Origin of the sequence: Halomonas salipaludis (assembly GCF_002286975.1) — a bacterium.
Taxonomy (GTDB): Bacteria; Pseudomonadota; Gammaproteobacteria; order Pseudomonadales; family Halomonadaceae; genus Franzmannia; species Franzmannia salipaludis.
In genome coordinates, this window is record NZ_NSKB01000005.1 from 452,619 (window position 1) to 507,227 (window position 54,609).

56 protein-coding genes and 4 tRNA genes (2 of these 60 running past the window's edge) are annotated in these 54,609 nt (G+C 65.9%); 42 read left to right on the forward strand and 18 right to left on the reverse strand.

The features are described 5' to 3' along the window. The 5 genes from CK498_RS15225 to CK498_RS15245 form a co-directional block, all read left to right on the forward strand. Positions 1–364 carry the end of a hypothetical protein gene (locus CK498_RS15225; RefSeq protein WP_141246959.1) on the forward strand. Its footprint begins 593 nt before the window's first position, so 364 of the gene's 957 nt are visible here — the last part of the coding sequence; its start codon lies beyond the left edge, outside the window; it ends in the stop codon at positions 362–364. A gap of 56 nt (positions 365–420) precedes the next feature. Beyond that, on the forward strand, positions 421–1,050 hold the full coding sequence (locus CK498_RS15230; RefSeq protein WP_095621693.1) for a hypothetical protein: 630 nt from the start codon (positions 421–423) through the stop codon (positions 1,048–1,050). A 296-nt stretch (positions 1,051–1,346) separates the two neighbouring features. Continuing rightward, the gene (locus CK498_RS15235) at positions 1,347–3,269 is read left to right on the forward strand and encodes a PrkA family serine protein kinase (protein WP_095621694.1); all 1,923 of its coding nucleotides are present in this window, start codon (positions 1,347–1,349) and stop codon (positions 3,267–3,269) included. A gap of 15 nt (positions 3,270–3,284) precedes the next feature. Beyond that, positions 3,285–4,565 (forward strand): YeaH/YhbH family protein, encoded by a 1,281-nt coding sequence (locus tag CK498_RS15240; protein ID WP_095621695.1) that lies wholly within the window; start codon positions 3,285–3,287, stop codon positions 4,563–4,565. A 23-nt stretch (positions 4,566–4,588) separates the two neighbouring features. After that, positions 4,589–6,145, forward strand: coding sequence for a SpoVR family protein (locus CK498_RS15245; protein WP_095621696.1), 1,557 nt, complete (start codon positions 4,589–4,591; stop codon positions 6,143–6,145). An 89-nt stretch (positions 6,146–6,234) separates the two neighbouring features. Here the strand turns inward: CK498_RS15245 and CK498_RS15250 are convergent, their stop codons facing one another. Continuing rightward, entirely contained in the window at positions 6,235–6,549 is a 315-nt protein-coding gene (locus tag CK498_RS15250; protein ID WP_095621697.1) for a high-potential iron-sulfur protein, read from the reverse strand. A gap of 342 nt (positions 6,550–6,891) precedes the next feature. Here CK498_RS15250 and CK498_RS15255 point away from each other — a divergent pair, with 342 nt between their 5' ends. Continuing rightward, a complete protein-coding gene (locus CK498_RS15255) occupies positions 6,892–7,362 on the forward strand; it encodes a methylated-DNA--[protein]-cysteine S-methyltransferase (RefSeq protein WP_095621698.1) in 471 nt (156 codons plus the stop codon). 86 nt (positions 7,363–7,448) lie between these two features. Continuing rightward, on the forward strand, positions 7,449–7,868 hold the full coding sequence (locus CK498_RS15260) for a CopD family protein (RefSeq protein WP_095621699.1): 420 nt from the start codon (positions 7,449–7,451) through the stop codon (positions 7,866–7,868). A gap of 53 nt (positions 7,869–7,921) precedes the next feature. On the opposite strand, the gene CK498_RS15265 is transcribed toward CK498_RS15260, so the two are convergent. After that, on the reverse strand, positions 7,922–8,398 hold the full coding sequence (locus tag CK498_RS15265) for a DUF2231 domain-containing protein (protein ID WP_095621700.1): 477 nt from the start codon (positions 8,396–8,398) through the stop codon (positions 7,922–7,924). A 108-nt stretch (positions 8,399–8,506) separates the two neighbouring features. Here CK498_RS15265 and coxB point away from each other — a divergent pair, with 108 nt between their 5' ends. From coxB to CK498_RS15290, 5 genes are all read left to right on the forward strand, one after another. Continuing rightward, entirely contained in the window at positions 8,507–9,466 is a 960-nt protein-coding gene (coxB, locus tag CK498_RS15270) for a cytochrome c oxidase subunit II (RefSeq protein ID WP_095621701.1), read from the forward strand. Further along, positions 9,463–11,994, forward strand: a complete 2,532-nt coding sequence (gene ctaD / locus CK498_RS15275; protein ID WP_095621702.1) for a cytochrome c oxidase subunit I — start codon at positions 9,463–9,465, stop codon at positions 11,992–11,994. Before coxB ends, ctaD begins: the two co-directional genes overlap by 4 nt. Continuing rightward, positions 11,991–12,335: a hypothetical protein gene (locus tag CK498_RS15280; protein WP_095621703.1), complete on the forward strand. Its 345-nt coding sequence runs from the start codon at positions 11,991–11,993 to the stop codon at positions 12,333–12,335. The genes ctaD and CK498_RS15280 overlap by 4 nt, the downstream gene beginning before the upstream one ends. A gap of 249 nt (positions 12,336–12,584) precedes the next feature. Continuing rightward, complete coding sequence (locus CK498_RS15285) at positions 12,585–12,860, forward strand: Lrp/AsnC family transcriptional regulator (protein WP_076746515.1); 276 nt, start codon at positions 12,585–12,587, stop codon at positions 12,858–12,860. Positions 12,861–12,947: 87 nt separating this feature from the next. After that, a complete protein-coding gene (locus tag CK498_RS15290) occupies positions 12,948–13,805 on the forward strand; it encodes a DNA/RNA non-specific endonuclease (RefSeq protein WP_095621704.1) in 858 nt (285 codons plus the stop codon). 108 nt (positions 13,806–13,913) lie between these two features. Here the strand turns inward: CK498_RS15290 and CK498_RS15295 are convergent. The 4 genes from CK498_RS15295 to CK498_RS15310 all read right to left on the reverse strand — a co-directional run bounded on the left by CK498_RS15295 (position 13,914) and on the right by CK498_RS15310 (position 14,389). Further along, positions 13,914–14,000, reverse strand: a tRNA-Leu gene (locus tag CK498_RS15295). A 40-nt stretch (positions 14,001–14,040) separates the two neighbouring features. Next, positions 14,041–14,127, reverse strand: a tRNA-Leu gene (locus tag CK498_RS15300). A gap of 22 nt (positions 14,128–14,149) precedes the next feature. Further along, positions 14,150–14,236 (reverse strand) — tRNA-Leu (locus tag CK498_RS15305). A 66-nt stretch (positions 14,237–14,302) separates the two neighbouring features. Further along, positions 14,303–14,389: transfer RNA gene (locus tag CK498_RS15310), tRNA-Leu, on the reverse strand. 212 nt (positions 14,390–14,601) lie between these two features. Between CK498_RS15310 and rnr the strand changes: the two genes are divergently transcribed. The 14 genes from rnr (at position 14,602) to CK498_RS15380 (ending at position 29,632) form a co-directional block, all read left to right on the forward strand. Continuing rightward, entirely contained in the window at positions 14,602–16,989 is a 2,388-nt protein-coding gene (gene rnr / locus CK498_RS15315; protein WP_095621705.1) for a ribonuclease R, read from the forward strand. Further along, positions 16,989–17,792, forward strand: coding sequence for a 23S rRNA (guanosine(2251)-2'-O)-methyltransferase RlmB (rlmB, locus tag CK498_RS15320; RefSeq protein ID WP_095621706.1), 804 nt, complete (start codon positions 16,989–16,991; stop codon positions 17,790–17,792). Before rnr ends, rlmB begins: the two co-directional genes overlap by 1 nt. A 386-nt stretch (positions 17,793–18,178) precedes the next feature. After that, positions 18,179–18,580 carry a 30S ribosomal protein S6 gene (gene rpsF, locus CK498_RS15325; protein ID WP_095621707.1) on the forward strand — a complete coding sequence of 134 codons (402 nt, stop codon included), beginning with the start codon at positions 18,179–18,181 and terminating at the stop codon, positions 18,578–18,580. 27 nt (positions 18,581–18,607) lie between these two features. Further along, positions 18,608–18,835 carry a 30S ribosomal protein S18 gene (rpsR, locus tag CK498_RS15330; RefSeq protein WP_076746520.1) on the forward strand — a complete coding sequence of 76 codons (228 nt, stop codon included), beginning with the start codon at positions 18,608–18,610 and terminating at the stop codon, positions 18,833–18,835. Positions 18,836–18,847: 12 nt separating this feature from the next. Further along, positions 18,848–19,699 (forward strand): YybS family protein, encoded by an 852-nt coding sequence (locus CK498_RS15335; RefSeq protein ID WP_095621708.1) that lies wholly within the window; start codon positions 18,848–18,850, stop codon positions 19,697–19,699. A gap of 15 nt (positions 19,700–19,714) precedes the next feature. Continuing rightward, positions 19,715–20,161: a 50S ribosomal protein L9 gene (gene rplI / locus CK498_RS15340; RefSeq protein WP_095621709.1), complete on the forward strand. Its 447-nt coding sequence runs from the start codon at positions 19,715–19,717 to the stop codon at positions 20,159–20,161. 182 nt (positions 20,162–20,343) lie between these two features. Then, the gene (locus CK498_RS15345; RefSeq protein ID WP_095621710.1) at positions 20,344–21,093 is read left to right on the forward strand and encodes a FadR/GntR family transcriptional regulator; all 750 of its coding nucleotides are present in this window, start codon (positions 20,344–20,346) and stop codon (positions 21,091–21,093) included. A 10-nt stretch (positions 21,094–21,103) separates the two neighbouring features. Then, positions 21,104–22,252 carry a galactonate dehydratase gene (gene dgoD, locus CK498_RS15350; RefSeq protein ID WP_095621711.1) on the forward strand — a complete coding sequence of 383 codons (1,149 nt, stop codon included), beginning with the start codon at positions 21,104–21,106 and terminating at the stop codon, positions 22,250–22,252. 5 nt (positions 22,253–22,257) lie between these two features. Continuing rightward, complete coding sequence (locus CK498_RS15355; RefSeq protein ID WP_229359097.1) at positions 22,258–23,205, forward strand: 2-dehydro-3-deoxygalactonokinase; 948 nt, start codon at positions 22,258–22,260, stop codon at positions 23,203–23,205. Between the two features lie 33 nt (positions 23,206–23,238). Beyond that, a complete protein-coding gene (locus CK498_RS15360; RefSeq protein ID WP_095621713.1) occupies positions 23,239–23,844 on the forward strand; it encodes a 2-dehydro-3-deoxy-6-phosphogalactonate aldolase in 606 nt (201 codons plus the stop codon). 407 nt (positions 23,845–24,251) lie between these two features. Next, entirely contained in the window at positions 24,252–25,760 is a 1,509-nt protein-coding gene (locus tag CK498_RS15365; RefSeq protein ID WP_095621714.1) for a carbohydrate porin, read from the forward strand. 163 nt (positions 25,761–25,923) lie between these two features. Continuing rightward, on the forward strand, positions 25,924–28,815 hold the full coding sequence (gene dnaB / locus CK498_RS15370) for a replicative DNA helicase (protein WP_095621715.1): 2,892 nt from the start codon (positions 25,924–25,926) through the stop codon (positions 28,813–28,815). A gap of 71 nt (positions 28,816–28,886) precedes the next feature. Then, positions 28,887–29,180 carry a hypothetical protein gene (locus CK498_RS15375; protein WP_095621716.1) on the forward strand — a complete coding sequence of 98 codons (294 nt, stop codon included), beginning with the start codon at positions 28,887–28,889 and terminating at the stop codon, positions 29,178–29,180. A gap of 149 nt (positions 29,181–29,329) precedes the next feature. Next, complete coding sequence (locus CK498_RS15380) at positions 29,330–29,632, forward strand: DUF6482 family protein (protein ID WP_095621717.1); 303 nt, start codon at positions 29,330–29,332, stop codon at positions 29,630–29,632. Positions 29,633–29,636: 4 nt separating this feature from the next. Here the strand turns inward: CK498_RS15380 and CK498_RS15385 are convergent, their stop codons facing one another. Then, a complete protein-coding gene (locus tag CK498_RS15385; protein ID WP_095621718.1) occupies positions 29,637–30,035 on the reverse strand; it encodes a thiol-disulfide oxidoreductase DCC family protein in 399 nt (132 codons plus the stop codon). Further along, positions 30,035–31,624: a cryptochrome/photolyase family protein gene (locus tag CK498_RS15390; protein WP_095621719.1), complete on the reverse strand. Its 1,590-nt coding sequence runs from the start codon at positions 31,622–31,624 to the stop codon at positions 30,035–30,037. Before CK498_RS15390 ends, CK498_RS15385 begins: the two co-directional genes overlap by 1 nt. A 180-nt stretch (positions 31,625–31,804) precedes the next feature. Between CK498_RS15390 and hemH the strand changes: the two genes are divergently transcribed. Next, a complete protein-coding gene (hemH, locus tag CK498_RS15395) occupies positions 31,805–32,878 on the forward strand; it encodes a ferrochelatase (RefSeq protein WP_095621720.1) in 1,074 nt (357 codons plus the stop codon). Here hemH and CK498_RS15400 read toward each other — a convergent pair. From CK498_RS15400 to CK498_RS15425, 6 genes are read right to left on the reverse strand one after another with little or no spacing between them, the layout of a single operon-like run. Next, a complete protein-coding gene (locus CK498_RS15400; RefSeq protein ID WP_095621721.1) occupies positions 32,875–33,309 on the reverse strand; it encodes a Na+/H+ antiporter subunit G in 435 nt (144 codons plus the stop codon). The genes hemH and CK498_RS15400 overlap by 4 nt on opposite strands. Before the next feature lie 11 nt (positions 33,310–33,320). Continuing rightward, on the reverse strand, positions 33,321–33,590 hold the full coding sequence (locus tag CK498_RS15405) for a K+/H+ antiporter subunit F (protein ID WP_095621722.1): 270 nt from the start codon (positions 33,588–33,590) through the stop codon (positions 33,321–33,323). Then, positions 33,584–34,081, reverse strand: a complete 498-nt coding sequence (locus CK498_RS15410; protein WP_095621723.1) for a Na+/H+ antiporter subunit E — start codon at positions 34,079–34,081, stop codon at positions 33,584–33,586. The genes CK498_RS15405 and CK498_RS15410 overlap by 7 nt, the downstream gene beginning before the upstream one ends. Further along, entirely contained in the window at positions 34,078–35,583 is a 1,506-nt protein-coding gene (locus tag CK498_RS15415; RefSeq protein ID WP_407645862.1) for a monovalent cation/H+ antiporter subunit D, read from the reverse strand. The genes CK498_RS15410 and CK498_RS15415 overlap by 4 nt, the downstream gene beginning before the upstream one ends. Further along, complete coding sequence (locus CK498_RS15420) at positions 35,580–35,921, reverse strand: Na+/H+ antiporter subunit C (protein WP_095621724.1); 342 nt, start codon at positions 35,919–35,921, stop codon at positions 35,580–35,582. The genes CK498_RS15415 and CK498_RS15420 overlap by 4 nt, the downstream gene beginning before the upstream one ends. Then, positions 35,921–38,713 carry a monovalent cation/H+ antiporter subunit A gene (locus tag CK498_RS15425; RefSeq protein ID WP_095621725.1) on the reverse strand — a complete coding sequence of 931 codons (2,793 nt, stop codon included), beginning with the start codon at positions 38,711–38,713 and terminating at the stop codon, positions 35,921–35,923. Before CK498_RS15425 ends, CK498_RS15420 begins: the two co-directional genes overlap by 1 nt. 326 nt (positions 38,714–39,039) lie before the next feature. Between CK498_RS15425 and CK498_RS15430 the strand changes: the two genes are divergently transcribed. From CK498_RS15430 to CK498_RS15475, 10 genes are all read left to right on the forward strand, one after another. Continuing rightward, a complete protein-coding gene (locus CK498_RS15430; RefSeq protein ID WP_095621726.1) occupies positions 39,040–41,376 on the forward strand; it encodes a putative monovalent cation/H+ antiporter subunit A in 2,337 nt (778 codons plus the stop codon). Beyond that, complete coding sequence (locus CK498_RS15435; protein ID WP_095621727.1) at positions 41,369–41,800, forward strand: Na+/H+ antiporter subunit B; 432 nt, start codon at positions 41,369–41,371, stop codon at positions 41,798–41,800. Before CK498_RS15430 ends, CK498_RS15435 begins: the two co-directional genes overlap by 8 nt. 45 nt (positions 41,801–41,845) lie before the next feature. Beyond that, entirely contained in the window at positions 41,846–42,193 is a 348-nt protein-coding gene (locus tag CK498_RS15440; RefSeq protein WP_076746539.1) for a Na+/H+ antiporter subunit C, read from the forward strand. Beyond that, positions 42,190–43,752 (forward strand): Na+/H+ antiporter subunit D, encoded by a 1,563-nt coding sequence (locus tag CK498_RS15445; RefSeq protein WP_095621728.1) that lies wholly within the window; start codon positions 42,190–42,192, stop codon positions 43,750–43,752. The genes CK498_RS15440 and CK498_RS15445 overlap by 4 nt, the downstream gene beginning before the upstream one ends. Beyond that, positions 43,749–44,222: a Na+/H+ antiporter subunit E gene (locus tag CK498_RS15450; protein ID WP_095621729.1), complete on the forward strand. Its 474-nt coding sequence runs from the start codon at positions 43,749–43,751 to the stop codon at positions 44,220–44,222. The genes CK498_RS15445 and CK498_RS15450 overlap by 4 nt, the downstream gene beginning before the upstream one ends. Positions 44,223–44,249: 27 nt before the next feature. Then, the gene (locus CK498_RS15455; protein WP_076746542.1) at positions 44,250–44,519 is read left to right on the forward strand and encodes a monovalent cation/H+ antiporter complex subunit F; all 270 of its coding nucleotides are present in this window, start codon (positions 44,250–44,252) and stop codon (positions 44,517–44,519) included. After that, positions 44,512–44,916, forward strand: coding sequence for a monovalent cation/H(+) antiporter subunit G (gene mnhG, locus CK498_RS15460; protein ID WP_095621730.1), 405 nt, complete (start codon positions 44,512–44,514; stop codon positions 44,914–44,916). The genes CK498_RS15455 and mnhG overlap by 8 nt, the downstream gene beginning before the upstream one ends. Positions 44,917–45,112: 196 nt before the next feature. Next, positions 45,113–45,265: a DUF2256 domain-containing protein gene (locus CK498_RS15465; RefSeq protein WP_095621731.1), complete on the forward strand. Its 153-nt coding sequence runs from the start codon at positions 45,113–45,115 to the stop codon at positions 45,263–45,265. Then, positions 45,262–46,677, forward strand: a complete 1,416-nt coding sequence (locus CK498_RS15470) for a DASH family cryptochrome (RefSeq protein WP_095621732.1) — start codon at positions 45,262–45,264, stop codon at positions 46,675–46,677. Before CK498_RS15465 ends, CK498_RS15470 begins: the two co-directional genes overlap by 4 nt. Positions 46,678–46,787: 110 nt before the next feature. After that, the gene (locus CK498_RS15475) at positions 46,788–48,083 is read left to right on the forward strand and encodes a lytic murein transglycosylase (protein WP_095621733.1); all 1,296 of its coding nucleotides are present in this window, start codon (positions 46,788–46,790) and stop codon (positions 48,081–48,083) included. A gap of 22 nt (positions 48,084–48,105) precedes the next feature. Here the strand turns inward: CK498_RS15475 and CK498_RS15480 are convergent, their stop codons facing one another. Beyond that, positions 48,106–48,819, reverse strand: coding sequence for a 16S rRNA (uracil(1498)-N(3))-methyltransferase (locus tag CK498_RS15480; RefSeq protein WP_095621734.1), 714 nt, complete (start codon positions 48,817–48,819; stop codon positions 48,106–48,108). A gap of 120 nt (positions 48,820–48,939) precedes the next feature. Here CK498_RS15480 and phaR point away from each other — a divergent pair, with 120 nt between their 5' ends. The 5 genes from phaR to coq7 all read left to right on the forward strand — a co-directional run bounded on the left by phaR (position 48,940) and on the right by coq7 (position 52,922). Continuing rightward, positions 48,940–49,389 (forward strand): polyhydroxyalkanoate synthesis repressor PhaR, encoded by a 450-nt coding sequence (phaR, locus tag CK498_RS15485; RefSeq protein ID WP_095621735.1) that lies wholly within the window; start codon positions 48,940–48,942, stop codon positions 49,387–49,389. Positions 49,390–49,479: 90 nt separating this feature from the next. Next, complete coding sequence (gene purD, locus CK498_RS15490; protein ID WP_095621736.1) at positions 49,480–50,766, forward strand: phosphoribosylamine--glycine ligase; 1,287 nt, start codon at positions 49,480–49,482, stop codon at positions 50,764–50,766. Positions 50,767–50,892: 126 nt separating this feature from the next. Next, complete coding sequence (locus CK498_RS15495) at positions 50,893–51,765, forward strand: phosphoribulokinase (protein WP_095621737.1); 873 nt, start codon at positions 50,893–50,895, stop codon at positions 51,763–51,765. Between the two features lie 24 nt (positions 51,766–51,789). Next, entirely contained in the window at positions 51,790–52,131 is a 342-nt protein-coding gene (locus tag CK498_RS15500) for a histidine triad nucleotide-binding protein (protein ID WP_095621738.1), read from the forward strand. 149 nt (positions 52,132–52,280) lie between these two features. Beyond that, positions 52,281–52,922 (forward strand): 2-polyprenyl-3-methyl-6-methoxy-1,4-benzoquinone monooxygenase, encoded by a 642-nt coding sequence (gene coq7, locus CK498_RS15505; RefSeq protein ID WP_095621739.1) that lies wholly within the window; start codon positions 52,281–52,283, stop codon positions 52,920–52,922. A 41-nt stretch (positions 52,923–52,963) separates the two neighbouring features. On the opposite strand, the gene CK498_RS15510 is transcribed toward coq7, so the two are convergent. The 3 genes in view from CK498_RS15510 to CK498_RS15520 are tightly spaced (at most 17 nt apart) and all read right to left on the reverse strand, a layout consistent with a single transcriptional unit that may run on beyond the window. After that, positions 52,964–53,383 (reverse strand): OsmC family protein, encoded by a 420-nt coding sequence (locus CK498_RS15510; RefSeq protein ID WP_095621740.1) that lies wholly within the window; start codon positions 53,381–53,383, stop codon positions 52,964–52,966. Between the two features lie 17 nt (positions 53,384–53,400). Next, positions 53,401–54,078, reverse strand: a complete 678-nt coding sequence (murU, locus tag CK498_RS15515) for an N-acetylmuramate alpha-1-phosphate uridylyltransferase MurU (RefSeq protein WP_095621741.1) — start codon at positions 54,076–54,078, stop codon at positions 53,401–53,403. Continuing rightward, a protein-coding gene (locus CK498_RS15520) for an aminoglycoside phosphotransferase family protein (protein WP_095621742.1) crosses the window boundary here: on the reverse strand, positions 54,075–54,609 show its 3' portion. It continues 491 nt past the right edge of the window; the window shows 535 of its 1,026 coding nt (coding positions 492–1,026); its start codon lies off the right edge, out of view; its stop codon occupies positions 54,075–54,077. The genes murU and CK498_RS15520 overlap by 4 nt, the downstream gene beginning before the upstream one ends.

A 54,609-nucleotide genomic window follows, 5' to 3' on the forward strand; every position in this document is an offset into this window, starting at 1 on the left:
GGCGGTCAAGGATCTGCCGCTGACGCTGCAGTCCGAGGTGGAGTATGAGCTGACCGTCAATGGGGAAACCGAGTCCAGGTTGGCCCGTGTCACCAGCCGCGGCAGCATGCTGAACATTGGCCACGGGGTCTATCTCTACCTGCCGTCGGGCGCAACAGCGGGAAGTTATCCGGTCCAGGCAGGTCGCGATGATGACAGCGTGCGGGCTCAGTTCACTCGGCATGACGTCGATGAGGTCGACGGGGAGTTGACGTTGGCGGCCAACGGCGAGCGTTTCGACGCCGAGTTCAGCATCGATGCCAGCGGCGAGGATGATGTGCACCTGGCGGGTAACCTGCGCTGGTTCGCGCTGGAAGATGAATAACCCAGTGACCTGCTCGGTTGCTGCGTTGAAATGCCACATGAATGAGGAAAGCGACCATGGATAACAAACGCACGCTTGGTATTGCGCTCTTGGGGAGTCTTCTGACGCTGCCGGCCACCGCGACGGCGCTGGCCGATGAGGTGGTCGAGCAGATCGAACTGGGCCTCGATCTCTATCAGGAAGAGGACTATGGTGGCGCCATCGCCGAGCTGGAATTCGCTATCAACGATATCCGCAGCCTGGTATCCGGCCGCATCGCCGAGACCTTTCCCGAGCCCCCGTCGGGCTGGAGCGCCGAACAGGCCCAGTCAGCCGGAGGCGGTGGGGCAGCCGCCTTGCTGGGTGGCGGTGGGGCCATGCTCGAGCGCCAGTATCGCCAGGAGGGCGGTGACGGCCAGATGGAAGCGACACTGATGGTCGACAATCCCATGGTTCAGGGCATGGCGGCGATGTTCAATAATCCGGCACTGATTGCAGCCCAACCCGAGCTTGAGCGGGAGCGCATGGGGCGTGAGACGGCCATCGTCAAGTGGGAAGCTGATCGCTCCCGGGCCGAGGTCTCCCTGCTGTTGGATAGCCGCATCCTGATGCAGGTGACCGGGCAGAACCTGGACTCTCCGGACGTGGCGGTAGAGCTGCTGCGTGACTGGGACCTCGACGCTGTGCGGGAGCAGGCTGCACGCTGAGGTCTGTCGAGCGCTCGACACGATACGACGCAACGAACCGCACATTACGCCGGGGGCATCCCCGGCGATTCCTGCCTTCTGCAGTACAAGTCCCGCATATGATCAACGTTATTCAACGAACTTGCTCGAGGAAATGCGCTCTGAGGGGTAACGGGTCGCGTCGGGACGACTAGCGTTGAATCGGCGGCGTCCGGTATCCAACCAGCGCCGCCTAATTCTGTCTACGCTGATAGAGTCACCTCGCCCGGCAAGAGGTTCGACGCCGCCGCCGAGGGTCCGCGCTTAAGGAGGCTTCGATGAGCATCTTCGATCATGTGCAGAACCGCTACGAACGTGTTCAGCAGGAAGAGATCAGCCTGCAGGAATATCTGGAACTGTGTCGCAGCGAGCCCACCGCTTACGCCACCGCCGCCGAGCGGATGCTGGTGGCCATCGGCGAGCCCGAGGTGATCGATACCGCCAAGGACTCCCGTCTATCGCGGATTTTCTCCAACAAGGTGATTCGCCGCTATCCGGCGTTCTCCGAGTTCTACGGCATGGAGGAGGCGATCGAGCAGATCGTCGCCTACTTCCGCCATGCTGCCCAGGGCCTCGAGGAGCGCAAGCAGATTCTCTACCTGCTGGGCCCGGTGGGTGGCGGCAAGTCGTCGCTGGCCGAGCGCCTCAAGCTGCTGATGGAGCGGGTACCGTTCTATGCCATCAAGGGCTCGCCGGTGTTCGAATCGCCGCTGGGACTGTTCTCTCCCGAGGAGGATGGCGAGCTGCTCGAGAAAGAGTACGGCATCCCGCGGCGCTACCTGAAGAGCGTGATGTCGCCCTGGGCGGCCAAGCGGCTCAAGGAGTACGGCGGGGATATCTCGCAGTTCAAGGTGGTCAGGCTCTATCCGTCGCGGCTCAACCAGATCGCCATCTCCAAGACCGAGCCCGGCGACGAGAACAACCAGGACATCTCCTCGCTGGTGGGCAAGGTGGATATCCGCCAGCTCGAGCTCTACTCCCAGGACGATCCGGACGCCTACAGCTTCTCCGGCGGCCTGTGCAAGTCCAACCAGGGGCTGATGGAGTTCATCGAGATGTTCAAGGCACCGATCAAGGTGCTGCATCCGCTGCTGACCGCCACCCAGGAGGGCAACTACAACCCCACCGAGGGCATGGGCGCGATTCCCTTCGACGGCGTGGTGCTGGCTCACTCCAACGAGAGCGAGTGGCAGGCGTTCCGCAACAACCGCAACAACGAGGCCTTCCTCGACCGCGTCTACATCGTCAAGGTGCCCTACTGCCTGCGCGTCACCGAAGAGATCAACATCTACAAGAAGTTGCTCGAGCACTCGTCGTTGGCCGAAGCGCCCTGCGCTCCCGATACCCTGCGCATGCTGGCGCAGTTCTCGGTACTCTCGCGGCTCAAGGAGCCGGAAAACTCCAGCGTCTACTCCAAGATGCGCGTCTACGATGGCGAAAACCTCAAGGATACCGACCCCAAGGCCAAGTCGATCCAGGAGTATCGCGACTCGGCAGGCGTCGACGAGGGCATGGACGGGCTCTCCACGCGCTTCGCCTTCAAGATCCTCTCCAAGGTGTTCAACTTCGACAACCACGAGATCGCCGCCAACCCGGTGCACCTGCTCTACGTGCTGGAGCAGCGCCTCGAACAGGAGCAGCTGCCCAAGGAGGCCCACGAGCGCTACCTGCGCTATATCAAGGAGTACCTGGCACCGCGCTACGTCGACTTCATCGGCAAGGAGATCCAGACGGCGTATCTGGAGTCCTACTCCGAGTATGGCCAGAACATCTTCGATCGCTACGTGACCTACGCCGACTTCTGGATCCAGGATCAGGAGTATCGCGACCCCGAGACCGGCGAGCTGTTCAATCGCCAGTCGCTCAACGAAGAACTGGAGAAGATCGAGAAGCCGGCGGGCATCTCCAACCCCAAGGATTTCCGCCACGAGGTGGTCAACTTCGTGCTGCGCGCGCGGGCCCAGAACAACGGCATGAATCCCAGCTGGCAGTCCTACGAGAAGCTGCGCGGGGTAATCGAGCACAAGATGTTCGCCAACACCGAGGAGCTGCTGCCAGTGATCTCCTTCAATGCCAAGGCATCACAGGCGGATCAGCGCAAGCATGAGGACTTCGTGGCCCGCATGGTAGACCGCGGCTATACCGAGAAGCAGGTGCGCCTGCTCTCCGAGTGGTATCTGCGGGTTCGCAAGTCGCAGTAGGCCGAGGAGGTCGCCATGACCTATTTCATCGATCGGCGAGCCAACGCCAAGCACAAGAGCGCGGTCAATCGGCAGCGCTTCCTCGACCGCTATCGCACGCATATCAAGCGTTCGGTGGAGGAAGCGGTCAACCGTCGCTCGATTACCGACATGGAGCGTGGCGAGAAGGTCTCGATTCCCGCCCGCGATATCTCCGAGCCGGTCTTCCAGCACGGTCCTGGCGGTGAGCGCACCATCGTCGCCCCAGGCAACAAGGAGTTCGTCGAGGGCGACCGCCTGCGTCGCCCCGGCGGCGGTGGAGGTGGCGGTGCCGGTGAGGGCAGCGCCTCCAACCAGGGCGAGGGCATGGACGAATTCGCCTTCAGCCTGACCCGCGAGGAGTTTCTCGACTTCGTGTTCGATGGGCTGGAACTGCCGCACCTGGAGCGCAAGCAGTTGAAGGACCTCGATGAGGTGCGGCCGGTGCGCGCCGGGATCTCCCGCGACGGGGTCCCGGCACGCATCAACATCGTGCGTTCGATGCGCGAGGCCCATGCGCGGCGCATCGCCATGCGCGCGCCGATTCGCCGCGCCCTGCGCGAGGCCCAGGAAGCGCTTGACGCCGAGGAGCGCAAGGATGCCGTGCTGCGCAACCCGACGCGCATCGCTGAACTCAAGGCCGAGATCGAGCGCCTCGAGAAGCGCCTCGAGGCGGTGCCGTTCATCGATACCTACGACCTGCGCTACAACAATCTCACCAATCAACCGCAGCCCTCCAACAAGGCGGTGATGTTCTGCATCATGGACGTCTCGGGGTCGATGACCCAGGCCCACAAGGACATCGCCAAGCGCTTCTTCCTGCTGCTCTACCTGTTTCTCGAGCGCAACTACGAGAAGGTCGAGTTGGTCTTCGTGCGCCACCACACTGCGGCCAAGGAGGTCGACGAGGAGGAGTTCTTCTACTCCCGGGAGACCGGCGGCACCATCGTCTCCAGCGCGCTGACGCTGGTCGACGAGATCATCGCCGACCGCTACCCGGCGGGGCAGTGGAACCTCTACGTGGCCCAGGCCTCGGACGGCGACAACTGGGACGACGACTCCACCACCTGCCGCGACCTGCTGCTCAAGTCGCTGATGCCGCGGCTGCAGTACTTTACCTACGTCGAGATCACCCCCCACGCCCACCAGGCGCTATGGGAGGAGTACGAGACGGTGGCGGCGCGCTTCCCGTCGCGCTTCGCCATGCGTCAGATCGTCGAAGGCAACGATATCTATCCGGTGTTCCGTGAGCTGTTCAGGCGCCGCGAAGAGGCCTGACGGCACCCCGGGGAGGAGATTGCATGACATTACGCAAGCCTATCGCCAGCGGATCGGACTGGAACTTCGAGGTGCTCGACACCTTCGAGCGCGAGATCGCCCGGCTGGCCGACGAGTATCGCCTCGACACCTATCCCAACCAGATCGAGGTGATCACCTCCGAGCAGATGATGGACGCCTACGCCAGCGTGGGCATGCCGGTGGGCTATCATCACTGGTCGTTCGGCAAGCAGTTCCTGGCCGTTGAGCAGGCCTACCGGCGTGGCCAGATGGGCCTGGCCTACGAGCTGGTAATCAACTCCGACCCGTGCATCGCCTATCTGATGGAGGAGAACACCCTGATGATGCAGGTGCTGGTGATGGCCCACGCCTGCTACGGTCACAACTCCTTCTTCAAGGGCAACTACTTGTTTCGCACCTGGACCGACGCCTCCTCGATCATCGACTACCTGGTGTTCGCGCGAAAGTACGTCGCCGAGTGCGAGGAGCGTCACGGTGTGCAGGCGGTGGAGCAGCTGCTGGATGCCTGCCATGCGCTGCAGAACTACGGCGTCGACCGCTACAAGCGGCCCTCGCCGATCTCCGCCGCCGAGGAGGCCCAGCGCCAGAAGGAGCGCGAGGCCTACCTGCAGGCCCAGGTCAACACCCTGTGGCGTACCATCCCCAATCTCAGCGGCAGCGAGCCCGAAGAGGCGCTGCCGAATGACGACGACCCGCTCGGGCTGCATCAGCATCAGCGCTATCCGCCGGAGCCCCAGGAGAACCTGCTCTACTTCATCGAGAAGAATGCGCCGCTGCTGGCGCCCTGGCAGCGCGAGATCGTGCGTATCGTGCGCAAGTTGGCACAGTACTTCTATCCCCAGCGCCAGACTCAGGTGATGAACGAGGGCTGGGCGACCTTCTGGCACTACACCTTGATGCATCGCATGTTCGACGACGGCCTGGTCGACGAGGGGCTGATGCTCGAGTTCCTGCAGTCGCACACTGCAGTGGTCAACCAGCCCGATTTCGACAGTCCCCTCTACGGCGGCATCAACCCCTACGCGCTGGGCTTCGCCATGTTCAGCGACATCAAGCGTATCTGCCAGTCACCCACCGACGAGGATCGCGAGTGGTTCCCCGACACCGCCGACAGCGACTGGTTGGAGACGTTGCACTTCGCCATGCGCAACTTCAAGGATGAGTCCTTCATCCAGCAGTTTCTGTCGCCCAAGGTGATTCGCGATCTCAAGCTGTTCAGCGTGGTCGACGATGACCAGGAGGAGATGCTCGAGGTCAGCGCGATTCATGACGAGCGCGGCTATCAGCGGGTACGCGAGGCGCTCTCGGTACAGTACGCACTGTCGGTGCGTGAGCCCAATATCCAGGTCTATGCCGCCGATATTCGCGGCGACCGCTCGCTGACCCTACGGCATATCCAGGATCGTCGCCGGCCGCTGGCCAAGAGCGTCTACCCGGTGATACGCCACCTTCACCAGCTATGGGGCTTCACCGTGAAACTGGAGTCGCTGGAGGAGGGCGAGGTGGTGCGCCGCTACCAGTGGCCGTTGCCCGAGGAGGGACGACGGGACTCGACCTGACACGCCCCGCCATGATCTCCCCGAACGGCGGCAAGAGACAGAAAAACGCCGCACGAAGCGGCGTCTTGTGGCGCTGGAACCATGCTGTATCAACCCATTTCGACCCACGATTGGCACCAGCCGGCCGGCTCGACACTGTTTTCCGGGAACAGCGAGCAGCCTTCATTGGCCTCGGTGTAGAACATGCAGTTGTCGCAGCGCTCGCCCTCTTCATAGGCAGGGTGATCGCTGGCGTCGCTGGCATCCTCCACGTAGTTGAGGGCCTCGGCCTCGGGGGCGCTCGGGTCCAGGCGCGGCAGGCTGTCGGCGAAGGCGCTCTTCGACAGAATGCCCGCACCCAGCGGCAGGGCAGCCATGCCCAGCAGACTGTTACGCATGAAGTCACGACGACTCTGGTTAGCCATGGTATCTCCTTATCATCCTTTATTGGGGGCTTCGCTATGCCCTGCCAGGGGCGGCGAAGACTCCCTTCACGGTGCTTGAGGGCGACCCAGGGGCCGTCCATGGTCGGGCGGTGTCCGCCTCTATGAATGGGGGTAAGCGTTGGCTACCCCGCAGCGCAGGCCTCGAACATTGCGCGAGACTGGCGCTATCCTACAACGAGCGAGCCCGTCATCGACCTGTATGTGACAGTACCCACGCCGTGCAGTTCGCCCTCATGCTAGAGCATCTGGCCGGTGTTCCGCGAATCTGCGTCGAGATGTCGCGCCAGGCGCGGCGCCACACTATCGAATCAAGGAGAGATCATGCGTTATACCCAGTTCGCCTCGCCGTTCGGCGAGATTCTGCTGGCCGGTGATCGACACGGCCTGACGCATCTGGTGCTGCTCGACGGCGAGGCGAGCCTCGAGGTCGGCGACGACTGGCAGCGCGACGATGCCGGCTTCGCCACCGCGCGTGACCAGGTGCTGGCTTATCTCGATGGGCGTCGGCGCAGTTTCAGTCTCGAGCTGGCGCCCCAGGGTAGCGACTTCCAGCGCCAAGTGTGGGCGGCACTGCTGCGCATTCCCTACGGTGCGACGCGCACCTACGGTGAGCTGGCCAAGCGGCTGGGAAGGGAAGGGGCGGCGCGCGCCATCGGCGCCGCCAACGGCGCCAACCCGCTGCCGCTGCTGATTCCCTGCCACCGGGTGGTGGCCGCCGACGGCCTGGGAAGCTATAGCGGCGGCGAGGCGCTCAAGGCGCGGTTGCTGGCGCTCGAGTCATCGCGGCAGTGAGCGGTGGCGCTTGGCGCCCGAGGCACCGCTGGGGTAGGGTGTTTGGCATAACGTCCTGACTCGAACTGCTACGCAAGGATGCCGCCATGCCGTGGATCAAGTTCGTGCATATCGCCGCACTGGTCTGCTGGTGCGGCGCCCTGCTTTACCTGCCAGCCCTGCTGATGGCCAGCGTGCGGCAGCGCGCCGATGGCGGCTTCGATCATGATGCCCCGCCGATCCCTCGCTACCTGTTCAACAGTGCCGCCACCCCGGCGGCGCTGCTGGCCATAGCCTCCGGCACCCTGCTGTTCCTGGTTCACGGCCTCACCGGCGGCTGGCTGGTGCTCAAGCTTGCTTCAGTGGTCGGCATGGTGTTGTGCCATGCACTGTGTGGCTGGCTGATCCTGCGCGTCGAGCAGCAGCACTGGCGGGGGGTATGGACGCTGAGCGCACTGATTGCCACGCTGGCGTCAGTGTTGATGTTGGCGGTCATCGCACTGGTGCTGGCCAAGCCGTTCGCCTGACGCCATTCATGAGGAGGCGCCGAATGCAGCACTCGCCAGGGATACGGCCGCGCTCAGTCGTCGACGTCGACCCCCACCGCATGCTCGTAGACCAGCTGGCCGCCGAGCCAGCCGGCCAGGGCGATCATCGCCGCGGTCATCAACGACAGGGCCAGCCCCCAGGGCAGCATGTCGCTGGGGTCGTCGAGCCGGAACAGCCAGTTGAGCGAGGCCAGCGAGAGCATCATCACGGCGATGATGGCGTGGCTCCAGCCGGTGATCAGGCGACGAATGCGCTTGACCGTGACCAGGTCGATGATGCCCGCGACGCTGGCGATCCAGCCGCCGAAGGCGCCGACGCCGGCCAGCCACAGGCTGGCACGGGCCCAGAAGGGATCGCCACTCAACAGATAGCCCAGGTCGCTGGCCACCAGCGCCATCAGCGCGGCCACCGGGAAGTGGATCATCACCGGATGCAGCGGGTGGCCGCCGAGAGAGACGCGACTCTTGATCGAACGCTGTGGAATCTTGGGGGAGGGGGGCTTGGCCATGGTCGCGTCCTTTGCGCCAGCGGTGCAGTAGGGGTATCTGGCATTCAACGCGTCCCGCGGCGGTGGGTCAACCGTGGCGCGCGCTGCCTGGCGGCGTGGCTGGGGCTCATGCTGGTCGGCTGCAGCGGCGATCGCTCGATTCTCGACCCGGCCGGCCAGGCCGCCCGCGAGGTGGCCTGGCTGTGGTGGGGCATGCTGGCCTTCTCTACCGTGGTGCTGGTGGTGATCACCGCGCTGTGGCTCTACGCTTTCCGCGGTGGCCGGCGCGTGGCCCGCTCGAGCCGCGACGAGCAGCGCATCGCGCGGCGCTGGATCATCGGCGGCGGGCTGCTGTTGCCGGGGCTATCGATCGTGCTACTGCTGGCCTTCGGCGTACCCGTCGGGCAGCGCATGCTGCCACTGCCGCTGCCCGACGGCCAGCAGGTCGAGCGCATCGAGGTGACCGGCCATCAGTGGTGGTGGGAGGTGCGCTACCCGGATGCCGAGGGCGGCGAGGTGGTGACCTCGAACCAACTGATGATGCCGGTGGGCGAGCCGGTGGATTTTCATGTGACCGGCGCGGACGTGATCCACGCCTTCTGGATTCCGCGCCTGGGTGGCAAGATCGACATGATCCCCGGGCGCACCAACGTGATCCGCCTCGAAGCCGATGCCAGCGGGGTGTTCGGCGCCCAGTGCGCCGAGTTCTGCGGTGCCCAGCACACCAACATGCAGCTCCACGTCGAAGCCATGCCGCGCGACGACTTCAATGCCTGGCTGGCCGAGCGCCAGGCGCCGCCCGAGCAATCCGACGATCATCAGGCGGCACGCGATACCTTCGTCGAGCACTGCGCCAGCTGCCACCGCGTCGCCGGCGTGAGCGACGGCCAGCAGGGTCCCGACCTCAGCGATATCGGCGACCGCGTCAGCCTTGGCGCCGGGCGCCTGGCGATGGAGGAGGGCGCCATCGCCCATTGGTTGCGCCATCATCAGCAGCTCAAGCCCGGTAACCGCATGCCGTCCCACGACCACCTCGATGCCGAGACGCTGGATGCGCTCGGCGCCTGGCTGGAGACCCTGAGCCCATGAGCGAGACCGCCCAGACGTCGACGCCGCGAGATCCCCAGCGCCTGCATGAGGACATGCACGAGGTATGGGGCAACCCGCGTGGCCTCAAGGCGCTGTCCATCGTCAATCACACCACCCTGGGCCTGCGTTTCATGGCCACCGGGATGGTGTTCTTTTTGATCGGCGGGATCCTGGCGATGCTGGTGCGTACCCAGCTGGCCTTCCCCGACCAGGAGTTCATGGCGCCGGAGATCTACAACCAGGTCTTCACCATGCACGGCACGCTGATGATGTTCCTGTTCGCCATCCCCATGCTCGAGGGGCTGGCGATCTACATGATCCCCAAGATGATCGGTGCCCGCGACCTGGTCTGCCCGCGCCTCACTTCGCTGGGCTACTGGTGCTACCTGTTCGGCGGCATCATCCTGACCTCGAGCCTGTTCCTGGAGGTGGCGCCGGACAGCGGCTGGTTCATGTATACCCCGCTGAGCAGCGGCGAATTTTCGCCGGGACCGGGCTCCGACTTCTGGCTGCTGGGCATCACCTTCGTCGAGATCTCGGCGCTCTCGGCCGGCGTCGAGCTGGTGGTGTCGATCCTGCGCACCCGCACCCGCGGCATGTCGCTGGACAAGATGCCGTTGTTCGCCTGGTACATCCTGGCCATGGCGCTGATGATCGTGGTCGGCTTTCCGCCGCTGATCCTGGCCAGCATCATGCTCGAGCTGGAACGCGCGGTGGGCATGCCGTTCTTCGAGGTAGCCGCCGGCGGCGACCCGATCCTCTGGCAGCATCTGTTCTGGCTGTTCGGTCACCCCGAGGTATACATCATCTTCCTGCCCGCCGCAGGCATCGTCTCGACGCTGATCCCGGTGTTCGCCGGCCGTCCCATCGTCGGCTATCGCTGGGTAGTGCTGGCGATCATCGTCACCGGCTTCATCAGTTTTGGGCTGTGGGTGCACCACATGTTCACGGTGGGGATTCCGCAGCTGGCCCAGGCGTTCTTCTCCGCCGCCAGCATGCTGGTGGCGGTGCCCACCGCGATCCAGGTCTTCGTGTGGCTGGCCACGCTATGGCTGGGGCGGCCGGTGATGAAGCTGCCGATGCTGTGGGTCCTCGGTTTCCTGATCATCTTCGTGTGCGGCGGCCTGACCGGGGTGATGCTGGCGCTGGTGCCGTTCAACTGGCAGGTCCATGACACCCACTTCGTGGTCGCCCATATGCACTATGTGCTGGTCGGCGGCATGCTGTTCCCGCTGATGGCCGGGCTCTACTACTGGCTGCCGCTGTTCTCGGGGCGCATGCCCTCCGAGCGCCTGGGTCGCTGGGGCTTCTGGCTGACCTTCATCGGCTTCAATGCGACCTTCCTGATCATGCACTGGACCGGTCTGCTGGGCATGCCGCGGCGCATCTATACCTACGAGACGGTGATGGGCTGGGACATCTTCAACATGCTGTCGTCGATCGGCGGGTTCGTGATGTCGGCGGGGATTGCCATGGTGCTGCTGGATATCGCCCTGCACTTCCGCTTCGGCCGGCCGGCGCCGCAGAACCCCTGGAACGCCGATACCCTGGAGTGGACCACCTCGATGCCGCCCAGCGCCTACAACTTCGCCAGCCTGCCACGGGTCGACAGCCGCCATCCGCTGTGGGACGACCCCGAGTTGCCGCGCTCCATCGCCGAGGGCCGGCACGACCTGGCGGTGATCGACCACGGCCGCCGCGAGCTGTGGGGCAGCGATCCGCTCACCGGCAAGGTGCGCGAGATCGTTCACCTGCCAGGCAACTCCTGGTGGCCGCTGTTCGCCTCGTTGGCGCTGGCGGTGGTCTGTGTGTGCCTGCTGGCGCGGCTCTATCCGCTGGCCGGCCTTGCCACCCTGGCGGCGGTGGGCTTCCTGCTACGCTGGTCGTGGGAGAACGGTGCGCACCCCAGAGCCGCACCCGACGCCCAGGTGCAGCCCGGCGACCCGCCGCTTCACTCGCGGACCATGGATGGCCCGGGGCTATGGGCGATGTCGATTGCGCTGCTCGCCAACGGCTCCTTCTTCCTGTCGTACCTGTTCGGCTGGTTCTACCTGTGGACGGTCTCACCGGAATGGCGCATGCCCGACACCTCGCCGCTGTCGCTGCCGCTGATGGTGCTGGCGGGAGTAGCGCTGACGGCCGGTACGCTGTGGCTGGAAAAACTGGTGCGCGGCCTGCGCCGCCAGGATGACCGCGGCCTGGCCCTGGGGCTGTTCGCGGTCACCGCACTGGGCGGCGCACAGCTGGCGCTGCTCATCTGGGTGATCTGGCAGGCCGGTCTCGCCGCCACCGAGACGGCCCACGACGCGGTGCTGCTGCTCGGCCTGATCTACGTGCTGCTGCACGGCGCTCTGGGCACCATACTGACCCTGCTGCAGGGGCTGCGGGTCGGTTACGGCTACGTCAGCGCCGAGGCGCCCTTCGAGCCCGCCGTGGTGGCTCGGCTGTGGCGCTACAATTTGATGGTCTTCTGGATCGTGGTATTCGCCCTGGTGACGATGCCGATGTGGCTGGGAGGTGGGGCATGAGCCGCCTGGCGCTGACCCATCCGCTGCATCTGGTCATCGGGCTGACGCTGTGGAGCCTATGGTTCGTGGCGATCTACGGTGGGCTGTCGGTGGCCTGCGCGGTGGCGCCGCCGGCACCGCAGCAGGGCGCGCTGACCGCCATCAATGTGGTACTGGGCCTGCTCACCGCGGCGACCACGGCGCTGCTCGCCTGGCTAGCCTGGGCCTGTCTGCAGATGGCCCGTGACGAAATGGGCAGGCCGCGTTTCGTGGCCGCGGTATCCGCTGGGCTCTATCTGTTCTCGGCGGTGGCCACGCTGTTCGTGGGGATTCCGGTGATCGGCGTGCCGCCGTGCCTGTAACGGAGCATCTTGCTGTGCGATGACAGTGACCATCGCAGTGGCCAATGCGAGGAACGCTGGGGGCAGGGCGAAGAGGGGGTTCTACGCCAGGGATGGCGTAGGTAGCGCCCAGGGATGGGTTTACAGCGCCCCCTCGTAGTCCTGCCGCCGGATTAGCTCCGAGCTGCCACCTAGCTTGTGCAAAGGACGCCGGGCGCGCCACGCTGCTATAATCCCGCCACCGCTTTACCCCCATTCAAGGAGCGACCCATGCAGAACGCCGTGATTCTGATCAACGCCGAGAAGGGCAAGATCAAGGCCGTGGCCGAGCGCCTGGCCGACGTCGAGGGCATCAGCGAAGTGTTCTCCACCTGCGGTCGCTACGACCTGGTGGCGATCGCCCGCACCCGCGACTTCGAGGGGCTGGCCCAGTTGGTCACTGAGCGCCTCGACCAGGTCGAGGGGATCCGTGAGACCGAGACCCTCAATGCCATGCAGGTACACTCGCGCCACGACCTGGAGACGATGTTCTCGGTCGGTTGGTAAGTACTTACTGGGGCGCTTTAGCTAACGTGGTGCGTTCCGGCGTGGCCCCGTTTCACGGATGATCGAGAGTCAGCAAGTGTTCACTATATGAAGCGACGCATATCTCGCTGGCGCCGACGGGCGCGCGGCTTCGGTATCAGCCTGGTATTCGTGCTGGTCGGCAGCGGCCTGTGGTACAGCCAGGAGCAGGAATATCGCGACCAGCTGGTGTGGATGGGGGTGCCGACCTGGGAGTCGCCGACGCCGACCAGCCTGCATCGGGTGCTGCGCAACGACGGCTTCCTGGTCGGCTGGTCGGACCTGCGCGTCAACCCGCTGTGGGTCAGCTACACCCTGCATGAGGTGGAGGATCCGCGTGCCGGCCCGCGGCCCAATTTTCAACGCGACTGGCGCACCCTGTGGCCGATCGCGCCGGATAGCTACTTCGGCAGCGGCTATGACCGCGGCCACCTGGCGCCCAACTACGCCATCGCCGCAGTGCATGGCGTCGAGGCCCAGGCGCAGAGCTTCTTGATGAGCAATATCTCGCCGCAGCGCCCGGACCTCAACCGACGCCTTTGGCAGCGCCTCGAGGAGGTGGTGATCGACCATTTCGTGCCGCGCTTCGGGGTGGTGCAGGTGATCACCGGCCCGGTGTTTCCCGAGCGATTCATGGACAACGTTTTCAATCGCGTGGGGCTGGTGGAGATTCCCGAGGCCTTCTACAAGATCCTGGTGGTGCCCGCCGAGCAGCCGCTGGCGCTGGCCTTCATCATGCCCCAGGAGGTCGCTGGCGATGAGCCCCTCGACGACTACCTGGTCAGCATCGACGAGGTCGAGGCGCGCACCGGGCTGGATTTCTTTCCCAACCTGCCCGCGGCCGAGGCACAGCGACTGGAGAGCCGGGTGGTCAGCGACGGCTGGGCGCTGGGTGAGGTCGCCAGGCTGCCGGGCCGCTTCGACTAGCCTAGTCAGTGCTTAGCTAGCAGTGCTCAGTGAGCAGGCACGAGAATGCGCCACCTTGATGGTTTCGGGGCGGTGGTGCAGAGATATTAGAGGGGATATTACCAGCAGTGGTGCCCAGAAGAGGACTTGAACCTCCACGTCCGTAAGGACACTAGCACCTGAAGCTAGCGCGTCTACCAATTCCGCCATCTGGGCAGCGGATACATCGAAGGGGGCTCTTGCTGCACGATACGCGTGGTGCCCAGGAGAGGACTTGAACCTCCACGTCCATAAGGACACTAGCACCTGAAGCTAGCGCGTCTACCAATTCCGCCACCTGGGCGTATCGTGTGGTCATGTTCGCGTGGTGCCCAGGAGAGGACTTGAACCTCCACGTCCGTAAGGACACTAGCACCTGAAGCTAGCGCGTCTACCAATTCCGCCACCTGGGCGAACATGAACCGTCGAGCTGATAAAGAGCGTGGGACTTGCATCCCGTGACATCCGAAGACGTCGATTGGTGCCCAGAAGAGGACTTGAACCTCCACGTCCGTAAGGACACTAGCACCTGAAGCTAGCGCGTCTACCAATTCCGCCATCTGGGCAAGTGGCCAGCATCATACCGATTGCGCAGTGAATTGCAAGCCCAGAGCGCCGCCTGGGCGCCTTTTCAGTGCACCAGCGAGCACTGCGGGTCGGCAATGGTTGGGTGTGGAGAGCGGCGGCGCTATACTGCCGCCATGACATTGACAACACGACCGAATATTGCCTCCCGCCCGCAGTGCCTCGCGCGCAATTCTTCAAGGACGCCCCTCGCATGACTCATTGGACGCTCAGCGACGACCCCCACGCGGAACGTGAAGCCCACAAGTACGACAATCCCGTCCCCAGTCGCGAATACCTGCTGGCCCGTCTGGAAGACTACGGCAAGCCGATCACCCACGAGAACATGAGCCGCATGCTGGGCCTCGAGGATGACAATCAGCTCGAGGCGGTGCGCCGCCGCCTGGCGGCGATGGAGCGCGACGGCCAGATCCTGCGCGACCGCCGCGGCGCCTATGCGTTGATCAACAAGCTCGACCTGATCAAGGGCAAGGTGCTTGGCCATCGCGACGGCTTTGGCTTCCTGATCCGCGATGACGGCAAGAAGCCCGACCTGGTGCTGCCGCCGCGTCAGATGCGCCGCGTGTTCCACGGCGACCACGTGCTGGTGCGGGTCAGTGGCCGCGACCGCCGCGGCCGCGACGAGGCGACCATCGCCGAGATCATCGCCCGCAATACCCAGACCATCGTCGGCGTCTACCGCCAGAACAGCGATGAGTTCGGGGTGCTGATTCCCGAGAATTCGCGCATCTCCCAGGAAGTGATCATTCCCCATAGTGCCTGCGGCGGCGCCCAGGACGGCCAGGTGGTCTCGGCCAAGATCGTCAAGCAGCCCGAGACCCGGGTACAGCCGGTGGGCGAAGTGGTCGAGGTGCTCGGCGAGCGCATGGATCCGGGGATGGAGATCGACATCGCCATCCGCAGTCACGATATTCCCGCCGACTTCCCGCCCGACGTGCTCGACCAGATCGCCAGCATGTCGGCCGAGGTCGCCGAGGAGGACAAGGCGCACCGCATCGACCTGCGCGACGTGCCGCTGGTGACCATCGACGACGAGAGCGCCAAGGACTTCGACGACGCGGTGTGCGCCTGGAAGACCAAGTCCGGCAGCTGGAAGCTGCTGGTGGCGATCGCCGACGTCTCGCACTACGTGCGCCCCGGCACTGCCCTGGACCAGGAGGCCCACACCCGCGGCAACTCAGTGTACTTCCCGGGGCAGGTGGTGCCGATGCTGCCGGAGTTGCTCTCCAACGGACTCTGCTCGCTGAACCCAGACGTCGACCGCCTGGCGATGGTCTGCGAGATGAACATCTCCCAGAGCGGTACGATCAGCCGCTACCGCTTCTACGAGGCGGTGTTCCGCTCCCATGCTCGTCTCACCTACAACAAAGTTGGCAAGATCCTCGAGAGCGAGGAGAGCCCCGAGCGTGCCGCGTTGCGCGACGAATACCGCGAGCTGGTGCCGTCGCTGGAGAATCTGCACGCGCTCTACCACCTGCTGCGTGAGTCGCGCAGCGAGCGCGGCGCCATCGAGTTCGAGACCACCGAGACGGCGATCCTGTTCAATGAGGAGCGCAAGATCGAGAACATCGTGCCGCGTTCACGCAACGATGCCCACAAGATCATCGAGGAGTGCATGCTGGCCGCCAACGTGGCCACCGCGCGTTTCCTCGACAAGCACGACCTTCCGGCGCTGTACCGCATCCACCAGCCGCCGACGCCGGAGCGTCTCGACAAGCTGCGCCTGTTCCTCAACGAGCTCGGCCTGTCGCTGGGTGGCGGCGATGACCCCACGCCTCAGGACTATCGTGCGCTCGCCGAGGTGATCAAGGATCGCCCCGATGCCGACATCATCCAGACCGTGATGCTGCGCTCGATGAACCGCGCGGTCTACTCGCCGCACAACGAGGGCCACTTCGGCTTGGCCTATCCGGCCTATGCCCACTTCACCTCGCCGATCCGCCGCTATCCTGATCTGCTGGTGCACCGCGCGATTCGTTCGGTGGTGCGCGGCCCACGGCAGACCGCCACGGTGCTGCGCGCCGATGGCGCACCGGTGGATCCGCCGAGCAGCTGGTGTCCCTATACCTTCGAGCAGATGATCGAACTCGGCGAGCACTGCTCGATGACCGAGCGCCGCGCCGACGACGCCACCCGCGATGTCGAGGACTGGCTCAAGTGCGAGTTCATGTCCGACAAGCTCGGCGAGGTCTACGACGGCACCATCGCCTCGGTCACCCAGTTCGGTATCTTCGTGCGCCTCGACGACATCTATGTCGAGGGCCTGGTCCACGTCACCTCGCTGCCCTCCGACTACTACCACTACGAGGCCGAGAAGCACCGCCTCAAGGGCGAGCGCTCGGGAGTCTCCTATCGCCTGGGCGACGGCGTCACCGTGCAGGTGGCGCGGGTCGACCTCGATGAGCGCAAGCTCGACTTCGATCTGGTCGACGACAAGCCGCGGCCGAAGCGCACGCCCAAGCGCGGCAAGCCGAGCGCTGCCAAGTCGGACGGCGCCAAGAGCGACAAGGCCGAGGCGCCGGGCGGCAAGCCGCGCCGCCGCCGCGGCCCGCGCAAGCCCAAGGGCGGTGGCAAGCGCTGATGGCGATACACAAGCGCCGCAAGCCGTCGCCGAAAGGCAATAGAGCCCAGCCCCCCGGCGGCCTGGATGCGGTCTACGGCGTGCACGCGGTGCGTGCACTGCTCGAGCGCGGCGAGCGCCCCCGTGAGCTGTGGGTGCAGGAGGGCGGGGCCGCGGCGCGGCTTGCCGAGCTGGTCGACACTGCCCAGCAGCGCGGCGCACGGCTGGTCAGCCAGCCTCGCGAGCTGCTCGATGAGCTGGCCCAGGGGGCGGCCCACCAAGGCATCGTTGCGTTCTGTACGCCGCTGGCCGCCGAGGGAGAGGCTTCCCTGTGGCTGCGTCTCGAGGCATGGCCGGTCGATGCGCCGCCGCCGCTGCTGCTGATCCTCGACGGCGTTACCGATGTGCACAACTTCGGCGCCTGCCTGCGCAGTGCCGATGCCGCCGGCGTGGACGGTGTGATCGTGCCCAAGGACAAGGCCGCGCCGCTCAACGCCACCGTACGCAAGGTGGCCTGTGGCGCGGCGGAGAGCGTGCCGGTCTATCAGGTCACCAACCTGGCGCGGGCCATGGCCAAGCTCAAGGCGCTGGGGGTGTGGATCACCGGCACCGCCGGCGAGGCCGACGCCAGCCTGTTCGAGGCCGACTTTCGCGGCGCCACGGCGCTGGTGATGGGCGCCGAGGGCAAGGGCATGCGGCGCCTGACCCGCGAGGCCTGCGACGGCCTGGTCAAGCTGCCGATGGCCGGCAGCGTCTCCAGCCTCAACGTTTCAGTGGCCACTGGCGTCTGCCTGTTCGAGGCGGTGCGACAGCGCCATCAGTGAGATACACGGCGCTAGACGCTGGAAGATAAGTACGGCGGGCCTTGTTCCCCTTCAAGATTATCGCAGGAAGCGGCACCGCTCGGGACTGATCCGTCGGCAGGCCTACGAGGGGGCGCTGTAAACCCGTCCCTGGGCGCTACCTTGCGCCATCCATGGCGCAAACCCCCTCTTCGACCTGCCCCCGGCGTCCCTCGCTCCATCTCAATGCCGAGCGGTGTCGCCCTGTGTATCCCTCCCTCCAGCTTGCGAAATTTGCCTTTAGTCCTTAGAATATTGGCGCCCGTGCGTCCTTCGTGCGGGCATTAGTGTTTCCACTATCACCTCCTTGCTTCCCCTGGTCGTGCCACGTCAGGCCTCAGGAAGCTGTCAAACCGAAAGGAGCTAGCATGCGTCATTACGAAATCGTGTTCATGGTCCACCCGGACCAGAGCGAACAGGTTCCGGCGATGGTCGAGCGCTACACCACTCTCGTCACTGAGAGCGGCGGTACCGTGCATCGTCTGGAAGATTGGGGTCGCCGTCACTTGGCCTACCCGATCAATAAGATCCACAAGGCTCACTACGTGATGATGAACGTCGAGTGCCGCGGCGAGACCCTCGAAGAGATCGAGAACATCTTCCGCTTCAACGACGCCATCCTGCGTAGCTTGGTCGTGCGCTGCAAGGAAGCCATCACCGAAGCATCACCGATGATGAAGCCGGCGGAAGACAAGCGTCCGCGTCGCGAGGACAAGCCCCGCGAGCGGAACGAGAACGAGAACGAAGAAGAAACCGCCGAAGCCAACTGATTTCGCACGACCATAGGAGACTTTTTCATGGCACGCTTTTTCCGTCGCCGCAAGTTCTGCCGTTTCACCGCCGAAGGCGTGAAGCAGATCGATTACAAGGATATCGATACGCTCAAGGCCTACGTCACCGAGACCGGCAAGATCGTACCGAGCCGCATCACCGGCACCAAGGCCCGCTACCAGCGCCAGCTGTCTACCGCGATCAAGCGGGCGCGCTACCTGGCGCTGCTGCCGTACACCGATAGCCACCAGTAAGCCATTGGCGTGATGCTGCCCGTCGCTCGCTGGTTGATGCGTGGCACCCCTTATGCGGTGGGGGCCGCGGCACTCGCCGCCGTCGTTCCCTGGCTGTTCTGGTTCAGTGCCGCCATTGCCGCCCTGGTGACGCTGCGTCACGGCCTGGCATCGGCGATGCCGGTGATCCTCGCCGCAGCGCTGCCCTCCGGCTGGTGGTGGATGCAGGGCGATGCCATTCCGCTGGCCACGGTGCTGCTGGTCACGCTGATGGCCAGCGTGCTGCGTGCGCGGATGCGCTGGAGCGAGGCGCTGATCGTCGGCGCCCTGGCCGGCGCGGCGATGGTCCAGTTGGGACTGTTCGTGCCTCCCGGGGGGGCCGGCCCGCTGCTCGAGCAGGTGCGGCAGAACTCGGCAGAGGTCGATCGCATGCTCACCGAGTTCGCCAATCAGGGGCTCGATACCGAGCGCCTGGCGGTGTTGCTGATCGGCGGGGTGACCGGCCTGATCGTGCTGGTGGCCGCGGTAGCCTGCCTGGCCTTGGCGCGCAGCTGGCAGGCCGGGCTGTATAACCCTGGCGGCTTTCGCCAGGAGTTCCACGCCCTGCGCGTGGCGCCCAGGGAACTGGCGGTATTGGTGGTGCTGGGCGTGATCGGCATGCTGCTGGGGATCCCGGCGCTGGCGATGCTCAGCTGGGTGCCGCTGCTGGTGGCCGGTGTCGCGCTGGTACATGGTTTTATTGGTGTAAAGGGGATGAACGGGCTGTGGTTGGTGGCCTTCTATGTATTGCTGATAACCACCTGGCCCATGATTCTGATTGTACTGCTTCTGGCCTTCATCGACTCGCTCGTGGACTTCCGCGGGCGCCTGGCCCGAAGCGACTGACAAGAGGTTAACGAGATGGAAGTCATTCTGCTCGACAAGATTGGCAAGCTGGGTGGCCTGGGTGACAAGGTCACCGTCAAGCCCGGTTATGGCCGCAACTACCTGGTGCCCTACGGCCTCGCCGTGCCGGCCACCAAGGACAACGTCGCCGCGTTCGACGCGCAGCGCGCCGAGCTCGAAGCTCAAGCCGCCGACCGCAAGGCTGAGGCCGAAGCGCGTGCCGCTCAGCTGAGCGAGATCGAACTGTCGCTGGTCTCCAAGGCCGGTGACGAAGGCAAGCTGTTCGGCTCCATCGGTCCGCGCGACCTGGCCGAAGCGATCGCCTCTGCCGGTATCGACATCGCCAAGAGCGAAGTGCGCATGCCGGAAGGCCCGATCCGTGCCACTGGCGAGTACGACATCGACCTGCAGCTGCATGCCGAAGTCGCTACCAGCGTGCGCGTGGTAGTGGTCGCCGAGTAAGCGCGATACGTCATAGGCGGCTTTTGTCCGCCGCCGTCGGGTGTCATCGCCCGGCGCCTCTCAAGCCCCCGTAGCCCTGCTGCGGGGGCTTGCTTGTGTCTGGCCCGGCGTGGCAGTCGATCGCGCTTGCTAAAATGTCAGACATTTAATAGGCTGATGGCCTGTCATCGTGGAGAGCCATCATGTCGCTAGATCACCTGCCCCGCCACCAGGGTGGCGCCGACGCCCTGGCACGGCTGTTGGGTCAGGCACTATTGGCCGGTAGCTGGCAGCCGGGCGAGGTCTTCCCCCGCGAGCTGGACCTGTGCAAACACTTCGAGGTCAGCCGTAACCAGGTACGCAATGCGCTGGCCAGCCTCACCGCCACCGGCCTGATCGAGCGCACCGCCGGGCGCGGCACCCGGGTCTGCCAGATCAGTGACTGGCACCTGCTCGACCCGCTGATGAGCGAGTGGTTGGCCGGGCTGGAGGCTCCCGACCCCAAACTGGTGCGTGAGATCTTTGCCTTCCGCTACTCCGCCGAGCCGGTGGTTGCCAGCCTCGCCGCGAATGCCGCGGTGGCCGCCGACATCGCGGCAATCGAGCAGGCCTTCGACGGCATGCGCATCACCGCCAGCGCCCAGCAAGCCGCCCGCCATGTCGAGTACGACCTGGCCTTCCATGAAGCGATCTACCGGGCCAGCCACAATCTGGTGTGGCGGCAGATGGGCCATCTGCTGCGGCCCTCCATCATGGCGCTGATCCAGCACTCGCAGCACAGCGTTGCGACCCTCGACGACAGCCTGGTGCGCCATGGCCGGGTGCTGGCGGCGATCCGCGCAGGCCAGCCCCAGGCCGCCGAGCGTGCCGCTCGCGAGGTGCTCAAGCGCACCGCCATCGACCTCGGCATCGTCGCCGAGGCAGCCGACACCCTACCGTCGAACGAACGCTGAGGAATCGCATATGAAGATCACTCGACTCAAGACCTGGCAGGTGCCGCCGCGCTGGCTGTTCCTCAAGATCGAGACCGACGCGGGCTGCTACGGCTGGGGTGAGCCGGTCATCGAGGGGCGCGCTGCCACCGTCGAGGCCGCCGTCCATGAACTCGCCGACTATCTGGTCGGCCAGGATCCGCACCGCATCGAGCATCTCTGGAATATCCTCTATCGTGCCGGTTTCTACCGCGGCGGTCCGATCCTGATGAGCGCCATCGCTGGCATCGACCAGGCGCTGTGGGACCTCAAGGGCCGCGATCTCGGGGTGCCGGTGCATCAACTGCTGGGCGGCGCGGTGCGCGACAAGATGCGCATGTATGCCTGGACCGGCGGCGACCGGCCCAGCGAAGTGGGCGAGGGGGCCCGGGCGCTGGTCGAGCAGGGCTTCACCGCCTTCAAGATGAACGGCACGCCGGAGCTGGCCATTGTCGACTCCCACCACAAGATCGACGAGGCGGTGGCGCGGGTCGCCGAGGCGCGCCAGGCGGTGGGGCCCGCCGTCGGTATCGGCATCGATTTCCACGGCCGCGTGCACCGCCCGATGGCCAAGGCGCTGCTGCGCGAGCTGGAACCCTTCCATCCGATGTTCGTCGAGGAGCCGGTGGCCCCCGAGCACCTGCCGTGCCTCAAGCAGATCGCCGGCGGTCTCGGCTATCCGCTGGCGACCGGCGAGCGGCTACACACGCGCTTCCAGTTCCGCGACCTGCTGGCCGACGGCATGATCGATATCATCCAGCCTGACCTCTCCCACTGCGGCGGCATCAGCGAGGGGCTCAAGATCGCCGCCCTGGCCTCGGCCCACGATGTGGCGCTGGCACCGCACTGCCCGCTGGGTCCGCTGACCCTGGCCACCTCGCTGCAGCTGGATGCGGTGTGCCACAACACCTTCATCCAGGAGCAGAGCATGGGCATCCACTACAACCAGGGCAACGACGTCCTCGACTATCTGGTCGACAAGTCGGCGCTGGCCATCGAAGACGGCTTCTGCGCCATTCCCCAGGGCCCCGGGCTGGGTGTGGAGATCGATGAGGCGTTCGTCGAGGAGCGCGCCAAGGTCGGCCACCGTTGGCGCAATCCGGTGTGGACCCACGCCGACGGCTCGGTAGCCGAATGGTGAGCGCGGTGGCCCAACGCCTGAGCTGGATCGCCGTCGACTGGGGCTCCAGCAACCTGCGCGCCTGGGCCCTGGATGCCCAAGGTGAGGTGCTGGCCCGGGCCACCAGCCCGCAGGGCATGCTGTCGCTCGCTCCTGGCGATTACGAAGCGGCACTGCTCGACGCGATTGGCGGCTGGCTGCCCGACAGCGGGCGCGTCGCGGTGCTGGTGTGCGGCATGGCTGGTGCCCGCCAGGGCTGGCGCGAGGCCGCCTACCTGCCGCTGCCGGCACGTCTGGACGACCTGCAGCGCGGCGCAGTGAGCCCGCCGGTCTGTGATCCGCGCCTGGCCGTGCAGCTGCTGCCGGGGCTGTGCCAGACCCGCGAGGGTGCCTTCGATGTGATGCGCGGCGAGGAGACCCAGCTGGCCGGCCTGGTGGCACACGAGCCTGGCTTCTCGGGACTGGTTTGCCTGCCCGGCACCCACGCCAAGTGGGCACGCATCGAGCGGGGCGTAGTGCCCCGTTTCACTACCTGCATCACCGGCGAGCTGTACGGCTTGCTGGCCCGCCACTCGCTGCTCAAGCACTCGATCGGCAACGACGACCCCAGTGTTGCCGGTGACCGCGAGGCCTTCGTCGCCGCGGTGCGTCAGAGCCATAGCGCGCCGGGGCGCTATAGTGCGGCGCTGTTCGGGCTGCGTGCCGCCGATCTGCTGGATGGCGAGCTGCCCAGCGGCGCTGCGCGTGGGGCCCGCCTGGCCGCGCGACTTTCAGGGCTCACCATCGGCCTGGAGCTGGCCGGCCTGGGCAGTGAGTTGGACGCCGAGGCCCCGGTCACGCTGATCGGTGACGCCGGCCTGTGCGCACGCTATGCCTTGGCGCTGGAGTCCCTGGGCCACGCCAGCCGCTGCCTGGACGGCGAGGCCGCCGTGCTGGCCGGCCTGAGCCTGGCCCAGGCGTCTCGCCAGGCTTGAGGCCTGATCATGGAATCTGCTGGAGACTGCCCTATGACACTGCCCCTGATCGGTATCCTGCGCGGCGTTACCCCCGAGCAAGCGGTAGCGGTAGGCGAGGCGGCACTCGCCGCCGGGATCACGACCCTCGAGGTGCCGCTCAATTCGCCCCAGCCGTTCGACAGCATCGCGCGGCTGCGCGAGGCGCTGGGAGAGCGTGCGCTGGTTGGTGCGGGCACCGTGCTGAGCCCCGCCCAGGTTCGCGAGGTGCACGCCGCCGGCGGGCAGCTGGTGGTCTCGCCCAACTGTCGCCCGGCGGTGATCGAGGCGACGCGACGGCTCGACATGCAGAGCTGGCCGGGGGTGGTCACGCCCAGCGAGGCCTTCGACGCCCTCGACGCCGGCGCCAGCGGGCTCAAGCTGTTCCCCGCGGTGCAGGTGGGTATCGCCGGCATGCAGGCGCTGCGTGCGGTGCTGCCTGCCGGCACCCGGCTCTACGCGGTAGGCGGTATCGGTGTCGACAACTTCGCCGCCTGGCGCGCCGCCGGCGTCGACGGCGCGGGCCTGGGTAGCGCGCTTTACCAGCCGGGGCAGGCGGCTGGCCAGGTGGGCGAGCAGGCTCGCACCCTGGTGGCGGCCTGGCAGGCCAGCACGGCCTGAGTCGCTTCGACCCCGCTCGAACACTACTGTTACCTTGAGGCCGACAATCGCCTCGGGGTTAGCGGTCTCGCTGAACCGCCGCTGCGGTTGAGCTAGGCCTGGTGGCAGGGCTGCCTGATCCATGCCTGCTGCTAGCTGAGGCCCACGCCTAGCGCTTAGACATTGGTAGTAATATTACATATTGCTTTTTGCAGTGACGGGCTTAAACGATTAAGTTTGCTCACAAGCCACTCTTGCATGCCCTGAGTGGCGGTGAGCGGACGGCGTCGCGAATAGTCTTGCGACACCCTGGTAGGGCATTGCACGCCAGCCTTGCAACTGTTCTGCGGCCTGGTTTCGGGCCTGTAGACTTAATCGATTAAGTCGTTCGCTGTCGTTACACAACAAGCATAAAAGGATGCGCATCCATGAAAGCAGCCATGTTCAAGACGCCACTCGTCACCGCCGTGGCCATCGCCAGCCTGGGGGCCACGGGGCTGGCCAGTGCCGATTCGGCTCTCGAGCAGCGTCTGGCGGAACTCGAGGCGCGCATCGCCGCTGCCGAGCAGCGTGCCGATGCCGCCGAACAGCGCGCCGAGCTCGCCGAAGCCCAAGCCGCACCCGCCGGTCAAGCCGGCTCCAGCGAGGCGGCACTGGAAGAGCGCCTGGCCCGGGTCGAGCGCCGGGCCAGCGGTGACGAGGGGTTTTCCTTCAACGGCTATGCCCGCTCCGGGCTGCTGCTCGGCGAGGACCGCAAGAGCATCGATGGCGGCCCCTACGTGACCCCGGCCGGCAGCCTGGGCGGCGCCGTGGGGCGGCTGGGCAACGAGCCGGACACCTATGTCGAGGCGATCCTCAACTACAAGACCCGCTACGACAACGGCGCTCGTGCTCACTATCGGATGATGCTGGCCGACTCGGTGTCGACCAGCAATGACTGGACCTCCGACGAGTCCAACCTCAACGTGCGCCAGGTCTATGCCGAGCTGAGCGACCTGCCGAGCTTTACCGGTGCCTTTGCCGATGCCTCGATCTGGGCTGGCAAACGCTTCGATCGCGACAACTTCGATATCCACTGGATAGACAGTGACTTCGTGTTCCTGGCCGGCACTGGGGCGGGGATCTATGACGTTCAGCTGGCCGACGACTGGCGCAGTAACTTCTCGCTCTACGGACGCAGCTTCAGCGACTTCGACGTGGTCGGCAGCGAGGATCCGGGCAGCGGCGAAACCGACAGCCTGATCCTCACCGCCAATAACTATATCGGCAACTGGCAGTGGATGGTCAGCGGGCTGTCCGCCGCTGATAACGACGAGCGCGCGCTCGAGGGCGGCGACGCGGCTGCCGATAGCGGTTTCCACACCATGATCGCCTATCACGGCGATAGCTTCTTCGGCGTCGCCGAGGGCAACTTCAAGGCGGCGCTGATCCACGGCCGGGGGCTTGGCGCTGAGGCCAAGACGCTGGGCGCCGACGGCGACCTCACCGACGATGCCCAGGCCACCCGTCTCGGGCTCTACGGCACCACCTATCTGGCGCCCAACTGGCGCCTCGCGCCGTCGATCCTCGCCGAGGTCAGCAAGGATCGCTACGTGCAGGGCGACGACTACACCTGGGCCGGCCTCAACCTGCGTCTGGCCAACGAGCTGACCGACAACTTCGAGATGCAGTACGAGGCCAGCTACCAGTACATGGACCTCGACCCCCAGGGCTTCGATGGCCGTAACGCGGTCAGCGGCGACTTCGGCAAGTTCACCATCGCACCGACCTTCAAGCCCCAGGTGGGAGGCTTCTGGCAGCGCCCCGAGCTGCGTGCCTTCGCCTCCTACACCGACTGGAGCGGCGAACTCAACGACTACGGCGCCAGCTCCTTCGGCAACGACGGCTTCGGCGGCGGCCAGTGGAGCTTCGGGGTGCAGATGGAGACCTGGTTCTAGTCGCACGCCTGGCATGCTGTTTCGATCCTTTCCCCACGCCTCGGCGTGGGGATTTTCGTGTACGGCTCGGAGTGTCCGCCTGGGTTGGGGTAGAATGCGCCTTGGTTGGGCGCGAGCATCCGGCGCGCCATCCGTCCCGACTCCCCTCAGGCCGTGAAGCGTCATGAACGACATCGTAGAGACCGATAAGGAAACCGCCGCGCTCAAGGTGCCGCCCCATTCGCTGGAAGCCGAACAGTCGGTGTTGGGTGGACTGATGCTCGACAACCAGGCCTGGGACACCGTCTCCGAGCGGCTGGTGGGGGGAGACTTCTACCGCTATGAACACCGGCTGGTGTTCAACGCCATGCAGGGCCTGGCCGAGGGCGGCCACCCGCTGGACGTGGTAACCCTCTCCGAGGCGCTGGAGAACCGCGACCAGTTGGATACCGTGGGCGGGCTGGCCTACCTCGCCGAGCTGGCGCGCAATACCCCGTCGGCGAGCAATATTCGGGCCTACGCCGATATCGTCCGTGAGCGTGCCACCCTGCGCAAACTGATCCAGGCTGCCAACCAGGTCGCCGAGAGTGCCTTCGCGCCCCAGGGGCGGCCCGCCGACGAGCTGGTCAACGAGGCCGAGCGGCTGGTGTTCCAGATCAGCGAGGAGCGGCCCAAGTCGGGCGGCCCGATCGGCATGAGCGAGCTGCTCGCCAAGGCGGTGGACCGTATCGACGAGCTGTTCAACATGCAGGGCGAGATGAGCGGGCTGTCGACCGGCTTTCGCGATCTCGACGACATGACCTCGGGGCTGCAGCCCTCCGACCTGGTGATCATTGCTGGACGCCCGTCGATGGGCAAATGCATCATGGCTGGCTCTCGCCTGGTAGACCCGAGCAGTGGTGCCCTGATCACCATCGATGAGCTGGTGGCTCGCCAGCAGGCTGATCTGCTGACACTGAACGACGATTTTCGCCTCTCCCCATCCAAGGCCAGTGCTTTCGTTGATGATGGCCGCAAACCGGTCTTCCGGTTGCGTACTGCGCTGGGCCGCGAGATTTGCACGACCCTGACCCACCCCTTCCTGACTGGGGAGGGCTGGCAGTCGTTGGCGCATCTGAAGGTGGGGGAGCGTGTCGCCGTGCCGCGGCGTATTCCCGTATTCGGCCAGTCACGGATGCCTGAACACCAGGTAAAGGTGCTGGCCTATATGGTTGCCGATGGCGGCACCACCCAGAGCTGCGCCATGTTCACCAATAGCGATCCGCGACTGCGCGAGGATTTCGCTGCGGCGATTCGAGCGTTTTCTGGCCTGGTTTGTCGGTTGGTGGAGAGCGACGGACGCACACCGGCACTGCGTGTCAGCAGGGAGCGAACGGCGCTAGCGCACTCACGTCAGGCCTTCGCCAAGACGTTGCGGCAGACGCTGGCGCGCGCAGGGATGAGCGGTGAAGCGTTGGCGGGAGTTCTCAACGTCAGCAAGGCGGCGGTCAGTGCCTGGTGCAACGGTCGCAGCATGCCAGCTGAAGCGACGTTTGGGCGTCTCTGCCACGAGCTGGGCGTGCCAGCGGCGGAGCTTGAGGTAGCCAATTACGCCGATGTGGCAAAAAATTCCACCAACCCGTTGCGGCGCTTTCTTGAAACGCACGGGGTGTGGGGGCTGCAAGCCCCGCAGAAACGTATCCCGGAGGCTGTCTTCCAGCTTGAGCGGCCGCTGTTGGCGTTGTTTCTCAACCGTCTGTTTGCCTGCGACGGTAGCGCTTTCGTGCAGGCCAATGGCCAGGCGAGGATCAGTTATGCATCCTCGAGTCGTGAATTGATCCGTGACATTCAGCATCTACTACTGCGCTTCGGCATCCTGGCCAAGGTGCGCGAGAAGACCAATGGCTATGCAAACCTTGTCCATGCCCCCTGGGAGCTGGAGGTGCTGGACCGCGCCAGTATCGAGGTCTTCGCGTCTGATATCGGGATATTCAGCAAGGAGGCCCGGCTGGCCGAGGTCGTCACTTGCCTGATGGGCAAGCGAGTTCATAGCAATCGTGACAGCTTGCCCGAATCAGTGAATCATTATGTCAAGGTTGCCAAAGGCAATCGAACCTGGAAATTCCTGTTCGAGGCGGCTGGTAGGCGATTGCCTGAAGGTGGCAACCTCCATCTCACCGGGAGCAGTGCGCGCTGTCTGTCGCGTGCTCGGGCGGCTGAGTTTGCCGACGTGCTCGAGGATGAGTACCTGGCGAACCTGGCGCAGTCGGATCTCTACTGGGATGAGATCGTCGAGATCACCCCGCTGGGGCTGCAGCAGGTCTACGATCTGAGCGTAGATGGAACCCACAATTTCGTTGCCGAGGACGTCTGCGTCCACAATACCACCTTCGCCATGAACCTGGTCGAGCATGCGGTGATCTCCAGCGACAAGCCGGTGGTGGTGTTCTCCATGGAGATGCCCGCCGAATCGCTGATGCTGCGCATGCTGTCGTCGCTGGGGCGCATCGATCAGACCCGGGTGCGCACCGGCCAGCTTGAGGATGAGGACTGGCCGCGGCTGACCTCGGCGGTCAACCTGCTCAAGGACAAGCAGCTGTTCATCGACGACACCGCGGCGCTGTCGCCCAACGAGATGCGCTCGCGGGTGCGGCGCATCGTTCGCGAGCACGGCAATATCGGCCTGATCATGATCGACTATCTTCAGCTGATGCAGATCCCTGGCTTCTCCGAGAATCGTACCGGCGAGATCTCCGAGATCTCGCGCTCGCTCAAGGGGTTGGCCAAGGAGTTCGGCTGCCCGGTGGTGTCGCTGTCGCAGCTCAACCGTTCGCTGGAGCAGCGTCCCAACAAACGCCCGGTGATGTCGGACCTGCGCGAGTCGGGCGCCATCGAGCAGGACGCCGACGTGATCGCCTTCGTTTATCGCGACGAGGTCTATAATCCGGACAATCCCGACAATCAGGGGCTCGCCGAGCTGATCATCGGCAAGCAGCGTAACGGGCCCATCGGCACGGTGCACATGGCGTTCATCGGCAAGTACACGCGCTTCGAGGATCTGGCCCCGGATAGTTACGGCCAGCACTTCGGTGAATAGGGCCGGCCTTGAGCCGCGGCGCCCAGCCCGTATAATGCCGAGCCCCACGCAACCCGCAATCAGGAGGCCTCATGGCAGGCGGATTTCGACGCGGTAACCGCAAGCGCATTCCCAAGCTCGAGGGACGTGGCGAGCTCCAGGAGCTCGAGCGCGAAGGCCCGTTCAAGGAGTGGTTGGGCATGCCCGATCTCTACCGCTACCGGCTGGTGGTCGACGGCGTGACCTACAGCTACCAGACCGAGGACTCCGAGGTGCCGGTCAAGGTCGGCGACCGGGTGGTGTTCCGCTACAAGGAGACCAAGGCCGGCAACTGGGTCGATCGCAACTCACTGGGCAAGGCGATCGATCCGGCCGACTATCAGTAAGTACGCAGAAAGCCGGCTTGTGCCTGGAACTTGACGACTTGGACAGAGTCACAAATGTGTCGCTGTAGGGACACGACGCTGTCATCGGGTGGCGCCATGCTCACCCCTATTTACCTACCTATCGTCGTCATTTTTCGGGAGCTGGATCCATGGAGTTCGATCATCTCAAGGCGTTCGTGGCCGACCACGACAATTTCGAGATTCGCGTCATCAGCCACGCCGGCAGCCGCTACTATCAGCTCGAGCTGGAAGACGTGGAAGGGCAGCGCCATATGCTGTGCCGGCGCGGCAAGCCGGTGATGTTTCGCGCCCTCGACGACATCTACCTCGAGCTCAAGCGCGCCGGCATCCATCGCGCCTACCTGGTGCAGTACGTGGCCCACGACGAGATGATCGGGCGCGACGCCCACTATCATGACCCGCTGTCGTCGCGCATGCCGCTGGTCTTCTAGGCCTTCAGCGACCCTTGCGCCGCGCCTGCCACCAGCGCCCCAGCCGCACCCGGCGGCGCGCGAACCAGCGATATCCCGCGTCCAGCGCGCCTGCCAGCCCCGGTAGGCCGCTTATCCACACCAGCCGACGGTAGCCGAGCACCGCATACAGCGCACGGCTGGCATCCATCCCCACAAACCATTCGCCCGCTGCGTCGCGCAGATGCAGCCGACCCATCATTGTCTCGAAACTGCTGCCCAGCGCCTCGGCATCGAAGCCGTCGGCCTGGATATCCACCAGTGCCACCCGGTCGCGACGTGGATGGCGCGCCAGCCACGCCACTTCGCGCTGGCATAGCGGGCAGTGCCCGTCGTGGTACAGCGTCACCGGTGAGCGGGCGGCGAGGGGGCGATGGCGTGGCATCAAGGGGTCTCCAGGTGATAGCCGGCGCGATGCGCCTGATGCTGTGTGCCGCCGCCGTAACTCTCCTCGCCATCGAGGCGGGCAAGGAACGCCTCGGCCTGCTGGCGGATGGCATCGCGCTTGGCGTCGGTCATGCGCCGCAGCGAGCCGTAGATCAGCGCCATGCGCGGGTTGTCGGCGAGGCGCTCGGCGTGGCGCTCGAGGAAGTGCCAGTAGAGGCTGTTGAGCGGGCAGGCGTGGGTACCGGTAATCTGCTTGGGATCGTAGCGGCACTGGCGGCAGTGGTCGGACATGCGATCGATGTACTTGCCCGAGGCGCAGTAGGGCTTGGAGCCCATCAGGCCGCCGTCGGCGTGCAGCACCATGCCCAGGGTATTGGGCAATTCGACCCACTCGCAGGCGTCGGCGTAGACCGCCAGGTACCAGTCGCACAGCGCCTCGGGAGCGACGTCGCAGAGCAGCGCAACATTGCCGGTGACCATCAGCCGCTGAATATGATGGGCGTAGGCGTTGTCGCGGGTCATCTCGATGGCGCGCCTGAGGCAGCGCAGCTCGGTGTCGCCGCTCCAATAGAAATCTGGCAGCTGGCGCCGGGCAGCGAGGTGATTGCGGGTCTTGTAGGTGGGCATCTGGGTCCAGTAGAGACCGCGCACGTACTCCCGCCAGCCGAGGATCTGGCGAATGAAGCCCTCCACGGCGTTGAGCGGGGCGCGGCCCTCGTGGTAGGCGCGCTCGGCCGCCTCGCACACCTCGCGGGGCGACAGCAGGCCGATGTTGAGCGCCGGGGCGAGCCGCGAGTGGAATAGCCAGGGCTCGGCGTCGCTGATGGCGTCCTGGAAGCGGCCGAAGTCGGGCAGTGCGTTGGCCAGGAAGTGGCGCAGGTCGGCCAGCGCCTGGCGGCGTGTCACCGCCCAGTTGAAGCCCGTCAGGTCGCCAAAGTGGTCGTCGAAGTGCTCGGCCACCAGCGCCAGCACGTCGCGGGTGATGGCGTCGCGGCGATGCCGCGGCGGGGCGGGAGGCGCCGCATCGGCGGCGAGCGGCTGGCGGTTATCGTGGTCGAAGTTCCACTTGCCACCGGCCGGCTCGCTGCCCTCCATCAGCAGGCCGCTGCGGCGCCGCTGTTCACGGTAGAAGTACTCCATGCGCAGCGACTTGCGGCCCTCTGCCCAGGCGGCGAAGTCGTCTGGGGTGGTGAAAAAGCGCGTATCCTCGTGCAGCTGCCAGGGCAGGGCGGCGTCGCGGCGCGCCTGCATCGCCTGCCATAGCCGCCACTCCCCCGGGCGTACCGCCTGAATGCTGTCGCAGCCGTAGCGCTCGGCGAGGCGCTCGGCTTCGGCGATCAAGCTGTGGGCATTGTCGTCGTCATCGAGCCGGCTGTAGTGCACGCTGACGCCGCGCTGGCGCAGCTCCTCGGCGAAGTGGCGCATCGCCGACAGCATCATGGCGATCTTCTGCGGATGGTGCGGCACGTAGCGGCCTTCATCTTTGACCTCACACAGTGCCACCACGGCATTGGCCGGGGCGTCGCGCAGGATGGCGAGGTCGTGGCTGAGCTGATCACCGAGCACCAGCAGCAGTGGCTTGGACATGAATTGACCTGAAGTTATACAAATAATGCTGATAGTATAACTCGATTCTCCTCGGCGGCGAGCCGGATGCTAGAATCGCACCACGACTTAGACTCAACCCAGGGCGACTGCGACTGCTTGGTGAAGGGCAAACAAGTCCCTGCCCACGGTTGCGCGGCGACCCAATAAGGATGCCAATGCATGTCAGCAAGTGATGTGGAACTCGACCAGCCGGGCCAGGGCCGGCTGGCCCATGCCGGACCCGATCACCCGCCGGTGGCCCGCGCCAAGATCGGCGTGGTGATCGCCAACCTGGGCACCCCCGACGCCACCGACTACTGGTCGATGCGCCGCTACCTCAATGAGTTTCTCTCCGACAAGCGGGTCGTCGACTACGCCTCCTGGAAGTGGCAGCCGCTGCTGCAGGGCATCATCCTGACCAAGCGTCCGTTCAGTTCCGGCAAGGCCTACCGCAGCATCTGGAACGAGGAGAACAACGAGAGCCCGCTGCTGACCATCACCCGCGACCAGACCGCCAAGCTCAGCGCCCGCCTCGAAGCGGCGCTGGGCGACAAGGTAGTGGTGGACTTCTGCATGCGCTATGGCAATCCCTCCACCGATAGCGTGCTGCGCCGGCTGCAGGCCCAGGGCTGCGAGAAGATCCTGTTCTTCCCGCTCTACCCGCAGTACGCCTCGCCGACCACCGCCACCGCCAACGACCAGGCCTTCCGCACCCTGATGAAGCTCAAGTGGCAGCCGGCGATTCGTACCGTGCCGGCCTACTTCGAGCACCCGGCCTACCTCGATGCCCTGGCGGCCTCGGTCAACGAAGCCTATGCCGCCGCCGAGTCACGGCCGGATATCCTGGTGGCCTCCTATCACGGCGTGCCCAAGCGCTATCTGATGGAGGGCGACCCCTACCACTGCCAGTGCCAGAAGACCACGCGCCTGCTCAAGGAGCGGCTGGGCTGGGACGACAGCCAGATCGTCACCGCCTTCCAGTCGCAGTTCGGGCCCGAAGAGTGGGTTGGCCCGCCCACCGTCGACCACGTCGCCGAGCTGGCGCGCCAGGGCCACAAGCATATCGCGGTGGTCTCGCCGGCCTTCGCCGCCGACTGCGTGGAGACCCTCGAGGAGATCAACGAGGAGATTCGCGACAGCTTCCTCGAGGCCGGTGGCGAGCACTTCACCTACGTGCCCTGCCTCAACGACCGCGACGACCATATCGAGGCGCTGGCGCAGGTGGCACTCAATGAGCTGGGTGGCTGGATCTAGCGGCGCAGTCGCCAGCGGCGCTTCTGCCCCTCGCTGGCCGGGCGCCGCGGCCGTGGCGGGCGCGCTACCCGGCCCTGGCCGACGTCCTCGTCGCGCAGCTCGGGGGGCGAGCCGCGGGTGTCGCGGGTGTAGGGCAGGTGCATGTGCAGGCCGGTCTTGGCCAGCATATGGCCGGTGACCGGCGCGGTGATGAACAGAAACAGGGTGATCAGCAGCTCCTGCACGTGGAGGCCCGGCTGTACCACGCTGAAATAGACCATCGACGCCATCAGGATGCAGCCGATGCCCAGGGTCGTGCCCTTGGTCGGCCCGTGCAGGCGCATGAAGAAGTCCTTGAACTGCAGCATGCCCAGCGAGCCGACGAAGGCGAATAGTCCACCGGCGATCAGCAGCAGGCCGATCAGCCATTCGAGAAATACGTAGAACGCCATGCCATGGCCTCCTATTCGATGATGTCGCCGCGCAACAGGTAGCGGCAGATTGCCATGGTGCTGACGAAGCCGAGCATGGCGATCAGAATCGCCGCCTCGAAATAGACCTTGGTGTTGAGCCACAGCCCCAGCAGCACGATCAGCGCGATGCAGTTGACGTACATGGTATCAAGGGCCAACAGCCGGTCGGGAATGTCGGGCCCGCGGGCTAGGCGCACCACGTTCATCGCCAGGGCGGCAACGATCAGCGCCAGGCTGATCCACAGCGCGGTATCTAGCATTCGAAGATCTCCTTGAGCGGCCGCTCGTAGCGGCTGCGAATCTCCTCGACCAGCGCCTGCTCGTCGTCGAGGTCGAGCACGTGGATCAGCAGCGACGAGCGGTCGAGGCGGATATTGGTCGACACGGTGCCCGGGGTCAGGGTGATGGTGTTGGCCAGCAGGGTAATGGTCAGCGGCTCGCGCACCAGCAGCGGGTACTCGACGAAGCCCGGCCGCGGCGCGCGACCGGGCTTGAGTATCAGGTAGCTGACCTCGAGGTTGGCCTTGAGGATGTCCCACAGCACGCGGGCCACGAAGCGGCACAGCGTCCAGGGTTTGCGCACCCGCGGTAGCGGCTCCCACAGGCGCCGTATCAGCAGCGGTATTGCCACCGCAAGCCCAGCGCCCAGCAGCAGTTGGCCAGGGGATAGGCTGCGCCCCAGCAGTAGCCACACCACCAGCAGCACCAGTGACAGGGTGGGCGTCGGCAGCAGTCTGCCCAGCGATCTCATGGTCGTACCCCCGCGGTGGTGGTCGGTGGTGTCGAGACGACCTCGCTGCGTGCCAGCTGGGCGGCGGTGGCCTCGGCGTAGCCGCTGATCGGGCCGGCGAACAGCGTCAGCAGCGGCAGGCTGGCGAGCAGCCACAGCACGCCGATGAGCTGCCCGGGGCGTACCCGCTGGTTGCCCGGCTTGCCCTTGTGGCTGGCCCAGAATAGCACCGAACCGGCCCGCGACAGCGCGATTAGCGCGGCCAGCGTGGCCAGCAGCAGTAGCGCCCACAGCCACAGGCCCTGCTCGCTCCCCGCCGCCTGCAGCAGCCATAGCTTGCCCAGTGCGCCGGACAGCGGCGGCAGGCCGACCATGCCGATGGCGGCGACCATGAATAGCCCGCCGAGCAGGCGCTGCTGATTCAGGCGCCGCCCGCATACCAGCCGTGTACCGGCCTGGCCGCGCTGGCGGTCGATCAGCTCGGCGATCAGGAACAGCGCGGCGGCGACCAGCGTCGAGTGCACCAGATAATAGAGCAGCGCCGCGTCGCTGGCGTGCTGGCCCATGCCGACGGCCGCCAGCAGGGCCCCCACCGAGACCAGTACCAGGTAGGCGACCAGCATGCGCAGGTCGCGGGCGCCCAGCGCACCTAGCGTAGCCAGTGCCAGGGTCGCCAGGCCGGTGACCCACAGCCAGGTCTGGACCGGCGCACTGGCGGGTGTGCCGGCAAAGATCAGCGACTCCACGCGCAGCAGCGCATAGACACCGACCTTGGTCATGATCGCGAACAGCGCGGCCACCGGGGCCGGCGCGGCGGCATAGGTGCGCGGCAGCCAGAAGTACAGCGGCAGCGCCGCGGCCTTGAGGCTGAACACCACCACCAGCAGCAGCGCGCCGGTGGTGGCCAGCGCCGCCCGGTCGCCGTCCAGCGCCGCCATGCGCTGGCCCATGTCGAGCATGTTGAGGGTGCCGGTGGCGCCGTAGAGCACGCCCAGGGCGACCAGGAACAGTGCCGAGCCGATCAGGTTGAGCACCACGTAGTGCAGGCCGGCGCCTACCCGTGCCTTGCCGCCGCCGTGCATCAGCAGCGCGTAGGAGGCCAGCAGCAGGATCTCGAAGAACACGAACAGGTTGAACAGGTCGCCGGTCAGAAAGGCGCCGTTGAGCCCCATTAGCTGCAGCTGAAAGAGGCCGTGGAAGTGGCTGTCCTGGGCGTCCTCGCCGGAGCAGGCGAAGGTCACGCAGCCCAGCGCCAGCACCGCGGTGAGCAGCACCATCAGCGCCGCCAGGCGATCGAGAGTCAGGGCGATGCCGAACGGTGCCTGCCAGTTGCCCAGCGCATAGTGATAGACCTCGTCGCTGCCGGCCAGCTGCAGCAGCAGTGTGGCAAGCGCGACCAGCAGCAGCGTGGCGACAGTGCTGATCAGGCGCTGGCGCGCGTCGTCGAGGCGCAGGCCGAGCAGAACCAGTGCGGCCAGCATCGGCAGCAGGATCGGTAGGATCGGCAGGTGCTGGGCGATCATCGCGGTGGCTCCTCGTCGCCCTGCTTGCCGTCGACGTGGTCGTTGCCCAGTTCGCTACGCGCGCGAATCGCCAGGATCACCATGAAGGCGGTCATGGCGAAGCCGATCACGATGGCAGTCAGCACCAGCGCCTGGGGTAGCGGGTCGCTGGGCGACAGCGACTCGCCGATCACCGGGGCGGCGTGGGTGTTGAGCCCGCCCATCGAGAACAGGAACAGGTTGACCGCATAGGAGAGCAGCGTCAGGCCGACGATCACCGGGAAGGTGCGGCCGCGCAGCATCAGGAACAGCCCGCAGGCGGTCAGGGTGCCGACCACCGCGGCGAAGAGCGCTTCCATTAGTTCTCCTCCTCGATGCTGGGGCGGTGCACGGTAGTCACGCGGCCCAGGTTGACCAGGATCATCAGGGTGGCACCGACCACCGCCAGGTAGACGCCGAGATCGAACAGCAGTGCCGAGGCCAGCTCGATCTCGCCGATCAGCGGCAAGCGGAAGTGTCCGAACGTCGCGGTCAGGAAGGGGTAACCGAACAGCCAACTGGCGAGCCCGGTGGCGGTGGCGATGGCCAGCCCCGAGACGGCCACCAGCGGGTAGGAGAGCGGCAGCCGCTGGCGGGTCCAGTCGTAGCCACGCGCCAGGTACTGCAGCAGCAGCGCCACGGCGGTGATCAGGCCGGCGATGAAGCCGCCGCCGGGCTGGTTGTGACCGCGTAGGAAGATATACGCCGACACCAGCAGCGCCAGCGGCAGCAGGATCTGGGCGATCACCGCCAGGATCATCGGATGGCGGTGTCGCGACCAGTGAATGCCCTCGACGTTACCCGCCGGCATGAACAGCTTCATGCGGTTGAGCAGCTTGTAGGTGGCAAGCCCTGCCAGGGTCAGCACGGTGATTTCGCCGAAGGTGTCGAAGCCGCGGAAGTCGACCAGGATCACGTTGACCACGTTGGTACCGCCGCCGCCGGGTACGCTCTCGCGCAGGAAGAAGTCGGCGATGCTGTGAGTCTCGCGGGTCAGCAGCGCATAGTTGAGGCTGGCCACCACCAGCCCGCACAGCCCGGCCACCAGCAGGTCGCGCAGGATGCGCCGGGTCGAGACCCAGGGTGGTGGGCGCTGGGGCAGGAAGAACAGCGCCAGCATCAGCAGGATCATCGACACCACCTCCACCGACAGCTGGGTAAGCGCCAGGTCGGGGGCCGAGAAACGCACGAAGGTCAGCGCCACGGAGAGCCCCACCACCGACAGCATCAGCAGCGATACCAGCCGCCAGCGGTGGCTCAGGGCGCTGCCGATGGCGCCGAACACCATCAGCGCCGCACCGAGGACCAGCATGCCGTCCAGCGGCTGTACGCCGCGCTCGCCGGTGAGCCGCTCGACCTGGCTAAGCCCCAGCCCGGCCATGGCCACGGCGGTCAGCAACAGTAGCGCCAGGTAGCGCTGCAGCGAGCCGTTCTCGAGCTTGAGGGTCAGCCACAGGCTGGCCTTGGCCAGGCGGATCACCGCGGCCTCGAACAGCCAGCGCGCGTCGCGCCGCGGAAACAGTGCCACCAACCGTGCCAGCTGGGGCTGGCGCAGTGCGGCTAGCAGCCCGCCGAGCACCGCAAACGCGCTGATCGCCAGCGGCAGGCTGGGGCCGTGCCACAGGGCCAGGTCGAGTATCGGCGTGGCGCTGCCCTGCACGGCCTGGCTGGCCAGGGTGACCAGTGGTGCGGCCAGGCTCATTGGCAGCAGGCCGATCAGCAGGCACAGGCCGGCCAGCAGCAGCCCCGGGGCGAGCATGCCGCGGGGCGGGTCGTGGGGTAGCGGCGCATCGCGCTTGCGGCGGCCGCCGAACACGCCGTATGCCAGCCGCAGCGAGTAGCCCACCGAAAGTAGCGCGGCGAGCCCCACCAGTAGCGCCACCGCCGCGCCCAGGCCGCCGAACAGTCGGCTGTCGAGGGTCGCGGCGAGCAGCAGCTCCTTGGACAGAAAGCCGTTGAAAGGCGGCAGGCCGGCCATGGCCGCGGCGGCCATGATCGTCAGCGTAGCGGTCAGCGGCATGGCCTGGGCCAGGCCGCCGAGGTGACCCAGGTCGCGGCTGCCGGTCTGGTGATCGATGATCCCGGCACTCATGAACAGCGCCGCCTTGAACAGCGCATGATTGAGGATATGCAGCAGTGCGGCGGCGATCGCCAGCGGGCTACCGAGTCCCAGCAGCAGGGTGATCAGCCCCAGGTGGCTGATGGTCGAGAAGGCCAGGATGCCCTTGAGGTCGCGCTCGAACAGCGCGAACCAGGCACCGTAGAGCAGGGTGGCGAGGCCGATCAGCGACAGCGATAGCGCCCACAGCGAGGTGTCACCCAGCGCCGGGGTCAGGCGTGCCAGCAGGAAAACGCCGGCCTTGACCATGGTCGCCGAGTGCAGGAAGGCCGATACCGGCGTCGGGGCGGCCATGGCGTGGGGCAGCCAGAAATGTAAGGGGAACTGCGCCGATTTGGCGAAGGCGCCGCACAGCACCAGCGCCACGATCAACGGGTAGTGGGGCGAGGCGCGCAGCGTATCGCCGGCGGCCAGCACCTCGCCCAGCGCCAGGCTGCCGACCTCCTGGCCGATCAGCAGGACGCCGGCCAGCAGCGCCAGGCCGCCGGCGCTGGTCACTACCAGCGACATGCGTGCACCGCGCCGTGCGTCGCTGAGCCGCGACCAGAAGCCGATCAGCAGGAAGGAGGCGAGCCCGGTCAGCTCCCAGAACAGCCACAGCAGTAGCAGGTTGTCGGCCAGCACGATGCCGAGCATGGCGCCCATGAACAGCAGTAGGTAGGCAAAGAAGCGTGCATCGGCCTCGTCGCGATGCAGGTAGTAACCGGCATAGACGATGATCAGGCTGCCCAGACCGAGAATCAGCAGCGCGAAAAGCAGCCCCAGGCCGTCGAGGCGCAGTGCCAGGTCGAGGCCCAGGGCCGGCATCCAGCTGAGCTGCACGCGCGGCATATCGCCGGCCAGCAAGCCGGGCAGCGTCAGGCTCAGCAGCAGCAGGGCCAGAAGCGGCGGAATCAGAGCTGTCAGGGTAAGCAGCAAGCGGCCACGCTGGGCGGCGAGCAGTGGCAGCAGACTGCCGGCCACGGGGGCGAGAAGAATCCACAGCAGTGACATCGAGAATCGGTCCCGTCGCAGCGGGGCACGCACGGGGCGTTGCCATGCGGGTTATTGTCGTGGCGTGGCGACGCTGTCGTTCAGCGCGTCAGGCGATAAAACTCCAGCAAAAACAGGGGGTAAACGCGGAAGGAGGGGAGCTCTTCAGACGCGATGGACCGCTATTTCTTGCCAACTATCACATTGATTCTATAGGCTTTACTTCCATCATTGTAGGCTTGCATGTCGCCCCGCAGTTAACCATTAGGCGTAGGATATTTATATCGTTGCGCCATCTGCCGTCCTGCGAGCGCGGGTGACGACGACCACAAGGAGAGACCCGCGTTATGCAACTAGCCGTGCTTTCAGGCTTCGTGCTGGCCGCTTTCGCCCCGCTGCTGCAACGCTGGTGCGGTGCACGAACCAGCCTGGTGCTTGCGCTCTATCCTGCCGCCCTGGCGCTGTGGCTGTTGACCCAGCTACCGGCGGTAATGGGCGGCGAGGTGCTGGTGTTCAGCCTGGAGTGGGTGCCGGCGCTGGGCATGAGCCTGACCTTCCTGCTCGACGGTCTGTCGATGCTGTTTGCGCTGCTGATCACGGTGATCGGTGCCTTCGTGTTGATCTATGCCGGCGGCTATCTCAAGGGCCACCCCGACCTGGTGCGCTTCCACGTGGTGATCGTCGCCTTCATGGTGTCGATGCTGGGGTTGGTGCTCGCCGATGGCCTGATGACACTGTTCGTGTTCTGGGAATTGACCAGCATCACCTCCTATCTGCTGATCGGCTTCAATCACACCGACCTCGAGGCACGCAAGTCGGCCCGCCAGGGGCTGTTCGTCACCGTCGGCGGTGGCCTGGCGCTGATGGCGGGGCTGGTGATGCTGGCGATTGCCGGCGACAGCTGGTCGCTGCAGGAGCTACTCAACGGCGGCGACGTGCTGCGCGAGCATGCTCTCTACCTGCCGATGCTGCTGTGCCTGCTGGGCGGCGCCTTCACCAAGTCGGCGCAGTTTCCGTTCCACTTCTGGCTGCCCAACGCCATGGCCGCCCCGACGCCAGTGTCGGCCTATCTGCACTCGGCGACCATGGTCAAGGCCGGCATCTACCTGCTGGCGCGGCTGCACCCCGGACTCGGCGGCACCGAGCTGTGGATCGGCATCCTCTCGGTGGTTGGTGCCCTGACCATGTTCACCGGCGCCTTCCTGGCGCTGCGGCATACCAACATCAAGAAGCTGCTGGCCTACTCGACGATCATGGCGCTGGGCACCTTGACCATGCTATTGGGCATCGGCACCGAAGGTGCGCTGATCGCCTTCGTCACCTTCCTGCTGGCTCACTCGCTGTACAAGGGGGCGCTGTTCATGGTGGCCGGTATCCTCGACCACGAGACCGGCACCAAGGATGTCACCGCCATGGGCGGGCTGCGCCGGCTGATGCCGGTCACCGCGCTGGTGGCTTGCATTTCGGCGCTGTCGTTGGCCGGGGTGCCGCCGCTGTTCGGCTTCATTGGCAAGGAGTTGATGTTCGAGTCGGTGCTCGACGCCGGCAGTTTCCGTGCCATCATCTTCCTGCTCAGCTTTGCGGCGGCGATCTTCACCATCGCCGTGGCGGCCATCGTGGTGCTGCGGCCGTTCTTCGGCGAGCGCCGCGAAACGCCCAAGGCGGCCCATGAGGCGCCCAGCTCGATGCTCGCCGGACCGGTGGGACTGGCGACGCTGACGCTGGCATTCGGCCTGCTGCCGGTACTGGCCGGTACCGGCCTGCTTACCGCGGCGGCTTCAGCGGTGGCCGGCGAGCCGCTGACGGTGTCGCTGTCGCTGTGGCATGGCATCAACCTGCCGCTGATCATGTCGCTGGTCAGCCTGGCGCTGGGCTACCTGCTGTTCCGCCACTGGGATCGGGTGCGTGGCAACCTGGCGCGTCTCGACCCGCTGTTCGCCCACGGCCCCGAGGCCGGCTACGAAAACCTGATGGATGGCATCGTGCGGGTCTCCGAGTGGCAGACTCGGGTGCTGCAGAACGGCTATATGCGTAACTACATCATGGTCATGGTGGTGGTGCTGATCGCCCTGGTGGGCAATTCGCTGCTGCTGCGCCATGCGCCCGAGTTCGCCATCAGTCTCGACGTGCAGTTCCACGAGGCGGTGGTGGCTGGGCTGATGGTATCGGGGGCGCTGTTCGCCTGCATCTCGCGCTCGCGGCTGGCAGCAGTGGCCTCGGTGGGCATCATGGGCTTCTGTATCGCGCTGACCTTCATCCTGTTCAGTGCCCCGGACCTGGGCATCACCCAGCTGCTGGTCGAGACCCTGACCGTGATCCTGTTGATCCTGGTGTTGTTCCGGCTGCCGCGCTTCGCCAGCCTGTCGACGCCGCTGGAGCGGGTCCGCGACCTGGTGGTGGCGGGCTCGATGGGGGTGCTGATCATGCTGCTGATCCTCACCGTGGTGGCCAGCAACCAGTTCGTGCCGGTGTCCGGCTACATGATCGAGAACAGCGTGCCGCTGGCCCATGGACGCAATATCGTCAACGTGATCCTGGTCGACTACCGTGCGCTGGATACGCTGGGCGAGATCTTCGTGCTGGCGCTGGCGGCGATCGGCGTGATCGCGATGCTCAAGCTACGCGCACCCAAGCCCGAGCCCAAGGGCGCGGGCAAGGGAGCCAAGGAGTCTGCCGATGGTTAAGTCGGGTACCATCATTCTGAATACCGCCGCACGGCTGCTGATGCCGCTGCAGCTGCTGTTCTCGGTGTTCCTGCTGCTGCGCGGCCACGACGAGCCGGGCGGCGGCTTCATCGCCGGCCTGGTGGCGGCGGGCGCCTTCATCCTCTACCTGTTCGCCTTCGGGGTGACGGCGACCAAGGAAGTGCTGCGCATGGTCGACCCCCGCGACCTGATCGGCCTGGGGCTGCTGCTGGGCACGCTGTCGATCCTGCCGGCCTGGTTCGTGGGTGAGGCGTTCTTCACCGCCCAGTGGTGGGAGATTCCGGGTATCGACTTCAAGGCATCGACGCCGCTGATCTTCGATATCGGCGTCTACCTGGCGGTGCTCGGCACCCTGCTGGCGGCGATCATGACGCTGATGGAGGTGGACAAGGATGAGCCCTGATCCCGTGACGCCGACGATTCACACGCCGACTCTTCAGGAGGTGCCATGGAACCGCTGATGGCGCTCGCCATAGGCCTGCTCTACGCCACCGCGATCTACATGATGCTGCGGCGCTCGATCGTCAAGCTGGTGATCGGCCTGATGCTGCTGTCCAACGCCGCCAACCTGCTGATCTTTACCTCGGCAGGGATGACCCGCGGCGCGCCGCCGTTGATTCCCGAAGGCGCCCTGGCGCCGGCCGGCCAGGTGGCCGACCCCTTGCCCCAGGCACTGGTGCTGACGGCGATCGTGATCGCCTTCGGCGTGCTGGCCTTCGCCGTGGTACTGATTCGCCGCGCCTATGAAATCGTCAAGGCCGATGATCTGGACAAGATGAAGGATACCGACACGTGAGGCCTGAAGTCGCACTCCCCGTTATCATTCCGCTGCTGTCCGGTGCGGTATCGCTGCTGTTCTGGCGCTCGCGCCCCATGCAGCGCTTCATCGCCGTGGCGGGTACCCTGGCGCTGCTGGTGGTTGGCCTGTGGCTGATCACCAGCGTCTCCCGCGAGGGCTATGTGGTCATCCACATGGGCAGCTGGCAGGCCCCCTACGGGATCAGCCTGGTGGCCGACATGCTCAGCGCGATCATGATCCTGCTGACCGGCATCATCGGCCTGGGGCTGGCAATTTATTCGCTGGCCTCCACCGGCCCCAATCACGAGAAGTTCGGCTTCTATCCGCTGATGCATCTGCTGCTGGCGGGGGTGGCCGGGGCCTTTCTGACCGGCGACATCTTCAACCTCTACGTGTGGTTCGAGGTAATGCTGGTGGCCTCCTTTGCGCTGTTGATCCTTGGCGGCGAGAAGGCGCAGATGGAGGGCGCGATCAAGTACGTGACCCTCAACTTGCTGGCCTCGGTGATCTTCCTCACTGCCATCGGCCTTCTCTACGGCATGGTCGGCACCCTCAACATGGCCGATGTCGGCCAGCGCCTGGCCGAAGCCGAGAACCAGGGCATGGTCGAGGTGCTGGCGGTGATGTTCATGATCGCCTTCGGCATCAAGGCCGCGGCCTTTCCGCTGTTCTTCTGGCTGCCGGCCTCCTATCACACCCCGCCGGTGGCGGTGTCGGCGCTGTTCGCCGGGCTGTTGACCAAGGTCGGGGTCTACTCGCTGTTCCGCGTGTTCACGCTGATGTTCGACCAGACCATGGATTATGTGCAGGACATCCTGCTGTGGGGCGCGGCCTTGACCATGGTCACCGGGGTGCTGGGAGCGGCGGCGCAGTACGAGTTCCGGCGCATCCTGTCGTTCCATATCGTCAGCCAGATCGGCTACATGATCCTGGGGCTGGCGCTGTTTACGCCGCTGGCGCTGGCCGGCGGGATCTTCGCGGTGATGCACAACATCATCGTCAAGACCAACCTGTTCCTGATCAGCGGCATTACCCACCGGCTGCAGGGCACCTACCAGCTCAAGAAGATGGGCGGGCTGTTCAAGGAACGGCCGTGGCTGTCGGTGGCGTTCTTCCTGTCGGCCTTCTCGCTGGCCGGGGTGCCGCCGCTGTCGGGCTTCTTCGCCAAGTTCGTGATCGTGCGTGCCGGCATCGAGGCCGAGGCCTATGTGGTCACTGCGGTTGCGCTGGCGGTGGGCCTGATGACCCTGTATTCGATGGTCAAGATCTGGAACGAGGTATTCTGGAAGAAACTGCCCGAGGACAACCTGGTGCCGGAAGCCTCTACGCCCAGCGGCGACGAGGGGCGCCTGGTCAAGAGCTCGTTGGGACTGATGTACCTGCCGGTGGCGATCCTGGCGCTGTTCACGGTGCTGATCGGGGTCTTCGCCCAGCCACTGATGGAGATGATGCTGATGGCCGGCGAACAGCTGATGAATTCCCAGGGCTACATCGACGCGGTGCTGGGCGACGATCAGGATGTGCTGTTGCGTGAAGCCCTGGAGGTGAATCCATGACCGGTGCGATCTGGAACCTGCTGCTGGCGCTGGCCTGGGTCATCCTGGGCGGCGAGTTCACCGGTATCAATCTGGTGGTGGGGCTGGTCTTCGGCTACATCACGCTGGTGCTGATCGAACCCCAGGTCGATGCACTCAAGGGCTACCCGGGGCGGATACCGCGGATCCTGATGTTTATCGGCTTCTTCATCAAGGAGTTGATTCTGGCCAACCTGCGGGTGGCCTTCGATATCCTGACCCCGCCTTGGCACATGCAGCCGGGGGTGATCGCGATGCCGCTCAAGGCCGAGACCGAACTCGAGATCACCATGGTGGCCAACCTGATTTCGCTAACCCCGGGGACCCTGAGCCTGGATGTCTCCGATGACAAGCGGGTGCTCTACATTCACGCCATGTTCCTCGATAACGAGGAGGAGCTGCGGCAAAGCCTGCAAGAGATGGAGAGCCGGGCGCTGGCGCTGTTCCGCTGACCGTTCGACGCCCTGTGAGGAGTGACCTTGGATACCGTGATTCTGATAAGTCAGGTGCTGATGGGCCTGGCGATGATACTCGCCTTCGTACGCCTGGTGCGTGGCCCCAGCCTGCCCGACCGCGTCGTGGCGCTGGAGCTGTTCGCCAGCATCATCGTTGGTCTGGTCGGCGTGCATGCGATCAGCTCCGACCTGTCGAGCTTTCTCGATGCGGCGATCGTCATCGCGCTGATGGCGTTTCTGTCCGCCATCGGCTTCGCGCGCTTTCTGGAACGTGGAGGACCCCGCGATGATTGAAGTGATCAAGGGCACGTTTATCATCGTCGGCGCGCTGTTCATGCTGCTGGCATCGCTGGGTATCCTGCGCCTGCCGGACCTGCTGACGCGCATGCACGCCACCACCAAGGCGGCGGCCCTGGGGGTGATCCTGGTGATGCTGGCGGTCGCCATGCACTTCGCCGAAGTCGGCGTGGTGGCACGCGCCTTCGCCATCATCACCTTCATCCTGATGACCGCACCGGTGGCTGCCCACGTGATCGGTCGCGCCGGCTACTTCGTCGGCTCCAAGCTGTGGAGTGGCACGGTCAAGGATGAGCTCAAGCCCAACTACGACCCATTGACGCACGAGCTCAAGAGTGGCCTCGAGACCGAGGCCAACGCCGCCCGGCAGCCCAAGAATACTGACAAACCCTGAAAGAGGACGAGCATGCGGCTACAACAGGGCCACCCGGCAGGGTGGCCCTGTTGCGTTGGGGGCAAGGCTGTCTTTTTATGTACATGGGGTGTAGATTTATATCACTGTTGTATAGGTGTTGGGTATGTAGGCACCGAGGCCCGCCTGCTTCAGGCGGCCAGTCCATCGGGCACCCCGGGTGCAAGCGAGTATGAGCATGCGTCGATCCGCCGATCTGCCAGCCAAGCAGTGTGAGCAGTGCCAGCGCCCTTACCAATGGCGACGCAAGTGGGCGCGCTGCTGGGACGAGGTGCGCTATTGCAGCGAGCGCTGCCGCCGCGAGGCACGTCTCGCCAGGCGGCTGGCATGAGCTGCGCCGTGGTGTGGCTGCGTCACGACCTGCGGGTGGCGGACAATCCGCTATTCGGTGCGCTGGATGGCGCAAGCTCGCTGGCCTGTGTCTATGTGCTGGATGCTCGTGAACTGCGCGACTGGGCGCCTCAGCAGGTCGCCAGGCGCTGCGGTCCGGCGCGATTGCGCTTTCTATGGCAAAGCTTGATGGCGCTGCGTGGCGAGCTGCTCAAGCGCGGCAGTGACCTGCTGGTGCGCATCGGCGACCCGGCCGAGGTCGTCGCCGAGCTGACCCAGCGGCTGGCGGCTGAGCGTGTGCTGGTGCGCGACGAGCCCGGCGTCGAGGAGCGCGCCCAGCTCGACAGGCTGACCCAGCGCCTGGACGATAGATGCCGGCTGCAGCGCCTCGAGTCGGGCATGCTGTTCGAGCGCACACAACTGCCCTTTGCCGAGGATGGGCTACCGGCGACGTTCTCGGCCTTCCGGCGGCGGATGGAGCGTGACTGGCAGGTGCTGACCCCTCGGCCTGCTCCGCTCACGCTGCCGCTATGGCCGGACGGCGCGCCACGCGGCCTGCCGCCGCTCGATCAGGTGTGTGGCGTGGCGGCTGGGTGGCCTGCCGCCAGCCAGGCACTCGAGGGCGGCGAAGCGCCTGCTTATCAGCGGCTAAGCCACTATCTCTGGGACAGCAACGCCATCGCCAGCTACAAGGAAACCCGCAACGGGCTGCTGGGGGCGGATTTCTCGACGCGTTTCTCGCCGTGGCTCGCCCACGGCTGCCTGTCGGCGCGTCAGATCCACGCCGAGGTGCGTGCCTGGGAGGTGGAGCATGGCGCCAACGAGTCGAGCTACTGGGTCATCTTCGAGTTGCTGTGGCGTGACTACTTCCACTGGGCCGCCTGGCAGGATGGGCCGGCGCTGTTCGGTGCGGCATCGCTGCCGGTGCCAGACACCGAGGTGCTGGCTTGGTGTGAAGGCAACACCGGCGTGCCGTTCGTCGATGCCGCCATGCATGAGCTGGCCAGCAGTGGCTGGCTCTCCAATCGCGCACGGCAGAACGTGGCCAGCTTTCTGGTCAAGGATCTTGGCGCTGACTGGCGGCTGGGGGCGGCGTGGTTCGAGCGTTGCCTGATCGATTACGATGCCGCCAGCAACTGGGGTAACTGGCGCTATGTGGCGGGGCTTGGTCGAGACCCGCGCCAGGGTCGCTACTTCAACGTGCTCAAGCAGGCGCGCTACTACGATCCCCAAGGCCACTACGTGGCCCACTGGCTGCCATCGCTGGCATCACTGCCGCCGGGGCCGGCTCGCCATCAGCCCTGGCAGGCGGCTCCCGAGCGCTTCGCGGCGCCGCGGGTCGAGCCGCCGGCTTGGTACGAATGGCGCATCCCGGCGTTGAGCGGTGCCGAACCGGTGGAGCCCGACGAGTAGGCATGTCGCTGGCAATATTGCTGGCTGTGCGGGCTGGTTCTCGGGCAGTATCTGGGCGATGATCGCGGTCAGTGAGACGACGTGTTTCGGAACCGCCGACAGGGATTGCCATGCGTAAGCTTTTATTTACCTCTCTTGTGTTCAGCATGCTCGCCGGCTGCCAGTCCGGTGCCAGCTTGGCACCGCCGGCGGCTGCAGATGACAGCGAGTCCCAGGCCAGTGATGCGGCTGCTGAAACTAGCGCTACGACATCGAGTGGCGCTGCCGAGGACAATGGCGCCGAGCGTCCGGCCAGCTTCACGGCCTGGATCGAAGCTTTCCAGCGCCATGCGCGCAGCGAAGGCATCTCCCAGTCGACGCTCGACGAGGCCTTCGCCGAGGTGCGCTACCAGCCGCGCATCATCGAGCTCGACCGGTCGCAGCCGGAGTTCGTGCGGCCGATCTGGGAATATCTCGATACTGCGGTCTCCTCGACGCGCATCAACCAAGGTCGCGCCAAGCTCGCCGAGCATCGCGACACCGCCCGCGAGATGGAGCAGCGCTACGGTGTACCGGCCGAGATCGTGGTGGCGATCTGGGGCATCGAGAGCAACTACGGTGGCAACTTCGGCAGCTTCTCGACCATCGATGCGCTGGCCACCCTGGGCTACGATGGCCGCCGCCAGAGCTTCGCCCGCGGCGAGCTGATGGCGGCGCTGCGGATCATCGAGCAGGGCGATATCGCCCCCGAGCAGATGGTCGGTTCCTGGGCCGGTGCCATGGGCCATACCCAGTTCATCCCCTCGAGCTTCGAGGCCTACGCCGAGGACGGCGACGGCGACGGGCGGCGCGATATCTGGGGCAGCATTCCCGACGTCATGGCCTCTACCGCCAACTACCTGGCGCGGGCCGGCTGGCAGCGCGGCCAGCCGTGGGGCGTCGAGGTCGAGTTGGGTAGCGACTTCGACTACTCCCTGGCCGACGATACCCGCCTGGGCAGCCGTGAGTGGGCCGAGCGTGGGGTACGCCCGGTCGACGGCGGCAGCCTGCCGGCGTTCAGCGAGGCGGCGGTGGTGGTGCCGGCGGGGGCCAACGGCCCGGCGTTCCTGGTCGGCCCCAACTATCGGGCGATCCTGCGCTACAACAACGCCACCAGCTATGCGCTGGCGGTGGGCACCCTGGCCGATCAGATCGCTGGGCGCAGCGGCGTGGTGCAGGGCTGGCCGCGCAGCGAGCAGCCGCTGACCCGCAGTCAGGTGCGTGAGTTGCAGCAGCGCCTCAACGCCGCCGGCTTCGATACCGGTACCCCGGATGGCGTGTTCGGCCCCAATACCCGCAGCGGGCTGCGCAGCTATCAGCGCGCCGAAGGGCTGGTGCCGGACGGTTTCGCCACCGTCAGCCTGCTGGAGCGGCTGCAGCGCCGCTAGGCCGAATCGACCGCCGCATCCGTCAGCCGAGCCGCGCGAGCAGTGCCACCACTGCGGTCTCGACGCGCAGGATGCGTGGGCCGAGATGAATGCCCTCGCAGCCAGCGGCCAGCAGCTGCTCGACCTCGTAGGGGATGAAACCGCCCTCGGGGCCGACCAGCAGGGTAGCGGGCTCTTCAAGGCCCCGCGGACAGGCCGCTGGCATGCCGGGATGCGCCAGCAGTGCCCGACGGCCGGCGATGTCATCGGCCAGGCAATCCTCGACGAAGGGCTTGAAGCGGGTCGCCAGGCGCACCTCGGGCAGCACGGTGTCGCGGGCTTGCTCGAGACCCAGCAGCAGGTGCTGATGGATCTTGTCGGGGTGCAACTCCGGCGACTGCCAGTAGCTCTTCTCGACGCGCCGCGTATGCAGCAGGGTGATGCGCTTGACGCCCAGTGCGGTGACGTGTTCCAGGCTGCGCGCCAGCATGCGCGGGCGCGGCAGGGCCAGGATCAATTCGATGTCCAGCGCCGGAGGCGGCGGCTGGTCGAGGGCATCGCACTCGAACCAGGCGCCCGCGGCGTCGAGGTGGGCCAGGCGGCCGCGGCCGATACCGCCGCCGAGCCGGCCCAGGGTCAGTTCGTCGCCGGGGTTGGCGCGGTGCACCTCGCACAGGTGGCGCAGGCGTCGCGGGTCGCCGATGTGCGCCTGGCCATCGGCCTGCCATTCGTCGGCGTCGAGCAGTATCAGATTCATCGTGTCTCTTGATTGAGGCTGGCTGGCAGCCGGTAGTCTACCCCAGCGTGGGCGAGTTTCGTTTGCATGGTTGGCCAGCCGGTGCACAATACCCGTAACAATGGATAAAGGAGCAGCGCCGTGCGCGTGATTCGCAAGTATGCCAACCGCCGTCTCTACGATACCGAGCAGAGCCGCTATGTGACCCTCGAGGACCTGCGTGGGTTGATTCTCGAAGAAGTGCCGTTTCGCGTCGAGGATGCCAAGAGCGGCGAGGATCTGACGCGGACCATTCTGCTTTCGATCATCATCGAGCAGGAGCAGGCTGGCGGCGAGTCGGAGGTGTTCTCCAATGACCTGCTGGAGCAGCTGATCCGGGTCTATGCCATGTCCCAGCCGCTGCCGTTGGCGCGCTATCTGGAGCAGGGCACGCGGCTGATGATGGAGCAGCAGCAGCGCATGCAGGATCAATGGCAGCAGGCCATGCGCCACTCACCGATGGAGCTGATGCGCGAACTGGCCGAGGAGAACATGCGCTTCTGGCAGCAGACCATCAACCAGGGCCAGCAGCGCAAAGACGACGAGGAGTAATGGCGGCCGACAGCCTGCCAGGCTTCTGGCATACTGTCGGCCCGAAATCTTTCCCATCCTGCGTATCAATCTGTCGAGCAAGGTCTGTAGATGAAGGTTCTTATCATCGGCGGCGGTGGCCGCGAACATGCCCTGGCCTGGAAGGTCGCCCAGTCTCCCGCCGTGGCGCGGGTCTTCGTGGCGCCGGGCAATGCCGGTACGGCCGGCGAGGCCAAGCTCGAAAACGTCACGTTGGCGGCCGATGATCTGGCCGGGCTCGAGGCCTTTGCCCGCCAGCAGGCCATCGAGCTGACCATCGTTGGCCCCGAGGCGCCGCTGGTCGAGGGCGTGGTCGATCGCTTCCAGGCCGCTGGGCTGGCCATCTTCGGCCCCAGCCAGGCGGCCGCCCAGCTCGAGGGTTCGAAGTCCTTCACCAAGGACTTCCTGGCGCGTCATGCGATTCCCACGGCTGAGTACGCCACCTTCACCGAGATAACCCCGGCGCTGGCCTACCTGGCCGAGAAGGGTGCGCCGATCGTGATCAAGGCCGACGGCCTGGCGGCCGGCAAGGGCGTGATCGTGGCCATGAGCGAGGCCGAGGCCGAGGCGGCGATCCGCGATATGCTCGAGGCCAACGCCTTCGGCGATGCCGGTGCGCGGGTGGTGATCGAGGAGTTCCTCGACGGCGAGGAGGCCAGCTTCATCGTCATGGTCGACGGCAAGCACGTGCTGCCGATGGCCACCAGCCAGGATCACAAGCGCGCCTTCGACGGCGATACTGGCCCCAACACCGGCGGCATGGGGGCCTACTCGCCGGCACCGGTGGTCACTCCGGCGGTCTATGAGCGCATCATGGCGCAGGTCATTGCCCCCACCGTCGAGGGCATGGCCGCCGAGGGCCACCCCTATGTGGGCTTCCTGTATGCCGGCCTGATGATCGACGCCGAGGGCAACCCCAAGGTGATCGAGTACAACTGCCGCTTCGGTGATCCCGAGACCCAGCCGATCATGCTGCGCCTGCAGTCCGATTTGGCGGCGCTGTGCCTGGCCGCGACCCGCGGCGAACTGGACACGGCGCGCTGCGAGTGGGACCCGCGTGCGGCGGTGGGCGTGGTGCTGGCCGCCGGCGGCTACCCGGGCGAGTATCGCAAGGGTGACGTGATCGACGGCCTCGAGGCTGCCGAGCAAACGGGCTGCAAGGTCTTTCACGCCGGCACCGCCAACGACGCCGAGGGGCGTGTGGTGACCAGCGGCGGCCGGGTGCTGTGTGTCACCGCGCTGGGCGACAACGTCTCCCAGGCGCGGGATCTGGCCTACCGCGGCGCGGCGGCCATCGACTGGCCCGAGCTGCTGCTGCGTCGCGATATCGCCTATCGTGCCATTGCCCGCGAGGCATGAATGGCGTCATCCTGAACGCTTCGCTTGTCGGCACCCCAGTTGCCGCTGACAACAACAACCGGAGAGGCCCATGATGATTGCTGCCACCCGGCACTTACGCCGTCACTCCCGCGCGGGGCGCGACTGATGTCCCGCGAGTACCCGGTGATCGCGGTGACCGGCTCCTCGGGGGCCGGGACCACCACGGTGCGGCGCACCTTCGAGCGCATGTTCGCCCGCGAGGATGTGCATGCCGCCTTCGTCGACGGTGATGCCTTCCACCGCTATACCCGCGATGAGCTGGCGCGGATGTTTCGCGAGGAGCCGGAGCGCACCGACGAGCTGTCGCACTTCGCCGTCGAGGCCAACCTGCTCGATCGCCTCGAGACGCTGCTGCAGGAGTATGGCGAGCAGGGTACCGGTACCTACCGGCACTATATCCACGCCGAAGACAAGCGCATGGTCGAGGCCGGCCATCAGGTCGGCACCTTCACCGACTGGCAGCCGCTGCCCTGTGGCACTGACCTGCTGTTCTACGAAGGGTTGCACGGTGGCCTGGTTACTGCCGACCTGGATATCGCCCGCCATGTCGACCTGCTGGTGGGGGTCGCGCCGACCATGAACCTGGAGTGGATTCAGAAGATCGACCGCGATACCAAGCTGCGCGGCTACTCTCAGGAAGCGGTGATCGACACCATCCTGGGGCGTATGCACGACTATGTGCGCTATATCCAGCCGCAGTTCTCGCGCACTCATATCAATTTCCAGCGCGTACCCACCGTGGATACCTCCAACCCCTTCGAGGTGCAGGACATTCCCACCGACGCCGAATCGTTCGTGGTGATCCGCTTCCGCGACCCCTCGGCGGTGGATTTTCCCTACCTGCTGGCGATGATTCAGGACGCCTTCATGAGCCGCCCGCACACCCTGGTGGTGCCCGGTTCGCGGATGCCGCTGGCCATGGAGCTGATTCTCGCCCCGCTGTTGCGCCACCTGCTCGCCCAGCGGCGCTTTCGTTGACCGAACCTTTGCCAGGAGTCGTCCATGTCTACGCTGTTCAGTAAGATCATCGAGCGCGAGGTGCCCGCCGATATCGTCTATGAAGACGATCAGGTGCTGGCCTTCCACGACATCAACCCCCAGGCCCCGACGCATATCCTGATCATCCCCAAGAAGCCGATCGCCACCCTCAATGACCTCACCGAGGAGGATCAGGCGCTGGTCGGGCGCCTGCCGCTGGTCGCCGCCAAGCTGGCCAAGCAGCTGGGATTTGCCGAGGAGGGCTATCGGGTGGTGATGAACTGCAATGAAAATGGCGGCCAGACGGTCTACCATATACATATGCACCTGATGGGCGGTCGCCGCTTCACTTGGCCGGCTGGCTAGCCGGCGCTCTACGGGCCTCGTGCTCCGCGCCCCCTAAGCGCTGCGACGCATCGGTGCATACCTTTCGTAACTGCAGTAACGGACGGCCGCCCTTGGGCGGCCGTCTGCTGCGTGGCCAAGGCCATCATTCCTGCCAGGAGGCATCCACCATGTCACGCCAACTCTCCACCACCGACCAGTGGATCGGCCAGTTCGATAGCGTGCTGCGTACGCTGGTGCCGCACGCCGCCCAGGCCGCGCGACCGTCGCCGGCCGGCGAGCTGCCCGAGGCGTCGCTCAGCGAGGCCGAGCGCGAGCATACGGTGGGTCTGATGCGCATCAATCACACCGGCGAGGTGTGCGCCCAGGCGCTCTATCAGGGCCAGGGCCTGACCGCCAAGTTGCCCGATACCCGCGAGCAGATGGAGCGCGCCGCCCAGGAGGAGATCGATCACCTGGCCTGGTGCGATGCGCGCCTGCAGGAGCTGGAGGGCCGCACCAGCCTGCTCAACCCGCTGTTCTACGCCGCTTCCTTCGGCCTGGGAGCGATGGCTGGGGCAGTGGGCGACCGGGTCAGCCTGGGCTTCGTGGCCGCCACCGAGGAGCAGGTTGGCAGGCACCTCGACGAGCACCTGCTCGAGCTAACCGCGGCGGATCGCCGCTCGCGGGCGATCCTCGAGCAGATGCGCGAAGACGAGGCGCACCACGAGCGCTGGGCGCTGGAGGCCGGCGGCGCGCGTTTTCCGCTGCCGGTCAAGCTGGGTATGCGGCTGGTCTCCAAGGTCATGACCCAGAGCGTCTACAGGATCTAACCGGCGGCTCGGCGAGAAGCGTTGGGGACAGGTCGCTTGCCTTACTCCTCGACGATGGTATAGGCGTGGCTGATCTCGACCCCGCCTTGAGCCAGCATGATCGAAGCGCTGCAGTACTTCTCGGCGGACAGTGACACCGCACGCTCCACCTGTTTTTCCTTGAGGCCGCGGCCGGTGACGGTGAAGTGCACGTGGATCCTGGTGAAGACGCTGGGCACGCTGTCGGCGCGCTCGGCCTCGATGGTCGCAACGCAGTCGCTGACCGGGGCGCGGGACTTCTCGAGGATCTCCAGCACGTCGAAGGAGGTGCAGGCGCCGAGGCCCATCAGCAGCATCTCCATTGGGCGTGGGCCGGTATTGCGGCCGCCGTGGTCCGGCGGGCCGTCGATCACCACGCTGTGACCGCTGCCTGACTCGGCAACGAACTGGCGACCATCGGTCCATTTGACACTGGCTTTCATATCGCGGTCCTTCTGTTTCAGTGAGCGGAGGGCGTGCCCCGTAGAAGGGCGTCGAGGGCATAAAGGCGCGCCGGCGTGCCGACATCGACCCAGGTGCCGCGGTAGTGGTGGCCGCGCACCTGGCCCGCATCCATGGCACGCTTGAGCAGCGGCGCCAGGGCGAAAGCGCCCGGCGGCTGGTCGGCGACCAGCGCCGGGTCGAGCAGGCTGAGACCGGCGAAGGTCAAGCGTGGCGAGCCCTCGACGTGGACGCCGCCACGGGCATCGAGATGGAAGTCGCCGGCCGGGTGGTGGTCGGGGTTGTCGACCAGCCACAGGTGCGCCAGGGCCCCCTCCAGTGCCGGCATGGTATCAAGCGCGGCATCGCACCAGATATCACCGTTGACCAGTAGGAACGGCGCCTCGCCGAGCAGCGGCAGTGCCTGGCGAATGCCGCCACCGGTCTCCAGCGGCGCCTCCTCGCGGCTCCAGGCGATGCGCACGCCATAGTCGCTACCGTCGCCCAGCGCCTGGATGATCTGCTCACCGCGGTAGCTGACGTTGATCACGATATCATCGATGCCCGCGGCCGCCAGTCGCTCCAGCTGGTGGGCGATCAGCGGCCTGCCGGCCACCGGCAGCAGCGGCTTGGGGCAGTGGTCGGTGAGGGGGCGCATGCGGGTGCCGAACCCGGCGGCCAGGATCATCGCCTTCATCGGTACGCTACCTCGACACCGCGTGCCTGCAGCGCGCGGGTCAGCGCCGGCTCGAACTGACCCTGCAGCCAGTCAGCGAGGATGGCGAACTCGGCGTGGGGCGCCAGGCTATCCTCGAGGTGGGCCACGAAGTGCGGCAGGCGTGCCAGGTAGCCGGCCTTGCCGTCGCGCAGGGTGAGGCGGCAGAAGATACCCAGCACCTTGAGGCAGCGCTGGGCGGCCATGGCGTCGACCTGACGGCGAAACGCCTCGGCACCCTCGTCCCTGGGCAGGCGACCGTCACCCAGGGCGCGCTGGCGAAAGGCCTCGCAGCGCCGCCCGAAATCGTCCAGGTCGAAGCGCCGGTAGCGGCCGCGCAGCAGCGAGATCAGGTCGTAGCTGAGCGGCCCGGCCACGGCGTCCTGAAAGTCGATGACATAGAGCCGCTCGCGGTGGCACATCAGGTTCATGGCGTCGAAATCGCGATGCACCGCGACCCGCGGCTGGGCCAGCGCCATCTCGATCAAGCGCTGACGCCAGGCCGGCCACTGG

What these genes read in the sequence shown, in the direction of transcription:
- CK498_RS15470 (WP_095621732.1), top strand. Translation starts at nt 45,262, where the DNA reads ATGAGCTGCGCCGTGGTGTGGCTGCGTCACGACCTGCGGGTGGCGGAC.
- CK498_RS15245 (WP_095621696.1), top strand. Translation starts at nt 4,589, where the DNA reads ATGACATTACGCAAGCCTATCGCCAGCGGATCGGACTGGAACTTCGAG.
- CK498_RS15360 (WP_095621713.1), top strand. Translation starts at nt 23,239, where the DNA reads ATGACACTGCCCCTGATCGGTATCCTGCGCGGCGTTACCCCCGAGCAA.
- CK498_RS15285 (WP_076746515.1), top strand. Translation starts at nt 12,585, where the DNA reads ATGCAGAACGCCGTGATTCTGATCAACGCCGAGAAGGGCAAGATCAAG.
- murU (WP_095621741.1), bottom strand. Translation starts at nt 54,078, where the DNA reads ATGAAGGCGATGATCCTGGCCGCCGGGTTCGGCACCCGCATGCGCCCC.
- purD (WP_095621736.1), top strand. Translation starts at nt 49,480, where the DNA reads ATGAAGGTTCTTATCATCGGCGGCGGTGGCCGCGAACATGCCCTGGCC.
- CK498_RS15250 (WP_095621697.1), bottom strand. Translation starts at nt 6,549, where the DNA reads ATGGCTAACCAGAGTCGTCGTGACTTCATGCGTAACAGTCTGCTGGGC.
- CK498_RS15405 (WP_095621722.1), bottom strand. Translation starts at nt 33,590, where the DNA reads ATGCTAGATACCGCGCTGTGGATCAGCCTGGCGCTGATCGTTGCCGCC.
- coxB (WP_095621701.1), top strand. Translation starts at nt 8,507, where the DNA reads ATGCTGGTCGGCTGCAGCGGCGATCGCTCGATTCTCGACCCGGCCGGC.
- CK498_RS15385 (WP_095621718.1), bottom strand. Translation starts at nt 30,035, where the DNA reads ATGCCACGCCATCGCCCCCTCGCCGCCCGCTCACCGGTGACGCTGTAC.
- CK498_RS15465 (WP_095621731.1), top strand. Translation starts at nt 45,113, where the DNA reads ATGCGTCGATCCGCCGATCTGCCAGCCAAGCAGTGTGAGCAGTGCCAG.
- CK498_RS15425 (WP_095621725.1), bottom strand. Translation starts at nt 38,713, where the DNA reads ATGTCACTGCTGTGGATTCTTCTCGCCCCCGTGGCCGGCAGTCTGCTG.
- dnaB (WP_095621715.1), top strand. Translation starts at nt 25,924, where the DNA reads ATGAACGACATCGTAGAGACCGATAAGGAAACCGCCGCGCTCAAGGTG.
- CK498_RS15475 (WP_095621733.1), top strand. Translation starts at nt 46,788, where the DNA reads ATGCGTAAGCTTTTATTTACCTCTCTTGTGTTCAGCATGCTCGCCGGC.
- CK498_RS15420 (WP_095621724.1), bottom strand. Translation starts at nt 35,921, where the DNA reads ATGGAAGCGCTCTTCGCCGCGGTGGTCGGCACCCTGACCGCCTGCGGG.
- CK498_RS15290 (WP_095621704.1), top strand. Translation starts at nt 12,948, where the DNA reads ATGAAGCGACGCATATCTCGCTGGCGCCGACGGGCGCGCGGCTTCGGT.
- CK498_RS15400 (WP_095621721.1), bottom strand. Translation starts at nt 33,309, where the DNA reads ATGGCGTTCTACGTATTTCTCGAATGGCTGATCGGCCTGCTGCTGATC.
- CK498_RS15280 (WP_095621703.1), top strand. Translation starts at nt 11,991, where the DNA reads ATGAGCCGCCTGGCGCTGACCCATCCGCTGCATCTGGTCATCGGGCTG.
- CK498_RS15255 (WP_095621698.1), top strand. Translation starts at nt 6,892, where the DNA reads ATGCGTTATACCCAGTTCGCCTCGCCGTTCGGCGAGATTCTGCTGGCC.
- CK498_RS15415 (WP_407645862.1), bottom strand. Translation starts at nt 35,583, where the DNA reads ATGATCGCCCAGCACCTGCCGATCCTACCGATCCTGCTGCCGATGCTG.
- CK498_RS15265 (WP_095621700.1), bottom strand. Translation starts at nt 8,398, where the DNA reads ATGGCCAAGCCCCCCTCCCCCAAGATTCCACAGCGTTCGATCAAGAGT.
- coq7 (WP_095621739.1), top strand. Translation starts at nt 52,281, where the DNA reads ATGTCACGCCAACTCTCCACCACCGACCAGTGGATCGGCCAGTTCGAT.
- CK498_RS15345 (WP_095621710.1), top strand. Translation starts at nt 20,344, where the DNA reads ATGTCGCTAGATCACCTGCCCCGCCACCAGGGTGGCGCCGACGCCCTG.
- CK498_RS15240 (WP_095621695.1), top strand. Translation starts at nt 3,285, where the DNA reads ATGACCTATTTCATCGATCGGCGAGCCAACGCCAAGCACAAGAGCGCG.
- rlmB (WP_095621706.1), top strand. Translation starts at nt 16,989, where the DNA reads ATGGCGATACACAAGCGCCGCAAGCCGTCGCCGAAAGGCAATAGAGCC.
- rnr (WP_095621705.1), top strand. Translation starts at nt 14,602, where the DNA reads ATGACTCATTGGACGCTCAGCGACGACCCCCACGCGGAACGTGAAGCC.
- rpsF (WP_095621707.1), top strand. Translation starts at nt 18,179, where the DNA reads ATGCGTCATTACGAAATCGTGTTCATGGTCCACCCGGACCAGAGCGAA.
- CK498_RS15380 (WP_095621717.1), top strand. Translation starts at nt 29,330, where the DNA reads ATGGAGTTCGATCATCTCAAGGCGTTCGTGGCCGACCACGACAATTTC.
- CK498_RS15450 (WP_095621729.1), top strand. Translation starts at nt 43,749, where the DNA reads ATGACCGGTGCGATCTGGAACCTGCTGCTGGCGCTGGCCTGGGTCATC.
- CK498_RS15495 (WP_095621737.1), top strand. Translation starts at nt 50,893, where the DNA reads ATGTCCCGCGAGTACCCGGTGATCGCGGTGACCGGCTCCTCGGGGGCC.
- CK498_RS15430 (WP_095621726.1), top strand. Translation starts at nt 39,040, where the DNA reads ATGCAACTAGCCGTGCTTTCAGGCTTCGTGCTGGCCGCTTTCGCCCCG.
- rplI (WP_095621709.1), top strand. Translation starts at nt 19,715, where the DNA reads ATGGAAGTCATTCTGCTCGACAAGATTGGCAAGCTGGGTGGCCTGGGT.
- CK498_RS15440 (WP_076746539.1), top strand. Translation starts at nt 41,846, where the DNA reads ATGGAACCGCTGATGGCGCTCGCCATAGGCCTGCTCTACGCCACCGCG.
- CK498_RS15335 (WP_095621708.1), top strand. Translation starts at nt 18,848, where the DNA reads ATGCTGCCCGTCGCTCGCTGGTTGATGCGTGGCACCCCTTATGCGGTG.
- CK498_RS15260 (WP_095621699.1), top strand. Translation starts at nt 7,449, where the DNA reads ATGCCGTGGATCAAGTTCGTGCATATCGCCGCACTGGTCTGCTGGTGC.
- rpsR (WP_076746520.1), top strand. Translation starts at nt 18,608, where the DNA reads ATGGCACGCTTTTTCCGTCGCCGCAAGTTCTGCCGTTTCACCGCCGAA.
- CK498_RS15365 (WP_095621714.1), top strand. Translation starts at nt 24,252, where the DNA reads ATGAAAGCAGCCATGTTCAAGACGCCACTCGTCACCGCCGTGGCCATC.
- ctaD (WP_095621702.1), top strand. Translation starts at nt 9,463, where the DNA reads ATGAGCGAGACCGCCCAGACGTCGACGCCGCGAGATCCCCAGCGCCTG.
- hemH (WP_095621720.1), top strand. Translation starts at nt 31,805, where the DNA reads ATGTCAGCAAGTGATGTGGAACTCGACCAGCCGGGCCAGGGCCGGCTG.
- CK498_RS15375 (WP_095621716.1), top strand. Translation starts at nt 28,887, where the DNA reads ATGGCAGGCGGATTTCGACGCGGTAACCGCAAGCGCATTCCCAAGCTC.
- mnhG (WP_095621730.1), top strand. Translation starts at nt 44,512, where the DNA reads ATGATTGAAGTGATCAAGGGCACGTTTATCATCGTCGGCGCGCTGTTC.
- CK498_RS15230 (WP_095621693.1), top strand. Translation starts at nt 421, where the DNA reads ATGGATAACAAACGCACGCTTGGTATTGCGCTCTTGGGGAGTCTTCTG.
- CK498_RS15435 (WP_095621727.1), top strand. Translation starts at nt 41,369, where the DNA reads ATGGTTAAGTCGGGTACCATCATTCTGAATACCGCCGCACGGCTGCTG.
- dgoD (WP_095621711.1), top strand. Translation starts at nt 21,104, where the DNA reads ATGAAGATCACTCGACTCAAGACCTGGCAGGTGCCGCCGCGCTGGCTG.
- CK498_RS15510 (WP_095621740.1), bottom strand. Translation starts at nt 53,383, where the DNA reads ATGAAAGCCAGTGTCAAATGGACCGATGGTCGCCAGTTCGTTGCCGAG.
- CK498_RS15410 (WP_095621723.1), bottom strand. Translation starts at nt 34,081, where the DNA reads ATGAGATCGCTGGGCAGACTGCTGCCGACGCCCACCCTGTCACTGGTG.
- CK498_RS15235 (WP_095621694.1), top strand. Translation starts at nt 1,347, where the DNA reads ATGAGCATCTTCGATCATGTGCAGAACCGCTACGAACGTGTTCAGCAG.
- CK498_RS15480 (WP_095621734.1), bottom strand. Translation starts at nt 48,819, where the DNA reads ATGAATCTGATACTGCTCGACGCCGACGAATGGCAGGCCGATGGCCAG.
- CK498_RS15390 (WP_095621719.1), bottom strand. Translation starts at nt 31,624, where the DNA reads ATGTCCAAGCCACTGCTGCTGGTGCTCGGTGATCAGCTCAGCCACGAC.
- CK498_RS15500 (WP_095621738.1), top strand. Translation starts at nt 51,790, where the DNA reads ATGTCTACGCTGTTCAGTAAGATCATCGAGCGCGAGGTGCCCGCCGAT.